General features: G+C 70.7%; 58 protein-coding genes (2 of these 58 cut by a window edge). 26 read left to right on the plus strand and 32 right to left on the minus strand.

Going from position 1 to position 54526, the window contains the following annotated elements; genetic code table 11:
* Positions 1 to 89 carry the 5' end (the start) of a metal ABC transporter ATP-binding protein gene (locus ACRVYW_RS11815; RefSeq protein WP_431804823.1) on the minus strand. 784 nt of this gene lie to the left of the window's left edge, so 89 of the gene's 873 nt are visible here — the first part of the coding sequence; its start codon is at positions 87 to 89; the stop codon falls past the left edge of the window.
* Complete coding sequence (locus tag ACRVYW_RS11820) at positions 86 to 1078, minus strand: metal ABC transporter solute-binding protein, Zn/Mn family (RefSeq protein WP_431804825.1); 993 nt, start codon at positions 1076 to 1078, stop codon at positions 86 to 88. Before ACRVYW_RS11820 ends, ACRVYW_RS11815 begins: the two co-directional genes overlap by 4 nt.
* Before the next feature lie 137 nt (positions 1079 to 1215).
* Here ACRVYW_RS11820 and ACRVYW_RS11825 point away from each other — a divergent pair, with 137 nt between their 5' ends.
* The 3 genes from ACRVYW_RS11825 (at position 1216) to ACRVYW_RS11835 (ending at position 4886) form a co-directional block, all read left to right on the plus strand.
* Complete coding sequence (locus ACRVYW_RS11825; protein ID WP_431804827.1) at positions 1216 to 3450, plus strand: heavy metal translocating P-type ATPase; 2235 nt, start codon at positions 1216 to 1218, stop codon at positions 3448 to 3450.
* A 103-nt stretch (positions 3451 to 3553) separates the two neighbouring features.
* Complete coding sequence (locus tag ACRVYW_RS11830; RefSeq protein ID WP_431804829.1) at positions 3554 to 4495, plus strand: Ltp family lipoprotein; 942 nt, start codon at positions 3554 to 3556, stop codon at positions 4493 to 4495.
* Positions 4496 to 4514: 19 nt separating this feature from the next.
* Positions 4515 to 4886: a PH domain-containing protein gene (locus ACRVYW_RS11835; protein WP_431804831.1), complete on the plus strand. Its 372-nt coding sequence runs from the start codon at positions 4515 to 4517 to the stop codon at positions 4884 to 4886.
* A gap of 74 nt (positions 4887 to 4960) precedes the next feature.
* Here the strand turns inward: ACRVYW_RS11835 and ACRVYW_RS11840 are convergent, their stop codons facing one another.
* From ACRVYW_RS11840 to ACRVYW_RS11855, 4 genes are all read right to left on the minus strand, one after another.
* Positions 4961 to 5209: a DUF4287 domain-containing protein gene (locus ACRVYW_RS11840; protein WP_431804833.1), complete on the minus strand. Its 249-nt coding sequence runs from the start codon at positions 5207 to 5209 to the stop codon at positions 4961 to 4963.
* 101 nt (positions 5210 to 5310) lie between these two features.
* On the minus strand, positions 5311 to 6663 hold the full coding sequence (locus ACRVYW_RS11845; protein WP_431804835.1) for a dihydrolipoamide acetyltransferase family protein: 1353 nt from the start codon (positions 6661 to 6663) through the stop codon (positions 5311 to 5313).
* A gap of 157 nt (positions 6664 to 6820) precedes the next feature.
* Entirely contained in the window at positions 6821 to 7846 is a 1026-nt protein-coding gene (locus ACRVYW_RS11850; protein ID WP_431804837.1) for an alpha-ketoacid dehydrogenase subunit beta, read from the minus strand.
* Positions 7843 to 8973, minus strand: coding sequence for a thiamine pyrophosphate-dependent enzyme (locus tag ACRVYW_RS11855; protein WP_431804839.1), 1131 nt, complete (start codon positions 8971 to 8973; stop codon positions 7843 to 7845). Before ACRVYW_RS11855 ends, ACRVYW_RS11850 begins: the two co-directional genes overlap by 4 nt.
* Before the next feature lie 147 nt (positions 8974 to 9120).
* Here ACRVYW_RS11855 and ACRVYW_RS11860 point away from each other — a divergent pair, with 147 nt between their 5' ends.
* Positions 9121 to 9807, plus strand: coding sequence for an ATP-binding cassette domain-containing protein (locus ACRVYW_RS11860; protein ID WP_431804841.1), 687 nt, complete (start codon positions 9121 to 9123; stop codon positions 9805 to 9807).
* A complete protein-coding gene (locus ACRVYW_RS11865) occupies positions 9804 to 11081 on the plus strand; it encodes a glucoamylase family protein (RefSeq protein WP_431804843.1) in 1278 nt (425 codons plus the stop codon). The genes ACRVYW_RS11860 and ACRVYW_RS11865 overlap by 4 nt, the downstream gene beginning before the upstream one ends.
* 17 nt (positions 11082 to 11098) lie before the next feature.
* Here the strand turns inward: ACRVYW_RS11865 and ACRVYW_RS11870 are convergent, their stop codons facing one another.
* Together ACRVYW_RS11870 and ACRVYW_RS11875 are read right to left on the minus strand one after the other, a co-directional pair.
* Positions 11099 to 11359 (minus strand): hypothetical protein, encoded by a 261-nt coding sequence (locus ACRVYW_RS11870; RefSeq protein ID WP_431804845.1) that lies wholly within the window; start codon positions 11357 to 11359, stop codon positions 11099 to 11101.
* A 58-nt stretch (positions 11360 to 11417) separates the two neighbouring features.
* Complete coding sequence (locus ACRVYW_RS11875) at positions 11418 to 12506, minus strand: histidinol-phosphate transaminase (RefSeq protein ID WP_431804847.1); 1089 nt, start codon at positions 12504 to 12506, stop codon at positions 11418 to 11420.
* A gap of 62 nt (positions 12507 to 12568) precedes the next feature.
* On the opposite strand from ACRVYW_RS11875, the gene ACRVYW_RS11880 reads away from it, so the two are divergent.
* The gene (locus ACRVYW_RS11880) at positions 12569 to 12964 is read left to right on the plus strand and encodes a phage holin family protein (RefSeq protein ID WP_431804849.1); all 396 of its coding nucleotides are present in this window, start codon (positions 12569 to 12571) and stop codon (positions 12962 to 12964) included.
* On the opposite strand, the gene ACRVYW_RS11885 is transcribed toward ACRVYW_RS11880, so the two are convergent.
* Positions 12933 to 14393 carry a hypothetical protein gene (locus ACRVYW_RS11885; protein WP_431804851.1) on the minus strand — a complete coding sequence of 487 codons (1461 nt, stop codon included), beginning with the start codon at positions 14391 to 14393 and terminating at the stop codon, positions 12933 to 12935. The two genes, ACRVYW_RS11880 and ACRVYW_RS11885, sit on opposite strands and share 32 nt — an antisense overlap.
* A gap of 2 nt (positions 14394 to 14395) precedes the next feature.
* Complete coding sequence (locus tag ACRVYW_RS11890; RefSeq protein WP_431804853.1) at positions 14396 to 14671, minus strand: hypothetical protein; 276 nt, start codon at positions 14669 to 14671, stop codon at positions 14396 to 14398.
* Positions 14672 to 14854: 183 nt separating this feature from the next.
* On the opposite strand from ACRVYW_RS11890, the gene ACRVYW_RS11895 reads away from it, so the two are divergent.
* The 3 genes from ACRVYW_RS11895 to phoA all read left to right on the plus strand — a co-directional run bounded on the left by ACRVYW_RS11895 (position 14855) and on the right by phoA (position 18817).
* On the plus strand, positions 14855 to 15361 hold the full coding sequence (locus ACRVYW_RS11895) for a low molecular weight protein-tyrosine-phosphatase (RefSeq protein WP_431804855.1): 507 nt from the start codon (positions 14855 to 14857) through the stop codon (positions 15359 to 15361).
* Positions 15362 to 15391: 30 nt separating this feature from the next.
* Positions 15392 to 16774 (plus strand): adenylosuccinate lyase, encoded by a 1383-nt coding sequence (gene purB / locus ACRVYW_RS11900; protein WP_431804857.1) that lies wholly within the window; start codon positions 15392 to 15394, stop codon positions 16772 to 16774.
* 126 nt (positions 16775 to 16900) lie between these two features.
* A complete protein-coding gene (phoA, locus tag ACRVYW_RS11905) occupies positions 16901 to 18817 on the plus strand; it encodes an alkaline phosphatase (RefSeq protein ID WP_431804859.1) in 1917 nt (638 codons plus the stop codon).
* Between the two features lie 14 nt (positions 18818 to 18831).
* Here the strand turns inward: phoA and ACRVYW_RS11910 are convergent, their stop codons facing one another.
* From ACRVYW_RS11910 to ACRVYW_RS11950, 9 genes are all read right to left on the minus strand, one after another.
* A complete protein-coding gene (locus ACRVYW_RS11910) occupies positions 18832 to 19203 on the minus strand; it encodes an amino acid transporter (RefSeq protein ID WP_431804861.1) in 372 nt (123 codons plus the stop codon).
* Positions 19200 to 19877, minus strand: a complete 678-nt coding sequence (locus tag ACRVYW_RS11915) for an acyl-CoA synthetase (RefSeq protein WP_431804863.1) — start codon at positions 19875 to 19877, stop codon at positions 19200 to 19202. The genes ACRVYW_RS11910 and ACRVYW_RS11915 overlap by 4 nt, the downstream gene beginning before the upstream one ends.
* 76 nt (positions 19878 to 19953) lie before the next feature.
* A complete protein-coding gene (locus tag ACRVYW_RS11920; protein WP_431804865.1) occupies positions 19954 to 20394 on the minus strand; it encodes a hypothetical protein in 441 nt (146 codons plus the stop codon).
* 1 nt (position 20395) lies between these two features.
* Positions 20396 to 21373: a Gfo/Idh/MocA family protein gene (locus tag ACRVYW_RS11925; RefSeq protein ID WP_431804867.1), complete on the minus strand. Its 978-nt coding sequence runs from the start codon at positions 21371 to 21373 to the stop codon at positions 20396 to 20398.
* A gap of 10 nt (positions 21374 to 21383) precedes the next feature.
* On the minus strand, positions 21384 to 22931 hold the full coding sequence (locus ACRVYW_RS11930; protein ID WP_431804869.1) for an LssY C-terminal domain-containing protein: 1548 nt from the start codon (positions 22929 to 22931) through the stop codon (positions 21384 to 21386).
* A gap of 5 nt (positions 22932 to 22936) precedes the next feature.
* Positions 22937 to 23707, minus strand: a complete 771-nt coding sequence (locus tag ACRVYW_RS11935; protein WP_431804948.1) for an alpha/beta fold hydrolase — start codon at positions 23705 to 23707, stop codon at positions 22937 to 22939.
* 34 nt (positions 23708 to 23741) lie between these two features.
* A complete protein-coding gene (locus ACRVYW_RS11940) occupies positions 23742 to 24044 on the minus strand; it encodes a DUF427 domain-containing protein (RefSeq protein ID WP_431804870.1) in 303 nt (100 codons plus the stop codon).
* Positions 24045 to 24092: 48 nt separating this feature from the next.
* On the minus strand, positions 24093 to 25607 hold the full coding sequence (locus ACRVYW_RS11945; protein ID WP_431804872.1) for an MATE family efflux transporter: 1515 nt from the start codon (positions 25605 to 25607) through the stop codon (positions 24093 to 24095).
* 173 nt (positions 25608 to 25780) lie between these two features.
* Positions 25781 to 26998 (minus strand): mechanosensitive ion channel family protein, encoded by a 1218-nt coding sequence (locus tag ACRVYW_RS11950; protein WP_431804874.1) that lies wholly within the window; start codon positions 26996 to 26998, stop codon positions 25781 to 25783.
* A 114-nt stretch (positions 26999 to 27112) separates the two neighbouring features.
* On the opposite strand from ACRVYW_RS11950, the gene ACRVYW_RS11955 reads away from it, so the two are divergent.
* Complete coding sequence (locus ACRVYW_RS11955) at positions 27113 to 28039, plus strand: DUF808 domain-containing protein (protein ID WP_431804876.1); 927 nt, start codon at positions 27113 to 27115, stop codon at positions 28037 to 28039.
* 9 nt (positions 28040 to 28048) lie between these two features.
* Here the strand turns inward: ACRVYW_RS11955 and ACRVYW_RS11960 are convergent, their stop codons facing one another.
* The gene (locus ACRVYW_RS11960) at positions 28049 to 30202 is read right to left on the minus strand and encodes an HAD-IA family hydrolase (RefSeq protein ID WP_431804878.1); all 2154 of its coding nucleotides are present in this window, start codon (positions 30200 to 30202) and stop codon (positions 28049 to 28051) included.
* 69 nt (positions 30203 to 30271) lie between these two features.
* Here ACRVYW_RS11960 and ACRVYW_RS11965 point away from each other — a divergent pair, with 69 nt between their 5' ends.
* Entirely contained in the window at positions 30272 to 30862 is a 591-nt protein-coding gene (locus tag ACRVYW_RS11965) for a DUF1349 domain-containing protein (RefSeq protein WP_431804880.1), read from the plus strand.
* Positions 30846 to 31268, plus strand: a complete 423-nt coding sequence (locus ACRVYW_RS11970; protein ID WP_431804882.1) for an NUDIX hydrolase — start codon at positions 30846 to 30848, stop codon at positions 31266 to 31268. The genes ACRVYW_RS11965 and ACRVYW_RS11970 overlap by 17 nt, the downstream gene beginning before the upstream one ends.
* Before the next feature lie 16 nt (positions 31269 to 31284).
* Here the strand turns inward: ACRVYW_RS11970 and ACRVYW_RS11975 are convergent, their stop codons facing one another.
* Complete coding sequence (locus tag ACRVYW_RS11975; RefSeq protein ID WP_431804884.1) at positions 31285 to 32805, minus strand: SDR family NAD(P)-dependent oxidoreductase; 1521 nt, start codon at positions 32803 to 32805, stop codon at positions 31285 to 31287.
* A 41-nt stretch (positions 32806 to 32846) separates the two neighbouring features.
* Here ACRVYW_RS11975 and ACRVYW_RS11980 point away from each other — a divergent pair, with 41 nt between their 5' ends.
* Genes ACRVYW_RS11980 through ACRVYW_RS11990 form a run of 3 tightly spaced genes read left to right on the plus strand, consistent with a single transcriptional unit; the run spans position 32847 to position 35542 of the window.
* Entirely contained in the window at positions 32847 to 33245 is a 399-nt protein-coding gene (locus tag ACRVYW_RS11980; protein WP_431804885.1) for a barstar family protein, read from the plus strand.
* 27 nt (positions 33246 to 33272) lie between these two features.
* Complete coding sequence (locus tag ACRVYW_RS11985) at positions 33273 to 34319, plus strand: zinc-binding dehydrogenase (RefSeq protein WP_431804887.1); 1047 nt, start codon at positions 33273 to 33275, stop codon at positions 34317 to 34319.
* A complete protein-coding gene (locus tag ACRVYW_RS11990; RefSeq protein ID WP_431804889.1) occupies positions 34316 to 35542 on the plus strand; it encodes a low temperature requirement protein A in 1227 nt (408 codons plus the stop codon). Before ACRVYW_RS11985 ends, ACRVYW_RS11990 begins: the two co-directional genes overlap by 4 nt.
* On the opposite strand, the gene ACRVYW_RS11995 is transcribed toward ACRVYW_RS11990, so the two are convergent.
* Positions 35491 to 35751, minus strand: coding sequence for a LysR substrate-binding domain-containing protein (locus tag ACRVYW_RS11995; protein ID WP_431804891.1), 261 nt, complete (start codon positions 35749 to 35751; stop codon positions 35491 to 35493). The two genes, ACRVYW_RS11990 and ACRVYW_RS11995, sit on opposite strands and share 52 nt — an antisense overlap.
* Positions 35712 to 36383: a LysR family transcriptional regulator gene (locus tag ACRVYW_RS12000; RefSeq protein WP_431804893.1), complete on the minus strand. Its 672-nt coding sequence runs from the start codon at positions 36381 to 36383 to the stop codon at positions 35712 to 35714. Before ACRVYW_RS12000 ends, ACRVYW_RS11995 begins: the two co-directional genes overlap by 40 nt.
* A gap of 83 nt (positions 36384 to 36466) precedes the next feature.
* On the opposite strand from ACRVYW_RS12000, the gene ACRVYW_RS12005 reads away from it, so the two are divergent.
* Positions 36467 to 37711, plus strand: a complete 1245-nt coding sequence (locus ACRVYW_RS12005; RefSeq protein ID WP_431804895.1) for an MFS transporter — start codon at positions 36467 to 36469, stop codon at positions 37709 to 37711.
* Here ACRVYW_RS12005 and ACRVYW_RS12010 read toward each other — a convergent pair.
* Entirely contained in the window at positions 37708 to 38394 is a 687-nt protein-coding gene (locus ACRVYW_RS12010; protein WP_431804896.1) for a Type 1 glutamine amidotransferase-like domain-containing protein, read from the minus strand. The genes ACRVYW_RS12005 and ACRVYW_RS12010 overlap by 4 nt on opposite strands.
* The gene (locus ACRVYW_RS12015; RefSeq protein ID WP_431804898.1) at positions 38391 to 38978 is read right to left on the minus strand and encodes a dihydrofolate reductase family protein; all 588 of its coding nucleotides are present in this window, start codon (positions 38976 to 38978) and stop codon (positions 38391 to 38393) included. The genes ACRVYW_RS12010 and ACRVYW_RS12015 overlap by 4 nt, the downstream gene beginning before the upstream one ends.
* A gap of 108 nt (positions 38979 to 39086) precedes the next feature.
* Here ACRVYW_RS12015 and ACRVYW_RS12020 point away from each other — a divergent pair, with 108 nt between their 5' ends.
* From ACRVYW_RS12020 to ACRVYW_RS12035, 4 genes are read left to right on the plus strand one after another with little or no spacing between them, the layout of a single operon-like run.
* Complete coding sequence (locus ACRVYW_RS12020; RefSeq protein ID WP_431804899.1) at positions 39087 to 40928, plus strand: substrate-binding domain-containing protein; 1842 nt, start codon at positions 39087 to 39089, stop codon at positions 40926 to 40928.
* A 13-nt stretch (positions 40929 to 40941) separates the two neighbouring features.
* Complete coding sequence (locus ACRVYW_RS12025) at positions 40942 to 42003, plus strand: hypothetical protein (protein WP_431804901.1); 1062 nt, start codon at positions 40942 to 40944, stop codon at positions 42001 to 42003.
* Positions 42000 to 42284, plus strand: a complete 285-nt coding sequence (locus ACRVYW_RS12030; protein WP_431804903.1) for a cation transporter — start codon at positions 42000 to 42002, stop codon at positions 42282 to 42284. The genes ACRVYW_RS12025 and ACRVYW_RS12030 overlap by 4 nt, the downstream gene beginning before the upstream one ends.
* A gap of 24 nt (positions 42285 to 42308) precedes the next feature.
* Positions 42309 to 42932, plus strand: a complete 624-nt coding sequence (locus ACRVYW_RS12035; RefSeq protein ID WP_431804950.1) for a cation transporter — start codon at positions 42309 to 42311, stop codon at positions 42930 to 42932.
* Here the strand turns inward: ACRVYW_RS12035 and ACRVYW_RS12040 are convergent.
* The gene (locus ACRVYW_RS12040) at positions 42904 to 44124 is read right to left on the minus strand and encodes an ROK family protein (RefSeq protein WP_431804905.1); all 1221 of its coding nucleotides are present in this window, start codon (positions 44122 to 44124) and stop codon (positions 42904 to 42906) included. The genes ACRVYW_RS12035 and ACRVYW_RS12040 overlap by 29 nt on opposite strands.
* 108 nt (positions 44125 to 44232) lie before the next feature.
* Here ACRVYW_RS12040 and ACRVYW_RS12045 point away from each other — a divergent pair, with 108 nt between their 5' ends.
* The 6 genes from ACRVYW_RS12045 to ACRVYW_RS12070 all read left to right on the plus strand — a co-directional run bounded on the left by ACRVYW_RS12045 (position 44233) and on the right by ACRVYW_RS12070 (position 51417).
* Positions 44233 to 45558, plus strand: a complete 1326-nt coding sequence (locus tag ACRVYW_RS12045) for an ABC transporter substrate-binding protein (protein WP_431804907.1) — start codon at positions 44233 to 44235, stop codon at positions 45556 to 45558.
* Positions 45555 to 46466, plus strand: coding sequence for a carbohydrate ABC transporter permease (locus tag ACRVYW_RS12050; protein WP_431804909.1), 912 nt, complete (start codon positions 45555 to 45557; stop codon positions 46464 to 46466). Before ACRVYW_RS12045 ends, ACRVYW_RS12050 begins: the two co-directional genes overlap by 4 nt.
* The gene (locus ACRVYW_RS12055; protein ID WP_431804911.1) at positions 46466 to 47398 is read left to right on the plus strand and encodes a carbohydrate ABC transporter permease; all 933 of its coding nucleotides are present in this window, start codon (positions 46466 to 46468) and stop codon (positions 47396 to 47398) included. The genes ACRVYW_RS12050 and ACRVYW_RS12055 overlap by 1 nt, the downstream gene beginning before the upstream one ends.
* A gap of 99 nt (positions 47399 to 47497) precedes the next feature.
* Positions 47498 to 49177 carry a glycoside hydrolase family 13 protein gene (locus tag ACRVYW_RS12060; RefSeq protein ID WP_431804913.1) on the plus strand — a complete coding sequence of 560 codons (1680 nt, stop codon included), beginning with the start codon at positions 47498 to 47500 and terminating at the stop codon, positions 49175 to 49177.
* A 63-nt stretch (positions 49178 to 49240) separates the two neighbouring features.
* Positions 49241 to 49858: a hypothetical protein gene (locus ACRVYW_RS12065; protein WP_431804915.1), complete on the plus strand. Its 618-nt coding sequence runs from the start codon at positions 49241 to 49243 to the stop codon at positions 49856 to 49858.
* A gap of 248 nt (positions 49859 to 50106) precedes the next feature.
* Positions 50107 to 51417: a DUF222 domain-containing protein gene (locus tag ACRVYW_RS12070; RefSeq protein ID WP_431804917.1), complete on the plus strand. Its 1311-nt coding sequence runs from the start codon at positions 50107 to 50109 to the stop codon at positions 51415 to 51417.
* Positions 51418 to 51446: 29 nt separating this feature from the next.
* On the opposite strand, the gene ACRVYW_RS12075 is transcribed toward ACRVYW_RS12070, so the two are convergent.
* The 6 genes in view from ACRVYW_RS12075 to ACRVYW_RS12100 are tightly spaced (at most 49 nt apart) and all read right to left on the minus strand, a layout consistent with a single transcriptional unit that may run on beyond the window.
* Entirely contained in the window at positions 51447 to 51911 is a 465-nt protein-coding gene (locus ACRVYW_RS12075; protein ID WP_431804919.1) for a VOC family protein, read from the minus strand.
* A 20-nt stretch (positions 51912 to 51931) separates the two neighbouring features.
* Positions 51932 to 52546, minus strand: a complete 615-nt coding sequence (locus ACRVYW_RS12080) for a hypothetical protein (protein WP_431804920.1) — start codon at positions 52544 to 52546, stop codon at positions 51932 to 51934.
* Positions 52543 to 53247: a GNAT family N-acetyltransferase gene (locus tag ACRVYW_RS12085; protein ID WP_431804922.1), complete on the minus strand. Its 705-nt coding sequence runs from the start codon at positions 53245 to 53247 to the stop codon at positions 52543 to 52545. The genes ACRVYW_RS12080 and ACRVYW_RS12085 overlap by 4 nt, the downstream gene beginning before the upstream one ends.
* A complete protein-coding gene (locus ACRVYW_RS12090; RefSeq protein ID WP_431804952.1) occupies positions 53244 to 53639 on the minus strand; it encodes a VOC family protein in 396 nt (131 codons plus the stop codon). The genes ACRVYW_RS12085 and ACRVYW_RS12090 overlap by 4 nt, the downstream gene beginning before the upstream one ends.
* 49 nt (positions 53640 to 53688) lie before the next feature.
* Entirely contained in the window at positions 53689 to 54186 is a 498-nt protein-coding gene (locus ACRVYW_RS12095; protein ID WP_431804924.1) for an N-acetyltransferase family protein, read from the minus strand.
* Positions 54183 to 54526, minus strand: the end of a protein-coding gene (locus ACRVYW_RS12100) for an MBL fold metallo-hydrolase (protein WP_431804926.1). 445 nt of this gene lie beyond the right edge of the window; only the last 344 of its 789 coding nucleotides appear in the window; its start codon lies beyond the right edge, outside the window; it ends in the stop codon at positions 54183 to 54185. The genes ACRVYW_RS12095 and ACRVYW_RS12100 overlap by 4 nt, the downstream gene beginning before the upstream one ends.

A 54526-nucleotide genomic window follows, 5' to 3' on the forward strand; every position in this document is an offset into this window, starting at 1 on the left:
TCGAGGCCGCTCCACAGCGTCCGGTCGCCGCGCCGGAGCGACGCGTTCCGGATGCGCAGGACCGGCGCCGGGGACTGCGAGGTGCTCACTCGGCGAGGCTAGCCGAGATCGCGTCGATGTTCGCCTGCATCCACGTGAGGTAGGTCTCGCCCTCGGGGAGAAGCTCGCTGACCTCGTTGACGGGGATGCTCTGCGCCTTCGCAACCGAGATCACCTGGTCGGTCTCGGGTCCGCCCGTCTGCGCGTTGACGAAGAGGATGCGGACGGTGCCGCCCTCGAGGATGCGCGTCGCCTCGAGCAGCGTCGCGGGGGGAACGTCCTGCCCCTCCTCGACGGCTTCGCTGAAGGCATCCGGCGTCGCGTTCTCCAGGCCCGCCGCGGCGGTGAGGTAGAGCGGCACGGGCTCGGTGACGAAGATCTGCTCCCCGCCGTGGGCCGCCGCGATCTTCTCGAGCGAGTCCTCGAGGCCCTCGATGCCCTGCGCGAACTCTTCGTAGTTCTTCTCGTACGTGTCGGCGTTCGCCGGGTCGAGCTCGCCGAGCTGGTGCGCGATCTCCTCCGCAACGTGCGCGATCGTGTGCGGGTCGTACCAGACGTGCTCGTTGAAGCCCTCGACGTGGCCGTGCCCGTCGTGGTCGTCGTCGGCGTGGGTCTCGTCGGCGTCGTCGGTGTGCTCGTGGCCGCCGTTGCCGGGCCAGTCGTGCGAGAACTCGACGGCCGTGACGACGGGAGCGTCGGTGCCGGAGGAGTCGATGAGGGTATCCATGAAGGCGTCGTAGCCGCCGCCGTTCTCGATGATCAGGTCGCCCTTCGAGACCGCCAGCTTGTCGGAGGCTGTCGCCTCGTATTCGTGCGGGTCGGCCGAGACCGAGTCGATGATCGAGGTGACCTCGATCGCGTCGCCGCCGATCGCCTCCGCGATGTCGCCGTAGACGTTCATCGAGGCGACGACCGTGATCACCCCGTCGTCCGATGCCCCCGAGCTGTCGGCGTCGGAGCCGGAACCCGCGCAGCAGGCGAGGGCGAGGACGGATGCCGCGCCGAGCGCGACGGTGCCGAGAAGTCTCCGTGAGGTCATGCGACGATCCTATGCCTACTGATAATCGTTCTCAAATTTAGGTGCTCCGCAGGCGCCACCCCCATCGCGCGGAATACCCCCCGGGGGTATCCTGTTGTTGCCGACAGCGGAGGATTCCCGCCGCGCGAGGAGAGCAGATGACCGACCCGATGCACCACCACCCGGATGTCGCCACCCCCGACACCGATACCGACGCGACGGTCGACGACGCGACGGTCGACCACGCCGCGCACCACGACATGGATGCGCACCACGATATGGACGGGCACGCGGGGCACGACATGCACGCCGGGCACGACATGCACGCGGGTCACGACATGCACGTCGGGCACGACATGCACGCGGGTCACGGCGGTCACGACATGGGCGGGCACGCGGGGCACGGCGGGCACGCGGGTCACGTCGCCCGCTTCCGGCGCCTCTTCTGGATCAACCTGATTCTCGCCGTCCCTGTCGTCCTCCTCTCGCCCATGTTCGCGATGCTCATCGGGTACGAGCTGCCCGACGTCCCGGGCATCTCGTGGGTCGCGCCGATCCTCGGCACCGTCATGTACTTCTGGGGCGGGTGGCCGTTCCTCACCGGCGCCGTCGAGGAGTTCCGCGCCCGGCGGCCCGGCATGATGATGCTCATCGCGCTCGCCATCACAGTCGCCTTCGTCGCGTCGTGGGGCGCACGTCTCGGCATCCTGCACCATGATCTCGAGTTCTGGTGGGAGCTGGCCCTGCTCATCGTCATCATGCTGCTGGGCCACTGGATCGAGATGCGATCGCTCGCCGCGACGACGTCCGCGCTCGATTCGCTCGCCGCGCTCCTGCCCGATGAGGCCGAACGCGTCGACGGCGACCGCATCGTCACCGTCTCGCCCTCCGAGCTGCGCGTCGGCGACGTCGTCGTCGTGCGCCCGGGCGGCAGCGTCCCCGCCGACGGCCGCGTCGTCGACGGCACCGCCGACATCGACGAATCGATGGTCACGGGCGAGTCGCGGCCCGTCACGCGCGGGGTCGGCGACACCGTCACGGCGGGCACCGTGGCGACCGATTCCGGGCTCCGCGTGGAGGTCACCGCGACGGGCGACGACACGACGCTCGCCGGCATCCGCCGCCTCGTCTCCGAAGCGCAGAGCTCGACCTCTCGTGCGCAGCTGCTCGCCGACCGCGCCGCCGCATGGCTCTTCTGGTTCGCGCTCGGCGCCGCGGTCGTCACCGCGATCGTCTGGACCGCGATCGGCGACCCCGACAGCGCCGTCGTCCGCACGATCACGGTGCTCGTCATCGCCTGCCCGCACGCGCTGGGACTCGCGATCCCCCTCGTCGTCTCGATCGCGACCGAGCGCGCCGCGCGCGGGGGCGTGCTCATCACCGATCGACGCGCGCTCGAGGCGATGCGGACGGTCGATGTCGTCGTCTTCGACAAGACCGGCACCCTCACGACCGGTCGCCCGACCGTCACCGACATCGCGGCGGAGTCCGGGCACGAGCGCGACGAGATCCTCGCCCTCGCCGCCGCGGCGGAGGCAGACAGCGAGCATCCCCTCGCGCGTGCGATCGTCGCCGCGGCCGACGAACGCGGACTCACCCGCTCCACGGCCACGGGCTTCCGCTCCGCGCCCGCGGTGGGCGTCACCGCGACGGTCGACGGTCACGAGGTGCGCGTCGGCGGCCCGCGCCTGCTCGACGAGGTCGGCGGGCGCGAGTCGGATGCCGCCGGCGCGTGGCGTCGCGAGGGCGCGATCATCCTGCACGTCGTCGTCGACGGTGCTGTCGTCGGAGCGCTCGCCCTCGCCGACCGGGTGCGTCCCGAGTCGCGCGAGGCGATCGACGCCCTCCACGCCCGCGGCATCGAGGTCGTCATGATCACAGGGGATGCCGAAGCGGTCGCGCAGTCCGTGGCATCCGAGCTCGGCATCGACCGGGTGTTTGCGGGCGTGCGCCCCGAAGACAAGGCGTCGCGGATCGCGGGCCTGCAGGCCGAGGGGAAGAAGGTCGCGATGGTCGGCGACGGCGTCAACGACGCCCCCGCGCTCGCGCAGGCCGACGTCGGCATCGCGATCGGCGCCGGCACCGACGTCGCGATCGCCTCGGCGGGCGTCGTCCTCGCGAGCGACGATCCTCGCTCGGTGCTCTCGGTCATCGAGCTGTCACGGGCGAGCTACCGCAAGATGCGGCAGAACCTGTGGTGGGCGGCGGGCTACAACCTGATCTCCGTGCCGCTCGCGGCGGGAGTGCTCGCCCCCATCGGCTTCGTGCTGCCGATGTCGGTCGGCGCCCTGCTCATGTCGGCGTCGACGGTCGTCGTCGCCCTCAACGCCCAGCTGCTGCGACGCCTCGACCTCTCGCCGGAAGCGAGCGTGCGTTCCGCCCGCACGCGCTGAGTGGGGATGCCGGGCGCGCACGCGATCTGCCGATGTCCTAGGCGGAACGTAGACTCAGATAAATGAGAACTTTCTCATAATCTAGTCACAGCCTGGAGTCAGCATGACCGACCCGTCCACGTCCCCCACGCCGCCGCCCGCACCCCCGGTCGGTCCTTACGCCCCGCCGACGAACCCGTACAGTGCGCCGGCCGGTCCTGCCCCTGTCGGGGCAGTCCCCCAGCCGACGAATCCCTACGCGGCGCCCACCGCTCCCGCGCAGCCGTACCTCGCCGGCGCGCCGACGGCTCTGTCCCGGCCGGGTGCGCAGCCGGGCGGCAAGAGCTTCATCGCGACCTGGCTCTTCGCTTATCTCCTCGGCTTCCTCGGCGTCGACCGGTTCTACCTGGGCAAGATCGGCACCGGCATCCTGAAGCTCGTGACGTTCGCCGGTCTCGGCATCTGGTGGCTCGTCGACGTCATCCTGGTGCTGAGTGGGTCGCAGAAGGACAAGTGGGGGCGTCCGCTCGTCGGGTATGAGCAGTACAAGAAGGTCGCTTGGATCGTGACAGCAGCCCTCGTCGTACTCGGAATGATCATCGGTGCCGTATCGCCGAAGCCTGCAGTCTCGGCTGTAGCCGACCGACCGGCCGCACTCGTCTCACCCGCCGTCGATGAGACCCCCGCGGAGGATGAGAGCCCCGCCGCCGAAACGCCCGTCGTCGAGGAGCCCGTCGCGTCCCCCACCGCTGAATCCGCGCCTGCGGCACCTGCTGCCACTCTCTCGCAGCAGAACGCCACGCGCTCCGCGGAGAGCTACCTCCGCTTCACCGCGTTCTCGCGCACGGGTCTGATCTCGCAGCTGGAGTACGAGGGATTCGAAACGGCCGACGCAGAATACGCCGTCGACCACGTCACCGTGGACTGGAACGAGCAGGCGGCCAAGTCCGCACAGTCCTACCTCGAGTTCACCTCCTTCTCTCGCCAAGGTCTCATCGACCAGCTCCTCTTCGAGGGGTTCACCGCTGAGCAGGCAGAGTACGGCGTCGCCGCCGTCGGCTACTGATACGGCGAGAGGACACATCATGGAACCTTCCGCGATCCTCACGTGGACCCTCCAGCGCGAGATCCCGATCCCCGCCGACATTGAACCTCTGCTCCTGCAGGGCGAGCAGGCCGTCGCTGCCTTTGCGACGTTCCGAGACTCGGCCGTCTTCACGACGAAACGTCTCATCGTGCGTGACGCGCAGGGCATGACGGGCAAGAAGGTCGAGATCTACTCCTTGCCCTACTCGGCCATCAATATGTGGTCGAGCGAGAACGCCGGCACGCTCGACTGGAACTCCGAGCTCGAGCTCTGGACCCGCGCGGGGCACATCAAGATCAAACTCGGCCGCGGTATGGATGTACGGCGTCTCGATGCACTCATCGGCTGGGCGGCGTTGCAGAGTTCCTGATCCGCGCACGGCGTCGACGCGTCCGCCGCCTGAGGACCGGGCGAGGCGGCGACGCGTCGACATACCGCGACGCGTCAGCTCTGGTGCGCCCTCACGTAGGCGACGACGGCGTTCGCGTGGCCGTGTCCGAGGCCGTGGTCTTCTTTGAGAACGCGGACGACCTCCATGTGGCCGTCGCCTTCGGTCAGCCTGTCGGCGGCGATGTCGAGCCACTCCTGCACCGGACGCCCGTACTGCCTCTCGATACCCGGGAAGTAGCTCGCCGGTCCCTTCGGCTTCGCCCCCTCCGGGATCACCGGTGCGATCACTCGCCCTGTCGTCATGGCGTCACCCTATCCGCAAGCCGCCTGCCGATCCACCGGTCGAGCCACCGGTCGAGCCCGACTGCACGGAACCGGGGAGCGCGGGCGCCTGAGCGCGACCCTCAGTCCAGCAACAGCGCCGGCTCTTCGAGGATCGACGCGACGTCGGCGATGAAGCGGCTCATGCCGTCGCCGTCGATGACGCGATGGTCGAACGAGCCCGACACCGTCGTCACGAAGCGGGGTCGCACCTCGCCCTCGACGACCCACGGCTTCTGACGGATCGTCCCCATCGCGACGATGCCCGACTCCCCCGGGTTGATGATCGGCGTTCCGGCATCCATCCCGAAGACGCCGATGTTCGTGATCGTGATCGTTCCGCCCTGCTGGTCGGCGGGGCTCGTGCGGCCCTCGCGCGCCGTGAGCGTGAGCTTCTCGAGCGCCGCGGCGAGCTCGCGCAGGCTCAGGTCCTGCGCGTCCTTGATGTTCGGGACGAGGAGCCCCCGCGGGGTCGCCGCGGCGATGCCGAGGTTCACGTAGTTCCGGACGTGGATCTCGGCCGACCCGTCCTCGTTGTCGATCCACGCGGCGTTGACCGTCGGCGTCCGGCGGCACGCCCAGATGACGGCGCGCGCCATGATCAGCAGCGGCGACACCTTGATGTCGGCGAAGTCGGGCGACGCCTTCAGGCGCTTGACGAGCTCCATCGTGCGCGTCGCGTCGACGTCGGTCCAGACGGTCACGTGCGGCGCGGTGTACGCGGAGCGGACCATGCCGGATGCCGTGGCCTTCCGCACCCCCTTGACGGGGATGGTCTCCTCGCGGCCGGGGAGGGAAGCGGCGGATGCCGGAGGCACCGGCGCCATGCCTGAGACGGGGATCGTGCGCTCGCGCTCGACAGGAGCGGCGGGGGTTGCGAGGTTCCGGAAGACGCTCGCCTGCTCGGCGTGGGCGACGACGTCGTCGCGCGTCACCTCGCCGGCCGGGCCGCTCGGAGTCACTTGCGCGAGCTCGACGCCCAGGTCGCGCGCGAGCTTGCGCACCGGAGGCTTCGCGACGACGCCGACCGACGCCTTGACGGCGGCTGTCCGCTCGGCGGGCCGGGCGCTGCGCCGCGAGGCGACCGCGCCGCCCGTGCCGTAGCCGACGAGCACGGCGCCTTCACCTTCGTCCTCCGCGGGGGCCGCCGGCTCGCCGTGCGCCGACAGGCCGGCGGCGGCATCCGGCTCTGCGGCACCGCCCGCGATCGTGATGATGGGGGCGCCGACCGTGACGGTCTCGCCCTCGGGCGCCAGGAGCTCGCCGACGGTCCCCGAGAACGGCGACGGCAGCTCGACGAGCGACTTCGCGGTCTCGATCTCGACGAGGACGTCGTTCACCTCGACGGTGTCGCCCGGCGCGACGCGCCACTGGACGATCTCGGCCTCGGTGAGTCCTTCGCCGACGTCCGGCAGGTGGAAGGTCTGCGTGCTCATGGTTTCTTCCTCTTCCTCTTCTCCCTCTCCCTCGCCCCCGCCCCCTGACCGCGAAACTGCTTCTGCGCCTCGAGACTGCGGCTACTGACCACTGTCTCGACCTACAGATGCAGTCTCGCGGTCATGGGGGGGGTGGCGGGAGGGTAGGCGTGGGTGGTCAGTAGGCGAGGGCGCGGTCGACGGCCTCGAGAATGCGATCGGGGTCGGGCAGGTATACGCCCTCGAGCTTCGCGGGCGGGAACGGCACGTCGAAGCCCGACACCCGCAGCACCGGCGACTCGAGCGCGAAGAACGCCCGCTCCATGACGGTCGCCGCGACCTCGGAGCCGACCGACGCGAAGCCGGGCGCCTCCTGCGCGTAGACCATCCGCCCGGTCCGGCGCACCGAGTCGAGGATCGGTCCATAGTCGATCGGCGAGATCGAGCGCAGGTCGATCACCTCGCACGACGTGCCCTCGCTCTCGGCGAGCGCCGCAGCCTGCAGCAGGGTCGTCACCATCGCGCCGTGACCGACGAGGGTCACGTCGGTGCCGCGCCGGACGATCCGCGACGCGTGCAGCGGCAGGGCGCGCTCGGTGGTGTCGACCTCGCCCTTCATCCAGTACTTCGCCTTCGGCTCGAGGAAGATCACCGGGTCGGGCGAGGTGATGGCATCCTGGATCATCCAGTACGCGTCGTTGGGCGTCGAGGGCGACACGACCCGCAGGCCCGCGGTGTGCGCGAAGTACGCCTCGGGACTCTCCTGGTGGTGCTCGACGGCACCGATGTGCCCGCCGTAGGGGATGCGGATGACGACCGGCATCGAGATCGCGCCCTCAAGCCGGTTGGTGAGCTTCGCGAGCTGCGTCGTGATCTGATCGAACGCGGGGAAGACGAACCCGTCGAACTGGATCTCGACCACCGGACGGAACCCCGCCATCGCGAGCCCGATCGCCGTGCCGACGAGACCCGACTCCGCAAGCGGCGAATCGAGCACGCGCCGATCACCGAACTCGGCCTGCAGCCCCTCGGTCACGCGGAAGACTCCGCCGAGCTTGCCGATGTCCTCGCCCATGAGCAGGACGTGGTCGTCAGCGGTCATCGCCGCGCGCATGCCGGCGTTCAGCGCCTTCGCGAAGGGCATCGTCGTCGTCGCGGCCGCCGCGGACGCCGCCGCGGTGTCGGTTCCGGTCACCGCGGTCATGCCGCACCTCCCTCGAAGGATGCCTCGTAGTCCGCCAGCCACTGCGACTGCTGCGCCATCAGCGGATGCGGCTCGCTGTACACGTGCGCGAACATCGACGACGGTTCGAGGCCGCCGAGCTCGTTCGTGCGCACCCGCACGTCGTCGGCGTAGGCGGCGGCTGCGGCATCCACCTCGCTGAAGAAGGATGCCGCCGCGCCGCGCCCCTCCAGGAACGCGCGCATGCGGGCGATCGGGTCGCGCCGCGCCCACGACTCCTCCTCGTCGGAGGCGCGGTACTTCGTCGGGTCGTCGCTCGTCGTGTGGGCGCCCATGCGGTAGGTCATCGCCTCGATCGCCTGCGGGCCGCCGCCGGCGCGCGCCTCGTCGAGGGCGAGCTTCGAGACCGCGTAGCTCGCGAGCACGTCGTTGCCGTCGACGAGCGTCGAGGGCATGCCGTACCCCGCCGCCCGCGCGTGGAGCGGCGCACGCGACTGCGTGGCGACGGGCACCGAGATCGCCCACTGGTTGTTCTGCAGGAAGAAGACCTGGGGCGTCCGATAGGTGTTCGCGAACACCATCGCCTCGTGCACGTCGCCCTGGCTGGACGCGCCATCGCCGTAGTAGACGACGACCGCGGCATCGCGCTCGGGGTCGCCGGAGCCGCAGCGCCCGTCGAACACGAGACCCATGCCGTACCCCGTCGCGTGCAGGGTCTGCGACCCGAGGACGAGCGTATAGATGTGCGCGTTGCCGTTCTTCGGGTCGGTCGGGTCCCATCCGCCGTGCGTGAGCCCGCGCATGACGCGGATGATGTCGATGGGGTCGACGCCGCGGATCGTCACGACGGCGTGCTCGCGATAGCTCGGGAAGAGGTGGTCCTGCGGCCGCGCCGCCCTCACCGACCCGACCTGCGCCGCCTCCTGGCCGTACGACGGCGGCCACAGCGCGAGCTGCCCCTGGCGCTGCAGGTTCGTCGCCTGCCGGTCGAACGCGCGGACGAGCACCATGTCGCGGTAGAACGTCTCGAGCTCGGCATCCGTCAGCGCATCGATGAGCGGCAGGAAGCGTTCGGCTTCGGGCGTCGGGGCGAACGTTCCGTCGGCCGCGAGGACGCGCACGAGTGCCGGGTCGTCAGACGGGGTCATGTTTCCACGGTAGACCCGGACGCATGCGCCGTTCTGCATGACGCCCATAACGGATGCCGCGGTTCGCCGTCCGCGCGAGACAAGGATGTCGGTCGCCGCTCGCTCGCGACCGAGCCGACCTCGGGGACGGTGCGCTACCACGCGAAGATGCGCGGCGATGCGGGCGGAGGAGAGCACGACATCACGAAGCTGCGCGGCGCTCTCGCCCGCGAGTACAGACGGAACGTGCAATACGTCTTCCAGGACCCGTACGCCGCCCTGAACCCGTCGCTCACCGTCGGCTACGCCCTCGCCCGGCCCCTGCAGAACTACCTCCACGTCCGCTCCCGCGAAGCCGTCGAACGGGCCGCCGGCCTCCTCGAGGATGTGGGACTCACCCCTGCCGGTCGCTTTCTGGGGCGGCTGCCGCACGAGCTCAGCGGAGGTCAGCGTCAGCGCGTCGTCATCGCCCGCGCACTTGCCGCCGAGCCGCGCCTCGTCATCGCCGACGAGCCCATCGCGAGTCTCGACGTGTCGATCCGCGCCGAGATCCTCGAGGTGCTCCAGTCGCTCGTGAAAGACCACGGCGTCGGCATGCTCTACATCACGCACGACCTCTTGAGCGCCCAGAGCCTGGCGAACCACGCCATCGTGCTGCGCGAGGGCGTCGTCGTCGAGCAGGGTCCCGCGTCCGAGGTCATCGATCATCCTCGCGAGGAGTACACCCGGCAGCTGCTCGACGCCATCCCGAACCCGTTCGAGTCCCGCTCGGCATCCGCCGCGCAACGTGTCCCCTCACCCGCAGAGACCTCGCCCGCAGAGACCTCACCCGCAGAGAAGGAGTCCGTCGCATGACGACCGCCGCACCGCAGACCATCGCCCTCGACGACGACATCCGGGAGCTGACGGCGGAGGAGGTGGATGCCTCGATCCGCTGGCTGTGGGAGCACGCGAACGGCGACCTCGACAGTCCCGGATGCGGGCTCGTCCTCGACCGCGACGACCTGCCCGATGTCGCGACCGTGGCGGCGACCGGGTTCGCACTCGCCGCGTGGTGCGTCGGTGTCGAACGGGGCGTCCTCACCCGCGCGGCCGTCCACGACCGCGTGCGGGCGACCCTGCGCACCCTGGAGGAGTCGGTTCCGCACCGCAACGGCTTCCTCGCGCACTTCGTCGACCCGCAGACCGGCGAGCGCCGCGGACGCTCGGAGTACTCGACGATCGACACGACACTCGCTCTGTGCGGGGCCGTGGCGGCGGCATCCTTCTTCGCGGACGACGACCTGAGCGCCCGCGTCGACCGCCTGCTCGCGCGCATCGACTGGCACTGGCTGGTGGACGAGACCGACGGGCGCACCGTCCTGCGGATGGCCTGGGTCGGCAGTGCGGGCGACGACTACGCCGACGGTGCCGACGACGCCGGCTTCGTCAGCGCGTGGACGATGACGGCCGAACAGCTGCCGATGTATCTGCTCGCGGCCGGGCATCCGGCGGTTCCGCAGGAGCTGGCGCAGGCGCTGTGGCGCGGGGTCGACAAGCCGGTCGGGGCGTACGGCGGGCACGAGTGCGTGTACGAGCCCGGCGGCACGCTCTTCACCTACCACTTCCCGCTCGCGTTCTACCCGTTCCAGCGTGTGCGCGACCTCGATGGGCGCAACTGGTGGGCGAACGCGCGCGAGGCTTCGCTCGCCTCGAAGGCGTGGTGCGCCGATCAGGCCGGCACCTGGCGGACATTCGCGGCGGGGCTGTGGGGTCCGGCCGCGGGGTTCGGTCCGCACGGGTACGTCGTCAATGGAGCCCGACCGTCGGCCCACGAGCCGCGCTGCGACGGCACGGTACCGCCGGTGTCGCTGTTCGGCGCGCTCCCGTTGGCACCCGACGAAGTCTCTCCGGCATTGCGGCGCCTGCGCGACGAGCACCCGGGGGCGTGGAACCGCTGGGGCGCGACCGACGGCGTCAACCTCGAGCGCGACGAACCCTGGTACGCCGCGCCGCGCTACGGCCTCAACAAGGGGGCGACCGCGCTCCTGGGGGCGACGGCGCTCGGTTCGACGCTCGTGTGGGATGCCTTCGCCGGCCACCCCTGGATCGCTCGCGGCGCCGAGAAGCTGGGATTCACAGCCACCTGAGCACGCGCCCGCGGACGTCAGGGCCGGATCGAGCGGATCGCCGCGATGAGGATGCCGAACGCGAAGATCGGGATCGACGAGATCACCGACGTCCAGGTGCCGGTGATAAGCGGCAGGCCGAGCGCCACGATGACTCCGAAGGCGAAGATCGCGATGATGATCCCGCGCCACAGGGCGTCGGTTCGCAGGGCGTCGGTCCGCTGGGCGTCCGTCCGCCGGGCGTCCGAACTCCGGGCGTCCGTGCTCGCGTGGTCGGTGGTCTTCGTCGTCTCACTCATGGGCGCCTTCCCGTCGGTGGGTGGCACACACGCTATCGGGGCGACGGAGAAAGCGCCATCACGGCGACGACGACGAAGAGGTGTGCGCCGCAGTGCGCTGCGCGACCGCGACGACCTCGGCGATCGACTCGTGCTCGCCGATCGAGATGCGCACACCGTCACCGGCGAACGGGCGGACGATGAGGCCCGCCTCCTCGAACGCGGCGGCGACCTCGAGAGCGCGATCTCCCGCCGGCAGCCACACGAAGTTGCCCTGGGCGTCGGGCACGTCCCACCCTGTCTCACGCAGACGCGCGACGAGGGCGTCGCGGCGCTCGGCGATCTCGGCGACGCGCACGCGCAGCTCGTCCTCGGCGTCGAGGCTCGCGAGCGCGGCCTCCTCGGCCTGCGCCGTCACCGACAGGGGGATGCCGGTCGTCCGCGCGATCGCGAGCACCCGCGGGTCGCCGACGGCGTAGCCGATGCGGAGGCCCGCAAGCCCGTACGCCTTCGAGAACGTGCGGAGCACGACGACGTTCGGGTGCCCGGACGTAACGACCAGGGCACCGTCGACGGCGTCGGGATCGGTGACGAACTCGGCGTACGCCTCGTCGAGGATGACGAGCACGTCCTGCGGCACCCGTGCGAGAAACGCCTCGAACCCGTCCTGGGTCACGACGGGCCCGGTCGGGTTGTTCGGGCTGCAGACGATCACGAGCCGGGTGCGCTCGGTCACGGCATCCGCCATCGCGTCGAGGTCGTGGCCGCCGTCGGCGTCGTTCGGCACCGTCACCGCGGTCGCCCCGGCCACCACCGCGAGCCCCGGGTACGCCTCGAACGAGCGCCAGGAGAAGAGGATCTCGTCGCCCGGCCCGCTCGTCGCCTGCGCGAGCTGGTACAGGATCGACACCGACCCGGCCGCGACGTGCACCGCGTCGTCGGCCACGCCGAACCGCTCGGCGAGGCGGGCGCGCAGGCGCGGGGTCGTCGCGTCGGGGTAGCGGTTGAACGACACCGCCGCCTGCACCGCCTGCACGACACCGGGCAGGGGCTCGAACGGGTTCTCGTTGCTCGACAGCTTGAAGGCCTCGGCCCCGGCCTGCTTCCCCTGCCGGTAGGGCGGGAGCGCGGCGATCTCGGGACGGACACGGACGGGAAGATCGGTCACGCGACGAGTCTACGAGGACGCGCCGTGACAGCGTCGGCGGGGCATGACACACTGAGCGCACCATGCGCTTTCTCATCCGCGTCGTCGTCAACGCTTTCGCCATCTGGGTCGTCACCCTCATCCCCGCGCTCGGCACGACGGTGATCCCGTTCGCCCCCGGCGAGACGGCGCAGCTCGTCATCAGCCTGCTGGTGGTCGCGGCCGTGTTCGCCCTCGTCAACACGATCATCGGCACGGTCATCAAGGTCGTCGCGTTCCCGCTCTACATCCTGACGCTCGGCCTCATCTCCCTCCTGATCAACGGCTTGCTTTTGGTCATCACGGCGTGGTTCACGCAGTGGTGGGGTTGGGGGCTGCGGGTCGAGGACCTGTGGCACGGCATCCTCGCCGCCCTCGTGATCTCCCTCATCAACTGGATCTTCAGCGTCATCCTGCGCCCTCAGTCGAAGCGGAACTAGGGGTCGACGACGTACCGAGCGGGAAGCTCGGCACGCCCGGTACCCGCGGCACACCCGGCACACCGAGCCCGTCCGGGTGAGGGGCCGGCGGATCCGGCAGAACCCGTTCGGCGCTGTACTCGAACACCTCGACGCCGACCGCGGTGTCGAGCTCGTCGAACTTCTCGTAGACGGCATCCATGCGAGGGTCGCCCGACGCGTCGAGCATCTCGGCGGTCTCCCGATACTTCTCCAGCATGTGCGGCGCCGCGAAACCGTCGCCGAACATCTCCGTGAACACGGTGCCGGGCGTCTCGCGCGACACGACGATGCTGCCGGGTGCGCCCGATCCCGCGGCGAAACCGCCGTTGGAGAGCGCCGAGAAGGGATCGTCGCCGTGGCGCAGCGCGACGTTCAGCGTGTCGGGACCGACATCGGCCTGCACCGGGCCGCCGATCGTGACCATGACGTCGGATTCGTACGGGCCGGACACGACGAGGTGCGACACACCCGCGCCGCCCTGCGAATACCCCACCGGGTTCACGACGTCACCCGGCTGCGCCCCGGCATCTTCGAGGGCCGCGCGGATCGCGGCCTGCGACGCCGACTGCCGCCCGAACTGGTTGTCGAGGTTCGACTGCCAGTCCCACGCCTCCTTCTCGTCGTCACCCCCCACCGTGCCCGAGACGTAGACCACGAACTGTCGCGACCCGTCGGGCATCGCGTACCGTTCGACCCGCACGCGCGTGTCGCTGCCGGAGGGCACCCGGTCGACGAGGTCGGTCATCTTGGTCGGCGCGGTGCCGCTCGTCGTCGAGGTGCGCGTCACCGTCACCGGCACGGGCGGCCCCTGCAGCTTGTCGTCGCGCGTGATCACCCCGAGGCCGGTGAGCTTCGTGCCCGTGATCCCGCCGACGAGGCCGAGAAGACCCGCCGCCATCGCCGCGGACCACTGCTCGTCGGGGAGCGCTCCATCGAGCACCTGCAGGCCCGGCAGGATCGATTCCAGGCCGTACTGGCGCCCCAAGGCATCCACGTCGTGCTCCCAACTGCGCTTCGCCTCCTTCGCCACGCGCCCTGCGAGCTCGGGGTTCGACGCCAGGAGATCGCCGATCTGGGCGCGGATGCGCTGCGCACTGATCTCGTCGCCGGATGCCGCGGCCACGAGCGCCTGCGCGCGCAGCTCGACGATCTCGTACGTGTCGGCCATCGTGTCGAGGTCGGTGGCGAGCCGGCTCGCGCGCTCACCCGCCTCGGCTGCCGCGCCCGTGGGAGGTGCCGACCACACCTCCCGCTGCCGGAGGATCGCACCCGCACGCGCGAGGTCTGCGGCCACCCCCTCGCACCCCGTCATGAGCGCGCGGAGGTCTGTGGCCGCAGCGCGGAGCGTCACGGTGTCGACGGCGACGATTCCGCCGCTGCGGATGTCGAGTTCGTCCTCGTTGCCCATGATCACACCCGCGCCTTCGTACGCCAGGCCAGCTCGTCCTGCGCGAGCGCCACATCACCGTCGACGACGGAGATGAGCCGCCCGAGCGCGCGCAGACGCTCGACGAGCTCCGCGACGCCGACGCGATAGGCGTCGGTCGCGCGTGACTGCCAGTTGGTCGCGTCGGCGAGGGCATCGGCCCGGTTGCCCAGCGCGAGCGTGTCGGAGGCCGCGTCGCGCAGCAGCCGCCGGGCCGTCGCGAACGCCTCGAGGGCGAGGGAGTCGGTGTAGGGGTCCATGCGTCGACCCTGCACACTGTCGGCCGCGCGTGGAGCGGCGGATGCCGGATCGGTGGACAACCTCGCGAAACGGTCACCTGGGGAGGAGCCGATGACGGGCGCGGCACCGCGGCATCCCTTCGCCTGTTCCGCCGTCTTCCGCCCGCTCTTCCGTGCGGCCGCCGTCCTCGCCACAATGAGGGGATGCCCGATCGTGTCGCGCCGTTCCGCGTCGCCTTCGTGTGCACGGGGAACATCTGCCGGTCGCCGATGGCCGAGGTCGTCTTCCGCGGCTTCGCGGAGCGCGCGGGCCTCTCCGACCACGTCGCCGTGACGAGCTCGGGAACGGGCGACTGGCACGTCGGCGAGCGCGCCGACGCGCGCACCGTCGAGGCGCTCCGCCGCCGCGGCTACGACGGCACCGCCCACCGCGCGCGGCAGTTCTCCCTCGACGACTTCGATCGCAACGACCTGATCGTGCCGCTCGACCGGTCGCACGAGCGGATCCTCTCCAGCTGGGCGCGCACGCCCGACGACGCCGACAAGCTCGCGCTGCTGCTGTCGTTCGACGAATCCGCCGGCGGCGTCCTCGACGTGCCCGACCCCTACTACGCGGGCCCCGAAATGTTCGACGACGTGCTCGGTATGATCGAAAGCGCGAGCCGGGCGCTCTTCCGGCAGCTGGAACCCGCGATCCGTCCCACGTCCTGAGCGCCCGATGTCCCCGATCGGAGCATCCCCGTGCCTTCCTCCCTGCCCCCGCAGCCCCTGAGCCCCCTCGACGGACGGTACCGCGCCGCCGTCTCGGGGCTCGCCGACTACCTCTCCGAGGCGGGCCTGAACCGCGCCCGCGTCGAGGTGGAGGTCGAGTGGATCATCACGCTCACCGATCGCGGCCTCTTCGGCGCGACACCGCTGACGGATGCCGAGAAGGACAGCCTCCGCGCTCTCTACCGCGACTTCGGCCAGGCCGAGATCGACTGGCTCGCCGAGAAGGAGGCGGTCACCCGCCACGACGTGAAGGCCGTCGAGTACCTCGTCCGCGACCGGCTGTCGTCGCTGGGACTGGATGCCGTCGCCGAGCTCACCCACTTCGCGTGCACGAGCGAGGACATCAACTCCGCCTCGTACGCCCTGACCGTCAAGCGCGCCGTCGAGAACGTCTGGCTGCCGAAGTTCCGCTCGGTCATCTCGGCGATCGCGGACCTGGCCCGCGAGCACCGCGACGCCGCGATGCTCTCGCGCACCCACGGCCAGCCCGCGACCCCGTCGACGATGGGCAAGGAGCTCGCCGTCTTCGCGTGGCGTCTCGACCGCGTCGCGCAGCAGATCGAGAGCGGCGACTACTTCGCGAAGTTCTCGGGCGCCACCGGAACCTGGTCGGCACACCTCGCCGCCGCGCCCGACGTCGACTGGCCGGAGCTCTCCCGGGAGTTCATCGAAGGTCTCGGCATCCACTTCAACGTCCTGACGACCCAGATCGAGTCGCACGACTGGCAGGTGGAGCTCTACGACCGCGTGAAGCACGCGGGCGGCATCCTGCACAATCTCGCGACGGATGTCTGGACGTACATCTCGCTCGGGTTCTTCGCCCAGATCCCCGTCGCCGGCGCGACCGGCTCGTCGACGATGCCACACAAGATCAACCCGATCCGGTTCGAGAACGCCGAGGCGAACTTCGAGATCTCAGCCGGGCTGTTCACGACGCTCGCGGCGACCCTGGTCACCAGCCGCATGCAGCGCGACCTCACCGACTCGACGACCCAGCGGAACATCGGCGTCGCGTTCGGGCATTCGCTCCTCGCCCTCGACAACCTGGGGCGCGGCCTGCAGGAGATCCTCCTCGCCCGCGACGTGCTGCTGGCCGACCTCGACGCCAACTGGGAGGTGCTCGCCGAGGCGATCCAGACCGTCGTCCGCGCCGAGATCGTCGCGGGGCGCTCGCAGATCACCGACCCGTACGCGCTCCTCAAGGACCTCACGCGCGGACGCCGCGTCGGGCAGGCGGAGCTCGTGGAGTTCGTCGAGGGGCTCGACATCGGTGCGGATGCCAAGGCGCGGCTCGTCGCGTTGACACCCGCGACCTACACGGGTCTCGCCGACCCGCTCGTCGACGAGGTGTAGTCCCGCCCGGAGTCGTCACCTGCCGGCAACCCGCGGTCCACTCGCCGTTGCGCAGGCGCCGGTTGCCTGGTCCGGAGGCGTTCGACACCCCGTCGACGCCGCTTCGGACAGAGGAGACCTCCACTCATGGCACTTCACCCCCCGCGCCGCCGACGCACGGTCGTCGCCGCCGCCGCCGGTGCGGCCGCACTCACCCTGTCGTTCGCCGTCGGCGCCGTGCCTGCGCTCGCGGCCGACACGACGGACGACATCACCCAGAACGGTGGCGCCACCCGCAACGACGGCGACATGACCCAGGCGCTGCGCGACTCGATCGTCGACGGACCGGCCAAGAACGTCATCCTGCTCATCGGCGACGGCATGGGCGACTCGGAGATCACGGTCGCCCGCAACTACGCCGAGGGCGCGGCGGGCCGCTTCGCCGGCATCGACGCCCTGCCCCTCACCGGTCAGTACACGACGTTCTCGGTGCACGAGGACGGCACTCCCGACTACGCATCGGAGTCGGCGTCGACCGCGAGCGCCTGGTCGACGGGCACCAAGACGGTCGATGGGCGGCTCAGCGTCGATGTGAACAAGAAGCCTCAGGCCACGCTGCTGGAGATCGCCAAGGCGAACGGACTGAAGACCGGGAACGTCTCGACGGCCGAGATCCAGGACGCGACGCCCGGCGCGCAGATCTCGCACATCTCCAAGCGCGGCTGCTACGGCCCCGACAAGACCTCGACCGACTGCGCGTCGGAGGCGCTGGAGAACGGCGGCCTCGGCTCGATCAGCGAGCAGCTGCTCAACGTGCGCCCCGACGTCGTCCTCGGCGGCGGCTCGGCGAGCTTCACCCAGAAGGCGAAGGCGGGGCCCTGGAAGGATCAGACCCTGTTCCAGCAGGCGAGCGCCCGCGGGTACCAGGTGGTCTCCGACCTCGCGGGTCTCGACGCGGTCACCCGCGCCGACGCCGACGCCCCCGTCCTGGGTCTGTTCACGCCCGGCAACTTCCCCACCCGCTGGGTGGGCCCCGCCGCGACCGACCTGCCCGCGGGCGGCGCGCTTCCGGCCGCCGCGCCGTGCACCGAGAACCCCGAGCGCCTCGCGAGCGGTCTGTCGCTCGCCGCGCTGACCGAAAAGGCGATCGGCCTGCTCGATGGCGACCGCGGATTCTTCCTGCAGGTCGAGGGTGCGAGCATCGACAAGCGCGACCACGCCGCCGATGCGTGCGGTCAGATCGGTGAGACGGTCGACCTCGACGAAGCGGTGCAGGTCGCGCTCGCTTTCGCGAAGGCGGACAAGAACACGCTGGTCGTCGTGACCGCCGACCACGCGCACACGAGCCAGATCGTGGGCGAGGCGATTCCCGGGCTGAACACCCACCTCCTCACCCTCGAGGGACAGGAGATGATCGTCGCGTACGGCACGTCACCCGCGGGCGGCTCGCAGCAGCACACCGGAGCGCAGGTGCGCATCGCCGGGTACGGCCCGGGAGCTGCGAACGTCGTGGGCCTGACCGACCAGACCGACCTGTTCTTCACCGCCTCGCGCGGGTGGAACCGCGACCTCGCGGCGCTGTCGCGCGGCGCCACCGGCTCGGCGCCCGCCGCCGTGAAGCCGGGTGCGCAGTTCGACGTCACGGTCTCGGGTCTCGCCGCCGACTGGCAGGCGACGGGCGTGGTCGCCTCCGACCCCGTCGACCTCGGTCAGACCGACGTGCGCTCGGGCGTCGCGACCTACCGGGTGACCGCACCCGAAGAACCCGGCGACCACACCGTGACGGTCACGGGCGTGCAGACCGGCACCCGCGTCGTGGTCCCGTTCCGGGTCGACGCGGCGGCTCCGGTCGACCCGGCGCCGTCTCCGTCGGCGTCCGAGTCGGCGGGTGCGGTCCCCGGCGCGGGCGGTGGCTCAGACGCTGCGGGGACCTCGGGCGGCGGCCCGCTCGCGGTCACCGGCGGCACCGTGCCCGTGACGCTCGCGGGCCTCGCGCTCGCGCTCGTCGCCGTCGGCGGCTACCTGGTGCTGCGCCGACGGCGCCTGCAGCTGCTCGGCAGCTGACCCCGACGCGCAGCTCAGGAGCGAGAGTCGTCGGATGCCGCGGCATCCGGCGACTCTCCGCCGTTTTCCGACTCGGGCAACAGCACGGCCCGGTCGACGGGCTTCGCGACCTGAGCGGGATCTACGGCGAGCATGAGGAGCGCGATGATGACGAGCGTCGCGATGAACGCGATACCGGCGACGATGAGCGACACGATGACGACCTGCATACGCTGATCGCCGCTCAGGTCTTGGAAGAATCCCATCGACACGAGGGTGATGATGCCCGCGAACAGCGCGGCGGCGAATGCGAAGCCGAGCAGCTGCACGGGCTTCATGAGGTCGCGGCGGGTGGGCGCGCGACCGGCATCCTCGCTCTGCGGGTCGGACGGGTGGTGCTCGGTCATGCGGCCTCTCCTGCGCGCGGTGCGTCGGCCGCGTGCTCGTCGATCGGTGCTCCGCCGCGTGCCGTCACATCGGTCGACGTCACCTCGCGCCGCGGTGAGAAGCCGGCGATGCCGAGGAACACGGCGACGATCGCGGCGTACCCGCCGAACAGGCCCACTCCGATCGTGATGCCGGTGAGCGTGAAGGGCTCGGGTCCCGCCTCGCGGATGACGTACTCGAGGCTGTAGGCGGGGTTCACGACGAGCAGCGCGACGGCGAGCGCGAGCGTGATCGCACCGATGAGGATCGCGTCGCGTGCGGCGGGGTCGCCGGTGCGGCGCGCGCGGATGCCGGCGATCAGCTCGATCAGGCCGGTGACCGCCGCCCAGGCGATGACGAGCACGAAGAACGTCGTCGTGGTGCGCAGCGGCGGGATGCCGGATATCATGCCCGCGACGAGGTTCACGACGCCGAGAAGGATCACGACGCCGCGCGAGTCCGCCGGGTAGACGAGCCAGGCCGCGGCGAAGAAGACGATCGCGCTGGCGATGGCGTAGCCGCTGAAGACCGCGAGCCCGACCGCCGCGGAGTGATCGGCGGTGAACGTGATCATGATCGCCGCGACCGCCGCGAGGAAGGCGCGCGCGAGCTGCACATGCCGCACCTCGAAGGTGCGCGACGTCGCATCGGTCACGTGGGGGCTCATCCGGTCAGACGGAACGGGAACCCCTCCAGTCTAGGCGCCATCGCGGAGGGTGCCCTGCGGTACGTCAGCCGGCGGCGCGGGCGACGAGGGTGCGGAGCTCTGCCTTCACGGCATCCGTCACCTCGACGACGGCGAAGGAGGTCGCCCACATCGCCCCGTCGTCGAGGTGCGCCTCCTCCTGGAAGCCCACCGTGCCGTAGCGCGTGTCGAACTTGGATGCCGGCTGGTAGAACACCACGACCTTGCCGTCGCCGTCGGCGTACGACGGGAAGCCGTACCAGGTCTTGGGCGCGAGCTGCGGGGCGACCTCGGTCACGATCTGGTGGAGCGCGACCGCGACCTCCTTGTCGACGCCGTCGAGCGCATCGATCGCCGCGATGCACGCCTCGAGCTCCTTCGCGGTCTTCGCCGCGCCCTTCAGCCCCTTGCTCGCGCGCAGCTCGTCGGCGCGCTGGCGCATCGCGGCGCGTTCGTCGTCGCTGAACCCGCTCTTCGTGTCGGCCATGTCAGTCCTCTCCCTCGACCTCTTCACCGCCCGCGGCGCGGATCGCCGCCACGGCGCGCAGGACCGCCACAGACCGCTCCTGGTCGGGCGCCGCGTCCTCGCCGCCCGAGACAAGCGCCGCGAAACGCGCCACCTCGTAGATCATGTTGTTTTCGGCTGCGACCACCGGATGCTCGGTACGCGTGCCGTCGCGCAGCGTGACGACGATCATCCGGGGCGCCGTGATCTCGTCGATCTCGATCGTGCCCCGCTCGCCCTGGATCTCGTTCGGCCGGTGCGAGAAACCGATCTTCGAGAACGACACCTGCACGACGTGACCCGGGTAGCGGAGCACCGCGGCTCCTGCGCCGTCGACGCCGGTCGCCACGCCGACGAGCTCGCCCGTCACCGCGTCCGGCGCGCCGAAGAGCTCCACGGCGGCGCTCAGCGGGTACACCCCGAGGTCGTACAGGGCACCGCCCGCGAGTGCCGGGTCGAAGATGTTCGGCGTCTCCCCGCGCAGCACGAGGTCGTAGCGTGCCGAGTACTGCGCCTGACCGAACGACGCGAGCCGTACCGGCGCGATCTCGGGCAGGAGCTCCGCGACGGTCGCGAGCCCGGGGTCGTACGCGTTCCGCATCGCCTCGAGCACCACCACGCCGCGCTCCTGCGCCGCCGCGACGAGCTCCTCGAACTCCGCCGCCGTCGGCGTGGCGGGCTTCTCGATCAGCACGTGCACACCGGCCGCGATCGCCGCCCGCGCCTGCGCCGCGTGCGCGCCGTTCGGAGACCCGACGTAGACGGCGTCGATGTCGCCCGAGGCGAGCAGGGCGTCGAGGTCGTCGGCGGAGCTCGGGATGCCGAGGCGCTCCGCGAACGCCCGCCCGCGCTCCGCGTCGCGGGAGAAGACGACGTCGATGCGGATGCCGGGCACGTGCGCCACGGCATCCGCGAACCGCTCGGTGATGGTGCTGGTGCCGATCGTCGCGAGTCTGATCACGCGGCTCAGCCTAGGCCGCGGCCGTGCCGCGCGGGGCCTGCTCGTCCGTGCGCTGCCCGGTGCGTTCGGTGCGTTCGGTGCGCTCGGTGCGCTCGGTGCGCCGCGCGTAGGCGGCGGCGCTGCGGCTCGAGAGCGCGAGCAGGATGAGCGTGTCGACGGCGACCGCGACCATCGCCCCCTCGGAGTCGAACGATCCGCCGTTCGCGAGCCACACCCCGAACGCGACCGCGATGTCGACGACCGCGATCACCATCACGAGGACCCGGGCCGCGTTCCGCCCCCCGAAGATCAACACGGCGAGAATCAGCTCGACGGCGGCCACGACGACCGTCGCGGTGACGAGGCCGCCGTTCGAGGACGACGCCGCGCCGCCGAACGTCGATCCCAACGCTCCGGTGATCGCGTCGATCACCGTGCCGGCGTCGCCGAGAGTGCCGTCCCAGCCACGGAAGACGCCGAGCGCCGCGAGCACCCCGACGAGCGCGCGCGTGAGGAGCAGGGCCGCGCCGGCCACGATCGTCACCGGTCGGTGCATTCCGGGGTCGTACGGCGTCGGCGCGAGAAGGGTCTCGGCCCCTTCGGCCGCGGACCGTTTCTCGGGGAGCCGGTCAGGATCGGCGGGGGCACCGCCCGACAGGACGGATGCCGCGGAGACGGATGCCCCGGCGGCCTGCGCGGAGCCGGCGGCCTGCGCGGTCCCGGCATCCTGCGCGGTCCCGGCATCCCGGCCCGCCACCCCTTCACCCAGGTGCACGATCGGGAGCGCCCCGTCGGTGCGTACGGAGTCGCCGCCGCCGTTGCGCGTGTGGTAGCCCGTCGAGAAGTTCTCGACGACCTCGACGCGCGGCGGCGTGCTCGAGGAGGCGAGCGTCGCGAGCACGTGGTCGCGCTCGATGTCGATGTCGGCGTCGATCTTGTGCGTCACCTGCAGCGTGAACAGCGACAGTCCGACCGAGCGGTCGAAGCTCGCCGTCGCCACCCAGTCGACCTGCGCGCCGCCGGGGAGGAACCATCCGTCCGGGCACCGCCAGAAGCGCACGTGGTGGCGCTGCGAGGGGTTGCCGTCGACCTGCTGCTCGAACGCGATGTCCTGCTCGCGCCCGAAGAGGAAGAGCGAACTCACCGGCGCCGTCGGGTATGACCGGCGGCGCACGGCGGCGTTCACGATCCGAACGCTCGAGCGGAAGCTCACGGGGTCGGCGATGCTCCACCCGGCATCCGTCATCGCGCGCTCGAGCGCGGGCCGGTCGCCGATCGCGGCGAGGTTCACCGGGTCGCCGAGCAGTCCGTCGCTCGTCCGCGCCCGGCCGATGAAGTAGTCGGGCACATAGATCGCGGTCAGGATGCGGTGCAGCCGCGGGAGCGTCAGATACGCGAGCGCCAGCCAGAACAGGATCGCGATGGCGATGCCCCACCAGCCGACGTCGAACGTCTGCGTGAACCCGATGACCGCGAGCCACACGGAGGCGGCTCCGGCGAAGACGAAGAAGAAGCCGTCGAAGGCCGCGCCCACCGAGTCGCGCCGGGTCTCCCCGGCCGCACGACTGGGGGCCGCCACGGGATTCAGCCCTCGGCGAGGAACGCGAGGGCCGCCTCGCGGAAGACGCGCGATCCGGGGGCGTTGAAGTGGTGTCGCCCGGGGATCTCGACGAACCGGCCCTCGGGGCACGCGGCGGCGAGCGCCCTGGAGCCTTCGATCACGGCATCCTCCGTACCGGTCGCGAACATCACGGGCTGGGTGGGAGCGTGTGCGGGGTCGGGATCCATCGTCTCGGAGGCCCGCATGCCGAGCGCGATCGCGAGGAGCGCGCGCAGGTCGTTGCCCGGCACGCGTTCGGTGAGCGCGATGTAGTTCTGCGTCACCGGATCGGTCACGGGCGTCCCGTCCTCGACGTAGGCGCGCACCTGATCGATGTCGAGGCGCGCGAGCGGGATGCCGTCGGGCACACCGCCGAGCACGGCGCGCGGGATCCGGTCGGAGATGTCCTGAACGACCTCCCAGCCGACGCGCGCACCCAGCGAATAGCCGACGTAGAACGCCTCGTCGACGAGGTACGTGTCGAGCACCGTTTCGACGTCGGCGGCGAGCTGGCGTAGGTCGTAGTCGCCCGGTTCGTGCGGCTTGTCGCTCGCACCGTGGCCGCGCTGATCGAGGCCGATCACGCGATAGCCGGCGCGAAGGAGGTCGCGCACCCAGCCGGTCGCCACCCAGTTGTCCTTCGTGCTCGAGGCGAACCCGTGGACGACCACCACGACGGGCGCGTCGAGTTCTCCCCAGGAGTAGGTGGCGATGCGGAGCCCGTCGCCGACCATGATGAACTGCGGCGCGGGCATCTCGGTGAGCTGCGGGATGGCGCCGGGAGCGTGCTCAATCGATGACACGGATCTCCTTCCAGAAAGCGACGTACCCGGAGAAGTCCTTTCCGACGCGCTCTATTCCCGACGCGTACGGGTGCGGGTAGCTCCATGCGCGGTCGGGCAGCTCCGTGCCGTCGATCTGCAGGGTGAAGTACTGGCACTCGCCCTTCCACGGGCAGGTGTAGGGCGTGGGGCTCTCGGTGAGGTACGCGGTGTTCACGCTCGACGGCGGGAAGTACCAGTTGCCCTCGATGGAGATGAGGTCCTCGCGCGGCGCCTCGGCGATCACGGTGTCCTCGAACACGGCCTTCATGTCGACCTCCTCGCTCCGGCGCACGGGCGGCGCGGGGCGAGGCCCACGCTACTCTGCGCGGGTGAGCTTGCGGGCGCTCTTCCGCGCCGCGCGCTCTCCCCTCCGCGCGGCGCGCCCCTTCCGGCGTACGACCGGAATGGGCGCGGTGACGACGGCATCCACCACCATCGATCCGTCGGTCGGCCCGATCACGGGGATCGCCATCGTCGGGGTCGCCTGCACCGGATCGACCGGAAGGCGCGCGAGGCGACGGTCGGCGGCGACGTATGCCGGAATGAGAATGAGACACGCGCCGACCCACGCGAGGGGATTCGACCACACCACGCCCTCGAACCCGAACAGGTGGCCGAGGAGGATCGCCGCGGTCACGCGCATGACGAGCTCGACGACGCCCGTGACGGTCGGGATGACGGCGTTGCCGAGCCCCTGCAGCGTGCCGCGGAGGACGAAGAGGACAGCGAGCGCTGGGTAGGTGACGCCGTTCACCAGCAGCATGAGCGCGGCGAGCGCGACCACCCGATCGGACCCGTCGCCGACGAACAGCCGCACCAGCGACGAGCCGAACGCGATGAGCAGGGCGCCGAGGACCAGCGCCGCGATGATGGCCATCCCGAGCGCCTGGCGCACGCCGCGGCGGATGCGGTCGGGGCGGCGCCCGCCGAGGTTCTGCGCCGCGTACATCGACGCGGCGAGGCCGATCGACTGGAGCAGCGCGACCGCGAGACCGTCGACCCGCGACGCCGTCGTGTAGGCGGCGACCGCGTCGGCGCCGAGGTTGTTGAGGGCGACCTGCACCGTGAGGGTGCCGATCGCGATGATGGATGCCTGGAACCCCATCGGCAGACCGAGACGCAGATGCGCCGCCAGGTCGGCACGGGTCACCCGCCAGTCGAAGCGCCCGACGTGCAGCACCGGCACGCGGCGACGGACGAACTCGAGGCACAGGATGACCGAGATCGCCTGCGAGACGACGGTCGCGAGCGCGGCGCCGGCGACGCCCCATCCGAGGGGTCCGACCATGATGATGACGAGCGCGACGTTGATGCCGCAGGCGATCGTGAGGAAGACGAGGGGCGTCCGCGAATCGCCGATCGCGCGGATGATCGCCGCGAGGTAGTTGAACGCGACCATCGCGCCCGCGCCGAGGAAGCTGATCTGTGCGAACACGGTCGCATTCTCGAGAAGCTCGGGCGGCGTCTGCAGGAGCATGAGCGCGGCACCGGCGAGCGGCGGGGCGAGCACCGTGAGGACGACGGTCGTCGCGGCCGAGAGGATCGTGCCCGATGCCACCGAGCGGCGCACCGCGGTGAAGTCCTGCGCACCGAACGCCTGCGCCGTCGGGATCGCGAATCCGCTCGTCATGCCCCACGTGAAGCCGAGGAGCAGGAACAGCAGCGCGCCGGTCGCGCCGACCGCGGCGAGCGCGTCGACGCCGAGGTGGCGCCCGACGACGATCGCGTCGACCACCTGGTACAGCTGCTGGACGACGTTGCCGATCAGCAGCGGCACCGAGAACGCAAGGATGACGCGCCACGGGCTGCCGGTGGTGAGGATGCGGGTCATGACGGAGCGACCGGATTTCGAGACGGGAGCGAGGGGGCGAGCGGCGGAGAATGCCGAAGGACGCCTCGACGAGGCGCCCGGACTCCTAGATTATCGAATCGATTCGAGGACGGCAAGTCCGAATCAGCCCGAATACCGGCCCCGATTGCGCAGGGGGTCGCCCGCGCGACGGGTCAGCGACTCCCGGCGGCGGGTCGGGCGGCGTCGGCATCCGCGTCGGCATGCGTGTCCGTGTCGACGATGGGGATGGACTGCGTGAAGGCGGCGGCGCGCTCCTCCGCTTCGGCGCTGCCGGTGAACAGACCCACCGGCTCGGTGATGGGCTCGTCCGGAAGGATGTCGTCGACCGCGGCATCCGCCGACTCCGTCATCATCACGCGCTGCGTCGGGATCGCGTCCGGCGCCACCCGCTGCACCCACGCGACCATCGCCTCGCGCACCACGCACCGCAGGTCGAAGAGGGTCGGCGCGTCCTTCGCCGTCACGAGGATGCGGATGCGGACGTACCCACCCACCGCGTCGGTCACCTGCAGCACGTTCGCGCGGCCGTCGTAGAGGTCGGTCGATGCGAGCACCTCTTCGAGGTGTGCGCGCATCCGCGCCGGCGACACCCGCCAGTCGACGTCGAGTTCGACCGATCCGAGCAGTTCGCTGCCCCGCCGGGTCCAGTTCTGGAAGGGCTGCGTCGTGAAGTACGTGCACGGCAGCACGAGGCGGCGGTCGTCCCACAGATCGACGACGACATAGCTGAGGGTGATCTCGCCGATCCGGCCCCACTCGCCTTCGACGACCACGACATCGTCGACGCGCAGCGCATCGCTGAAGGCGATCTGCACGCCCGCGAACACGTTCGCGAGCACCGACTGCGCCGCGAGGCCCGCCACGATCGAGGCGATGCCCGCCGAGGCGAGCAGGCTCGCCCCGAACGTCCGCACCGCGGGGAAGGTCAGTAGGATCGCGCCGATCGCGATGACCACGATCACGGCGATCGCGAGGCGGCGGACGATGAGGGTCTGCGTGCGCACCTTCCGCGCCACCCGATTGTCGGGGACGTCGATGCGGTAGCGCCCGAGGGTGAGATCGGTCGCGAAGGCCACGAGGCCGCTCAGCAGCCACGCCGATCCGAGGATCAGCAGGATCGTGAAGACATGGTCGAGGACATCCCGGTCGCCCTCCCCGGCGAACGGGAAGGCGATCGCGAACGACATCCACAGGGCGATCACGAGCACGACGACACGGAACGGTCGTCGCACGTTCCGTACGAGCGACTGCGGCCAGGCCTGCCGACGCGCCAGGAGGCGCACGGCCAGGGCGACGAGCGCGGTGAGTGCGACCGCGGCGACGACCGCGACAGCGAAGGCGATGGCGAAGCGGATCCAGGTGTCCTGCATGTTCCTCCTCGGGCGGTGGGGGTGGGTGGGGCGAGTGCTCCACGTTAGGCGGTGCACCTGTGACGCCAGCGACCGCGCCCGGTGCGCGGGTGGACGGGCGGTACTGTTGGACGCATGTCCGTGGGTCTTCTCGCCGTCGTCGACGACATCCTCAGCGCCGCTCTCAAGGCCTCGGCCAAGTCGGCCGGTGTCGTCATCGACGACGCCGCCGTCACGCCGCAGTACGTGCAGGGCCTCAGCCCGGCGCGGGAGCTGCCGGTGGTCGGGCGCATCGCGCTCGGGTCGCTCGCGAACAAGTTCCTCGTCATCATCCCGATCGCGATGCTGCTGACCGCCTTCGCCCCGTGGGTGCTGCCGTGGCTCCTGATCGTCGGCGGCTCGTACCTGTGCTTCGAGGGCGCCGAGAAGGTGCTCGAGTGGTTCGGCTTCCACCACGGCGGCCACGACGAGGGGGCGCGCGACGAGAAGCGCCTCGTCGCGGGAGCCGTCCGCACCGACCTCATCCTCTCGACCGAGATCATGCTGATCGGTCTGTCGAACATCGACGCCGATCTCAACTTCTGGACGCGCCTGGCCGTCCTCGCCCTCATCGCCCTCGCGATGACCGCGCTCGTGTACGGCGCCGTGGCGCTGCTCGTCAAGCTCGACGACATCGGGCTGAAGATGGCGAAGAGCTCGTCGGAGCGCGTCCGGCACACGGGCACCCGCATCGTCCGGTCGATGCCCGCGGTCTTCCGCACCATCTCGATCATCGGAACCATCGCGATGCTCTGGGTCGGAGGCCATCTCGTCATCGCCAACCTCGCCGAGGTCGGCTGGCACGCGCCCCTCGATGTGCTGCACGCCGTGGAGCACGTCCTCGAGCCCGCCGGCCCCGTCGTCGTCTGGCTGGGTGACACGCTCCTCTCCGCGATCGCGGGCCTGGCCATCGGCCTCGTGATCGTCGGGATCGTGCTCGTCATCGGCAAGGCCTTCGGCAAGAACCTGAGCTTCAGCGAGGGCCACGCCGCGGTGGATGCCGCGGCCACGAGCGAGCGTTGACGGCGCGCCTCAGGGCGCGATCGTGACCTCGAGGCCGCCGTCGGCGGCAGGCGAGACGCGGATGCCGGAGGCATCCGGCACGACCCAGGTCGCTCCGTCGGGGGCATCCGCCGCGGCCTCCGCCGCAGCACCGACGCCGATCACGCGCATGCCCGCCGCAAGCCCCGCCGCGATGCCGTTCGGCGAGTCCTCGACGACGATGCAGTCCGCCGGATCGACGCCGAGCAGGCCCGCCGCGGCGACGAAGCCCTCCGGGTCGGGCTTGGAGCGGGCGACGTCCTCGGCGGTGACGGTGGTCTGAGGCATCCGCAGCCCCGCCGCGCCCATGCGTGCGGCCGCCAGCTCGCGCGTCGCGGAGGTGACGAGCGCATGTGGGAGATGCTCGAGGTCCTCGAGCAGGGCGGACGCGCCGTCGATCGCGACGACGCCCTCGGTCTGGGCGGTCTCGGCGGCGAGGAGCTCGCGGTTCTCGGCGACGTTCACCTCGTGCGGGCGGTCGGGGAGCAGCATCGCCATCGAGTCCTGACCCTGCCGCCCGTGAATGATCGCGAGCGTGCGCTCCGGGTCGACGTCGTGCGCGAGCGACCACTCGGTCCAGAGGCGCTCGACGACGGCGTGCGAGTCGACGAGGGTGCCGTCCATGTCGAGGAGGAGAGCGGCGGCGTGCGTCGTGACGCCTTCCGCGGCGGCCGTCGTCGGAACGGCGGTGCCGGTGACGGATGCCGGTACGCGCAGCGCCGCCCACCCGCCGCCGAGCGGCGGCACGTGCCAGCCGGCGCGGAGCGCGCCGTCCGGCTCGCCGCCGTCCGGCTCGCGGACGACGATGACACGGTGCGGTGACGTCGTGTCGACGACGTGGACGAGCACCGACCCGTCGGAGCGTTCCTCGCCGCGCGTCGCGAGGGTCAGGTGGGTCGCGGCGTTCGTGTCGCAGGAGTTTTCGCTCGCGGGGCGGCCGCCATGGCCGTCTGAGGCCTCCGGAGCCCGATTCTCCTGCGAGCCGAACACCGTCTCGCGCCACTCGCTGCCGACGGCGAACTCCCCGACGCCGGGAAGGGTCAGCACCCACCCGTCGCTGTCGTCGACCAGGACGAGACCCTCCGTGTCGAGCGGGACGCCGTCGTAGATCACGAGCGTCTCGCGGGCGTCCCACGTGTCGCGCGGTTCCCCCAGCGACGCGGGGCTCTCCGGGCCGGCGCCGCCGGCGGCATCGGCGATCTCGACCGCCTCGACGAACGCCCAGAACGCGCGGAGCGTCGCCTGCGTGTCGAAGGTCGCGCCCTGGTAGGCGATGACGAGGCCCTGCTCGGGAAGTACGAGGCCGAACTGCCCCGCCGCGCCGTCGAGGCGGAAGCCGTGCCGGCCGCGCCACACCTGGTAGCCGTAGCCGAGCGACCAGTCGCCCACCTCGCCCTCGGCCGCGGCCGGGCCGTCGAACACCGCGGTGTCTGACCAGGGGCGGCTGAGCTCCTCGACGTACCACGCGGGCACGACCCCTGCGCCGTCGACGACACCGCCGTCGCCGAGCATGATCGCGGTGCGCGCGAGGTCCTCGACCGTGAGGTGGAACCCCGAGGCGCCGTGCTCGATGCCGCCGAAGGGACGCATCCACCGGTCGCCGATCCCGAGCGGGTCGAGCAGGCGCGGGCGGAGATACACCGTCAGCGGGTCGCCGGTGAGGGCGGTCACGATCGCCGAGAGGGCGTGCGTCGCCGGGGAGTTGTACGCGAAGTGCGTCCCCGGCGCGTGCTCGGGTGCGACCGAGAAGAGACGCCGCGGGTCGTCGCCGATCGCGTCGATCTGGGGGCCGCTGTGCCCCGTATTCATCGTGAGGAGGTGCCGCACCGTGATGCCGGCCGGGTCCTCGACCCCGAGAATCGCACCCGCATCGCCGTCGAGCGAGAGCCGCCCCTCGTCGGCGAGGAAGCCGATCGCGAGCGAGGTGAAGGTCTTGGATGCCGAGTACACGAGCGCGGGCCGGTCGAGCCGGTACGGCGCCCACGCCGTCTCGAACGCGACCTCGCCGTGTCGGGCGACGAGCAGGGCGTGGGGGTCGAGCCCCTCCTCCTCGAGGCGGTCGGCAAGGGCGAGGAAGGCCGGGGCCGGGATGCCGAGGTCTTCCGGATCGCGGCGGACGAGCGGACGCGAGGCGAGGCGAGGCATGGATCCACCCTACGGCGAGGGGTCGGGGACGGCGCTCGCGTCGCCCCCGACCCGTGCCACGATGGGACGATGGCAGACGCATCGACCCGGCGGGCCTGGGCGGACGGAACCTGGACGCACCCGCCCGTCTCGGCCCGGGAGGACGGCGACGACCTCGTCGTCGCGGCGGCCGCGTCGAGCGACGCCTGGCGTCACACCGCGTACGGCTTCGTCCACGACAGCGAGCACGCACTCGTCGCACCGTTGGCTGCGGGAACAGCGGCGGAGGTGGAGTTCACCGCCGACTTCTCCGCCCAGTTCGACCAGGCGGGCGTGTTCGTACGCGTCGACGCGCAGCGCTGGGTGAAGGCGGGACTCGAGTATGCGGACGGCGTGCTGGGGGCGGGAGCGGTCGTCACCGACGGGTTCTCCGACTGGTCGGTGGGGGCGGTGCCCGAGTGGCTCGGGGAGCGTGTGCGCGTCCGCGTGAGCCGGACGGGAGACGCCCTCATCGTCCGGGCAGCGGTCGTCGGCGAGCCGCTTCGACTCCTCCGGGTCGCACCGTTCCCGGCATCCCTCACCGCGGCGGCGGGACCGTTCGTCGCCGCACCGACGCGCGGGGGCCTCACCGTGCGCTTCCACGCGTGGCGGACGGGAGCGGCCGATGCCTCCATCCACTAACCGACCGTCGCCGCCGGCCCGCGAGATCCGCGTCTCGGCGGCGGTGATCACCGATGCGGACGGACGGCGTCTGCTCGTGCGCAAGCGCGGGACGACCGCGTTCATGCAGCCGGGCGGTAAGCCCGAGCCGGGCGAGACGGCGGCGCAGACCCTGGTGCGCGAACTGGGCGAAGAGCTCGGTCTGCGCCTCGACGAGAACGACCTCGAGCCGCTCGGCGAGTTCACCGCGTCGGCGGCGAACGAGCCCGGGTTCCTGGTGGTCGCGGACGTCTTCCGCGTCGACATCGGCGCGCAGACGCCCGTGCCGGATGCCGAGATCGCCGAGCTCCGCTGGATCACGCGCGCCGAGGCATCCGAGCTCGAGGTCGCGCCGCTCGCGCGCACCTACTTCCTGCCGGAAGCCTGACCCCGACGGTCGCCGGTCACCACGAGCTCTTGCGGTAATCCTTCAAGAAGACGCCGAACAGGTCCTCGCCTGCCTCGCCGCGGACGATCGGGTCGTAGACGCGCGCCGCGCCGTCCACCAGGTCGAGCGGCGCGTGGAAGCCCTCCTCCGCGAGGCGCACCTTCGTGAAGTGCGGGCGCTCGTCGGTGATCCAGCCCGTGTCGACGGCCGTCATCAGGATGCCGTCGGTCTCGAACATCTCGCGCGCGCTCGTGCGGGTCAGCATGTTGAGCGCCGCCTTCGCCATGTTCGTGTGCGGGTGGCCGGGACCCTTGTAGCCGCGGCCGAAGACGCCCTCCATCGCCGAGACGTTCACGACGTAGGTCCGCCGGGCCGTCGAGGCGGCCATCGCGGGGCGCAGGCGCGAGACGAGCAGGAACGGCGCCGTCATGTTCGCGAGCTGCACCTCGAGCATCTCGAGCGGTTCGACCTGATCGACCGACTGAGTCCAGCTGTTGACGTGGTGCTCGTCGGGAACGAGCCCGCCCGCGTCGATCGCGGTGCCGGCCGCGAGCCGCTCGAGGGACGACGATCCGGCGGCCAGTGCCTCCGAGGTCAGGGCCTCGGCGGTGAGCTGATCCGCGTCGCGCGCCGCCGCCGCGAGGATCGGGTGCGAAGACACCGACTGGGCGAGCGCGAGGGGATGCGCGTCGTTGGTGTGCCCGAAGGTGAGGAGCTCGGGAAGCGGCCCGGTCGGCAGCGGCGCCAGCTCGGCATCCACGAGCGGCTTGTACGCGCCGGCGGAGCGGCGGACGGTCTGGGCGGCGTTGTTGATGAGGATGTCGAGAGGCCCGGCGGCGGCGACCGCGTCGGCGAGGCCGATGACCTGCGCGGGGTCGCGCAGGTCGATGCCGACGACCTTCAGCCGGTGGATCCAGTCGCCCGAGTCGGGCAGTGCCGAGAAGCGCCGTACGGCGTCGCGGGGGAAGCGGGTCGTGATCGTCGTGTGCGCTCCGTCGCGCAGGAGCCGCAGCGCGATGTACATGCCGATCTTCGCGCGGCCGCCGGTCAGCAGCGCCCGGCGCCCGGTGAGGTCGGTGCGCGCGTCGCGCTTCTGGTGGCTCATCGCCGCGCAGTCGGGGCAGAGCTGGTGGTAGAAGGCATCCACCGTCGTGTACAGCTCTTTGCAGATGTAGCACGCGCGCGGCTTGATGAGCTCGCCCGCCGTCGGAGCGGCCGTGCGGGCGGCGAGCGGGATGCCGCGGGTCTCGTCGTCGATCCGGTCGGGCGCCCCGGTCGCGGTCGCGGCGACGACGGCGCGGTCGGCGTCGGCGATGCGCTGGCGCTTGTCCTTGCGGGCCTGGCGCTTGACGTCTTTGTAGAGCTTGCCGGTCGCGCGCCGGAGGGCGATGTAGTCGGGGTCTTCCGGGTCGAGGTCGGCGGCGGCGGCGATGACGCGCAGGGCGATCTCGAGCTCAGCGGGGTCGACGGATCCGGGAGCCGCGGCGGAGGCCTCGGAAGGCGCCTCGGGCGCGGGCGCGGACGGGTTTTCGGGCACAGGAGAGTGTATCGAGGCCACCTGAACGGTAGCCTCGCCGCGTGAGCGATCCCACGACGTTCGTGCTCGATGGCACCCGCATCCAGAGCATCGCGACCTTCTACGATGAGGTGAACCGCGTACTGATGTCGGGGGAGGACTGGACGCTCGGCCCGAGCCTCGACGCCCTCGACGACCTCCTCTACGGCGGATTCGGCGCTCTCGCGGACGTCGAGCACCCCGTCATCGTCGTGCGCGAGTCCGCGCGGGTCCGTGCGGCGCTGGGCGCGACCGCGACGCGGGAGTACTACGCGGAAAAGCTCGCCCACCCGGAGACGTTCCACGTGGAACGCTTCACCACCGCCCTCGCCGAGCTGGATGCCGGGAACGGCCAGACCTACTTCGACCTCGTGCTCGACGTGTTCGCCGGCCACCCCGACGTGCGACTCGTTCTCGACTGAACGCCGCGCACGCGGTTGACTGAGCGCATGCTCGCAGCCTTCATGTATGGTGCCGGCGACGTCCGCGTCGAGACTGCACCCGACCCCGTCATCCAGCACCCGACCGACGCGATCGTGCGGACCGTCCGCTCCTGCATCTGCGGATCCGACCTGCACCCCTACCACTCGCAGAAGGAGGGGACTCGGGGACGCCCGGTCGGGCACGAGCTGATCGCGGTCGTCGAGGAGGTCGGCGCCGACGTGCGGACGCTCCGCCCGGGCGACTTCGTCATCGCGACCTTCGCCTTCCAGGACAACACGTGCGTGTACTGCCGCGAGGGCCTGCAGACCTCCTGCGTCCACGGCGGCTACTACGGGCGCCCCGACACGGGCGGGCTCCAGGCATCCCTCGCCCGCATCCCGTGGGCCGACGGCTCGCTCGTGAAAGTGCCGGACGTCGATCCGGATGCCGCGGATCCCGGGCTTCTCGCGTCGCTTCTGACCCTCTCGGACGTGTACCTCACCGGGTACCACGCCGCGCACGTCGGCGACGTGGGCCCGGGGCGGACCGTCGCGGTGATCGGCGACGGCGCGGTCGGACTGTCGGGGGTGCTCGCGGCGCGCGAGCTCGGCGCGGAGCGGGTGATCCTCATGGGGCGGCACCCCGACCGGACCGCGCTCGGCGTGCACTTCGGGGCGACGGAGGTGGTCGCGGCGCGCGGCGACGAGGGCGTCGCCGAGGTGCGTGACCTCACCGGCGGCGAGGGAGCGCACGTCGTGATCGAGGCGGTGGGACTCCTCCCCGCGTTCGAACAGGCGGCCGGGATCGTCCGGGCGGGCGGTGTCATCTCGCGCGTCGGACTGCCGCAGTTCTCGCAGATGCCTCTCGTGCGCGAGCTCTTCTACAAGAACGTCCGGATCGCCGGCGGACCGGCGCCCGTCCGCGCCTACATCGACGCCGCACTCCCGCGGGTGCTCGACGGGGCGATCGATCCGGGGCGCGTCTTCGACCGCACGCTTCCCCTCGCCGACGCTCCGGAGGGCTACGTCGCGATGGACGCGCGAGAGGCGCTGAAGGTGATGCTGACACCATGACACGGGACCTCACGCGCTTCCGGCTCGTGCCGATGCGCCCGCGCGACGCGCGAGAGTCGCACCGGGCGGCATCGTCGCTCGAGCTGTTCTTCGACCTCGTGTTCGTCGTCGCGGTGAGCATCGCGTCGTACGAACTGCACCATGCGCTGACCGCCGGGCACATCGCCGACGGCATCGCGAACTACCTCATCGTCTTCTTCGGCATCTGGTGGGCGTGGATGAACTTCACCTGGTTCGCCACGTCGTTCGACACCGACGACTGGCTCTACCGGGTGTGCACGATCGTGCAGATGGGCGGGGTGCTGGTGCTCGCCGCCGGTATCAAACCGGCCTTCGAGCACCAGGACTTCCGGGTGCTGATCTTCTCGTACGTCGTCATGCGCCTCGCCCTCGTCGCCCAGTGGCTGCGCGCCGCCCACGGATCGAAGAGGCTCCGGAAGACGGCGCTCACGTACGCGATCGGCATCACCGTGGTGCAGGCGCTGTGGCTGCTGTCGCTCCTCCTGCCGCACGAGGTGTTCCCGTTCGCCCTCGTGTTCCTCATCGCCGCCGAGCTCGCCGTGCCGGTGGTCGCCGAGCGCCGGGGAACGACGCCCTGGCATCCGCACCACATCACCGAGCGTTACGGACTGTTCACCCTCATCGTCCTGGGTGAGAGCCTCCTCGCCTCGGCGAACGCGATCATCGAGGCGCTCGATGAGACCGACGACATCCTGCCGCTCGTCGAGATCTCGGTGCTGACCCTCGTCGTGACGGCGGCGCTGTGGTGGATCTACTTCTGGCCGCCGCACCACGAGGCGATCGGCACACTCCGCCAATCGATCCGCTACGGGTACGGGCACTACTTCATCCTCGCGGCGGCGGCGGCGCTGTCGGCGGGCATCGAGGTGGAGATCGACGTCATCACCGGCGAGAGCCACCTCACCATGCCGTGGGCGTCGTTCGCCTACACGATTCCGATCGCGATCTTCATCCTGGGCGTCTGGATCCTCGCGATCCGCCCGCACGGCGACCGCATCGTCAACACGGTCGTGCCGGCAGGCGCCGTGCTCGTGCTGATCGACCCGATCATCCCCGTGCCGATCGCGCTGACCGCCGTCATCCTCGTCGGGATCGTGGTCGTGCTCGTTTGGCGCACCCCGGTCTCACGCGGAGGTCACGGCGGCGGTACTCACGGCGGTGACGTCGCCGACACGAGCGCACGGGCGTCGTCGACGCCCTGAGACGAGTCGCTCCACGCGATGCCGAGCACGCGCGCCCGAGCCGGGTCGAGCGGCAGGTAGACCACACCGGGGTCGGCACGGCCGGGTGTCCGCGGCAGGATCGACACCCCGAGCCCTCCGGCGACGAGGCTGCGCATCGTGTCGATCTCGCTGGACTCGAAGGTCGTCGTCACGCGCACCCCGGCATCCGCGAGGACGTCGGCGACCACCGTCCGCAGCTCCGCGATGCGCGAGAATCCGATGAAGTCCTGCCCTCGAGGGCGGCGAGCGCCGCGGGCCCGGCGCGGCGGGACGCGGCGAGCGGATGGCCGGTCGGAACGGCGATGCACAGCGGCTCCTCCACCCGCGGCTCCCAGTGCACGCCCGCCGCGGTGAGACGAGGTTCGGCCGCGGGGAGCGGGCCCGTGCACAGCGCCACATCGATCGCGTCGACCTCGAGCCAGCCGTAGAGGTCGCGCGCGAAACCCTGTCGCAGCGTCACGCGGACGTCGGGCCGCAGGCGCCGGAACTCCTGGACGTACGCGGGCACCATCCACCGCGCCACGGAGTGGAGGAAGCCGACCCGCAGGAGTCGCCCGTCTTCGGCGATCGTGTCGGCGTGGCGGCGCGCGGCGTCGAAGGCATCCAGCACCGCCGCCGCGTCGGCCCGGAACGCGACGCCGCGCGCGTTCACCTCGAGCCGTTTGCCGATGCGGGCGAACAGGCGCGTGCCGACGGATGCCTCCAGCCGCGCCAGCGCCCGCGACACCGTCGACTGGTCGACGCGCAGTTCGGCCGCCGTGCTGCGGGTGTTCTCCGTCTCGGTCAGGGAGAGGAAGATCCGCAGCGCCTGCTCGTCCATGGAGCGATCGTACGACGCTGATGTACGGAACGCATTGAAACGGCATCCTGCGTCATTTCGCTCATCACGCGGGGAGGAGGATCGTGGATGCCGTGGCCGCCGCACTCGATTTCACCCGCACCGGGTCGATCGCGCGCGTCTCGCGCCGCACGCCGCAGTACCGGAGGATCCTGCTGCTCCTCGCGGCGGGCGGGCTGGCGAACTTCGCGGCCGTGTACTTCCCGCAGCCGCTCCTGCCGCAGCTCGCGGAGTCGTTCGGCGTCTCGGTGGGGTCGACGGGACTCGCGCTCTCGGTCGCGACCGCCGCCATGATGCTGGGGCTCCTCATCGCGGCGCCCGTCTCGGATCGGCTCGGCCGCGTGCCGACGATGGGCGGGTCGCTCGTCATCGCCGGCATCCTCACCGCGGCAAGCGCTCTGTCGCCGACCTGGGAGGTGTTCCTCCTCCTCCGCGCCGGGGCGGGCGTCGCGCTCGCGGCCCTACCCGCCGTCGCGATCGCCTACCTCCGCGATGTCGTCCACGACGACGCGCAGCTCGAGGCCAACGCCACCTACATCACCGGCACCGCGATCGGCGGCGCGCTCGGGCGGCTCGCGCCCCTGCCGCTCGCCGCACTCGGTGGGTGGCAGCTCGTCACGATCGTGCTGGGCGCGCTGAGCGTCGCGATCGGCGTCGTGGTGTGGGCGCTGCTGCCGGGCGACCGCGCGCCGGCGCAGTCGCTGACGGTGCGCGACCTGCTCGGCGGCGCGCTCTCGTCGCTGCGCGACCCCGTGATCCTCGTGCTGTGCCTCATCGGCGCGCTCAACATGGCGGTGTTCGTCGGCCTGTACAACGCCGTCTCGTTCCGTCTCGACGCGCCGCCGTTCTCCCTCGGCGCCGCGGAGGCTCTCGTGTACCTCGCGTATCCGCTCGGTATCGCCGCGCCGACGTTGTTCCGCCGCGTGGCCGCGCGCCGCGGACGCGCCACGGCCACCCTCGTCGGTGTCGGGGCGATGCTCGTCGCGATCGGCGTGCTCCTCGTGCCGAGTGCGATCACCGTCTTCGCGGGCCTCGGCATCCTCACCTTCGCGTTCCTCGGCACGCACTCGATCCTGACGGGCTGGGTCGTGGGTCGCGCGCACGCGGTCGGGCGTTCCACGGCTCGCGCCTCGAGCGCGTACCTCCTCGTCTACTACCTCGGCAGCACCCTGTCGGGCACGGCGTCGACGCACCTGTGGGAGAGCGGCGGCTGGAGTGCCGTGACCGTGCTCGCGGTCGTGGCGATCGCCGCCGCGGGAGCGCTGTGCCTGCTCGTGTCGCGGCGCGCACGGCGCCCCGCCGGCGCTTAGACCCCCGGCCCGAACACCGCCCACTCGCCCTCCGACACGACCTCGACACGGTCACCGTCGACGACGATCGCCGACGCGTCGTCGAGCGCGTATGCCGTGGACGGCATGCCGGGTTCGGACAGCAGATCGTGCGCCCACTGCGCCGCGACGTCGCGGGTGTTCTCGCTCCAGCCGGGGTACTCGAGGTGCGGGAAGATCGAGAAGTCAACGACGCCGAGGGTCGCGTCACCCTCTCCGGGCCTGCGTTCGACGAAGTGTTCGCCGATCCGCGGTGTGAGCGCCATGCTCCCGGCGCTCACCCCCACCCAGACGCTGTCGAGCTCGGGCAGCAGGTCGGCGAGCCCCGATTCCCGCATCCAGTCCGCGAGGTAGACGGCCTCGCCTCCGTCGACGAAGAGGACGTCGGCATCCCGCACCCACGGCTCCCACCGCTCGCGGCCGATCGACGGCAGCGCCGTCAGCTCCAGCACCCCGAGCGAGCGCCAGCCGAGATTCGTCAGCCAGTCCTCGCCCCGCCCCACGATCGATCGGTACACGGAAGCCGGAGAGCACATCGGATGCCCCCACTGGGCGGTCGGGATGAACAGCGCGTCGGCCTCGTCGATCGGCTTTCCGAGCAGACCCTCGAGCGCGGCGCGGATGCTGTCGTTGGTGACGCCGCCCGAGGTCAGGAGAAGCTTCACGCGAGCCCCGCCTTCCCCTTCACCGGCCGGTAGCGCACGAGGAACGCCCCCGACGCGAAGTCCTGGCGATCGACCAGTTCGAGGTCGACGCGGTCGCGCAGCCCCGCGAGGAGAGTGGGCCCGTGGCCGGCGATCACGGGGTTCACCATGAAGGCGTACTCGTCGATGAGGCCCGCGTCGGCGAGCGCGAGCGGCAGCGTCACACCCCCGACCGAAAGACCTTCGCCCGGCTCGGCTCTGAGACGGCGGATCTGCTCGACGACGGCGCCCGTGTCGCCGGAGAGGAGCTGGGCGTTCCAGTCGACGGAGGCGAGCGTGTTCGACGCGACGTACTTCTTCGCGCGGTCGAGCGCGTCGGCGAAGGGGTGCTCCCACTCCTCCATCCAGTCCGGCCACACGCCGGACGGCGGCCGTCGCCAGGCATCCTGCATCATCTCGTACGTCACTCGGCCGAAGATCTGCGCGTCCGCGCGCTCCATCTCCCGCGTCCAGTAGGCCATCGACTCCGCATCGGGGGCGACGCCGGCTTCATGGTGGACGCATCCGTCGAGCGTGATGTTGATCGAGTATCGAAGCGGCCTCACCGTGAGCCTCCCGCGTGGATCGGGTCGATCGGGTGCGTTCCGTCGACTGCCGCCGACGCTACCTTCTGCCACCGACGCCCGCCACGGCCCGACCCCTAAGCTGACTGCATGAAAGCGACGCCACACCTCGCAGAAGCGGACGTGCGAGCCGGAGCGCGCCGCGGCTGGCGAGCGGGTCTCGCCCTGCTCGTGGCCGGATCGCTCGTGACGCTCGCCGCGTGCTCCCCGCGGGCCGACGATGGCGGCGGTGACGACGGTGACTTCGCCGACGACGGGTGCACGAGCGTGGTCATCGCGACCTCGTCCGAGAAGGTCAACATGCTCGACGCGCTCGCCGACGCGTTCAAGGACTCCCCCGAGCACGAGGCGCTCGACGAGTGCGCCACCGTCCGCCCGATCAACGTGTCGAGCGGCGAGGCCGCGCGCATCCTGTCCGCGGGCGGCGACTGGCCCGCGGCCGACGAACGCCGCTGGCCGACGATGTGGTCGCCGGCATCCACCGTGTGGACCGAGCGCGTCGCCGCCGCGGCATCCCCCTCACTCCGGGGCGAGCCGGCGTCGTTCACGCACACGCCGGTCGTGTTCGGCATGCCCGAGACGATGGCGCGGGCGCTCGGCTGGCCGGATGCCGAGATCGGCATCCCCGACCTCGAGAAGCTCTGCACCGATCCCGACGGCTGGGGGAGCGTCGGGAAGTCGGTGTGGGGGTCGTTCAAGATCTCGAAGACGAACCCGAACACGTCGACGACGGGACTGTCGGCGATCCTCATGCAGTCGTACGCCGCCTCGGGCAAGACGAGCGACCTCACCGCCGACGACGTCGCCGCCTCGGCCGACTTCTCGCGCGCGTTCGAGGAGTGCGTGATCCACTACGGCGACACGACCGGCAAGGTCCTGACGACCCTCTACGACGACACGCAGAACGGGTCGGGCGGGTCGGGCTACGTCTCGGCGATCGCGCTCGAAGAGACCTCTCTCCTCAACTACAACCAGGGCAACGCCGATTCGCACACCGTCGAGCCGGGCGAGAAGCTCGTTCCCCCGAAGGAGAAGCTCGTCGCGGTGTACCCGTCGGGTGGGTCGATGTGGTCCGATAACCCAGTGACGGTGCTCGGCGCCTCGTGGGTGACCGACGAGCAGCGCACGGCCGGCGAGGCGTTCGCGGCGTTCCTGCAGACGAAGCCGGCGCAGGAGATCCTGCCGGAGTACGGCTTCCGTCCGCTGGACGAGAGCGTGCCGCTCGGAAAGCTGTTCACGGCGGAGTACGGGGTGGATGCCGACAAGCCCGCCGTCACGCTCCCGCGCCCGGGCGTCGATGTGGTGTCGGCCGCGATCGACCAGTGGGCGCAGATCCGCAAGCCCTCGTCGGTGCTCGAACTCATCGACATCTCCGGGTCGATGGACGATCCGATCGGCGACGGCCGCTCGAAGCTCGACGGAGCGATCGAGGGTGCGCAGTCGACGCTCGACCACTTCCGTTCGAGCGACGAGGTGGGGGTCTGGGCGTTCACGACGGGGCCGGCGAACGGCATCGTCGAACTCCGAGACGTCACGGCGCTCGGCTCCGACCGCGAGCTGCTCGGCGACTCGCTCAACGACCTCCGCTACGCCGACCGCGAGGGGACGCCGCTCTACGACGCGATCGCGGCGGCGTACGACGAGATGTCCGCGCGCGCCCAGCCGGGCAGGATCAACGCGATCGTCGTCCTCTCCGACGGGCAGGACACCGATTCGGCGATCTCGCTCGACTCGCTGCTCGCCAAGATCGGCAAGAGCTCCCGTGAAGGCGGCGACGACGCTCCCGTCCGCATCTTCCCGATCGCCTACGGCGAGGGGGCCGACACGAGCGTGCTCGCCCGCATCGCCGACGCGACCGGCGGGCAGTGGTTCGACGCCTCCGACCCCGAGAAGATCGACCTCGTGTTCGCCTCGGTGATCAACAACTTCTGACGGGTTCGGCGCGATGTCCTCTGAGATCCACGCGAACGTCGACTCCGGCGGGTACATCGACGACGCCGTCGCCGGCCTGAAGACCTCGCACGTCTGGGTGTCGTCCGAGGTGGCCGACGCGGGTGCGATCGCGCAGGCGGTGCAGGATCAGATCGGGGATGCCTCGGTGGGCGTCGCCGTCTTCTCCGACAACGCCGCACTCGAAGCGTCGGGCCGCGAGATCGTCTCGCAGCTGGCGGCGCAGACCGACTACGACACGATCATCGTCGCGGTCGGCGACGACCTCTCGGCCGGGTCGCGCGCCCTTCCGAGCGGCGAGGCGATGCGGATCGCGAACGAGGCCGAGGCCCAGGCCGGATCGACGCAGCAGGCGCTCGTCGAGACGGTGCAGCAGGTCGAGGATGCCTCACGCACCTCCCCGGCGACCGGTGGGGTCGACGGGGGCCTGGTCGTCGGGATCGCGCTCGCCGTCGCCGCGCTGCTCGCCGTGGGCGGGGGGATCGTCGCGCTGCGGCGGCGCTCTCGGTCACAGCGGCGCGGCCGTCCGGCATCCGGTGCCCTTCCGGCCGAGGTGCGCCCGCACGTCGCGACGCTGCGCGAACTCTCACGCGAGTACGCGACGGTCGGAGCCCAGGGAAACCCCGTCGCGACGGAGACCGCGCAGCAGCTCACGGCGATCGCGACGAACACCGAGGAGCTCTTCGCCCGCATCGATCGGCGGAGCGGGTCGCGGGGTGGCTCGCGGGGCAGGTCACCAGACGGGGGCGGCGACCGCTCCCTGGCCGAAGTCGAATACGCGGCGAAGCTCGGCAAGCTCTCGGCAGCCGTGAGCCGCGACTATCTGCTCGACATCCTCGCCCACCCCGACCTCTGGGACGATCCGGGCGAGCGCACCCGCGAGGTGCAGGGCGCCGTCGAGGCGGTCTCGACCGAGCTGCTGGAGAACATCCGCCAGGTCAACGCGAGCCGCGGGCTGCACTTCCAGGTGTCGCTCGACGGGCTGATCGGGCGTCGCAAGGAGCTGCAGGACTGGGACCGGGCCTTCGGGTCCGCGAGCGGAGGCGAGACGCCGTGACCGACATGCCGCCCGCCCCTGCCGCGCTGGCCGAGCGGCGACACCGCGAACGGCGCGCGCTGCTCGTCTCACTCATCGCGTCGATGGTCATGGCCGCCGGTGCGCTCGTGCTCGGCGTCGTCAGCGGCATCCGCATCATCCTGTTCGACGGAACCTACATGGCCATCGGCCTGATCCTCTCGTGGGCGTCGCTGCAGGCGGCGCGCGCCGCGGCATCCGGTCCGACCCGACGCTATCCGTGCGGGCGGGATGCGCTCGCCCCCCTCGTCGTCGTGATCTAGGGGCTGGCGCTCGCCGGAACACTCATCCTCGCCTTCGGCGATGCGCTCGTCGTCATCCGCGACGGCGGCAGCGAGGTGAACGTCGTCGTCATCTCGATCTACGGTCTCGCCACGGCCCTCATCGGTTTCGGCGTGGCGTGGTGGCTGCAGCGCGCGGCACGCGGCTCCGACCTCGTCGTCGCCGAAGCCGCCCAGTGGCGCGCGGGCACGGTGCTCAGCGTCATCATGTTCGTCGGGGCGCTGGTCGTGCTGGTGCTCGAGCGCACTTCCGCGCGCGACCTCGCAAGATACGCCGACCCGGCCCTCGTGATCATCGCGTGCCTCGTGCTCGCCGTCATCCCGATTCGCCTCGTCCGCACGGGGGTAAACGAACTCCTCGAGGGCGCGCCCTCGCCCGAGCTCGCGAGGCGGATCGCGGCGGCGGTCGACGAGGTGCGCGCGCGGTTCGCTCTGCCCGAACCCGTCCTGCGGGCCGGCAAGGTCGGCCACAAGGTGTACGTCGAGGTCGACTTCGTCGTGCCTCCGGGCTCGTGGAGCATCGCGCAGGAGGACGACGTGCGCCGCGCCATCATCGCCTCCCTCGCGCCCACCGAGCTCGATGTCTGGGCCTACGTCGCCGTCACCTCAGACCCGGCGCTCGCGGAGTAGACCCCCAGTAGACGCCGAGCAGCCGCTCACGGGTCAGCGAGGCGGCGGCCGCGACCGCGCCGATGACCACGACGCCCGCGCCGAGCGTCGACGCCACGATCTCGGGCGCCGGCATGTGCAGATCGGTCGGGAGGTGCGCGCGCGCCGCGGTCACGACGAGTCCCGCCCCCTCCGCGACGGCACCGGAGATCACGATGCGGCTCGGGTCGAAGACGCTCCCCAGCACGACGACGATACGCGCGAGTCGCGCCCCGAGCCGGTCGACGATGCGTGCGGCATCCGCATCGCCCGCCTCGGCGAGCGCGAGGACGTGCTTGCCGTCGAGGTCGTCACCCAGCCGACCGATCGACGAGTCGTGTGCGATCGTGCCGCCGGCGATCTCGTCGCGCGCCCACTGGGCCGCGACATGACCCAGGCCGTACGCGCTCCCGACCCCTTCGACGTGGTCGAGGGCGATCATCTCCCCGACGCCGCCGTGCGCTCCGCGGAGGATGCGCGCATCGACGACGACCCCCGCGCCCAGGCGCTCGCCGGCGAGCAGGGTGACGTAGTCCCGGCATCCGATCGCCGCGCCCACCGCACCCTCGGCCTCGGCCGCGAGGGACGCGTCGTTGTCGATGCGGACGAGCGGCGCCCACCCGAAGAGGTCGACGAGGCCGGGGTTCATGAGGTCCCAGAAGCCGTCGGGATGCCGCGGCGACGCGCCCCGGGCATCGACCGGCGCCGGCACGCCGACCGCGATCGCGAGCACGTCGGCGCGCCCGCGGTCGGCGGCGGCGAGCGTGTCGTCGACGGCGTCGGTGAGGAGCCGGCGGCGCACGTCGACGTCTTCGCTGAGGGCGTCCGCGTCGACGCGGCGCGCGACGATCTCCCGCGAGCGGAGGTCCGTCATGACGACCGTGACGTGCGCGCGTCCGGCGTCGACGCCGATGAGGACGCCGACATCGTCGCGCAGCTCGAATCGCCGGGCGGGGCGGCCCTTGCGATACTCCCCCGCGTTCCGGGCATTGGGAAGCTCGCGCAGCAGACCCCGGGCGACGAGCCCGTCGAGGGCCTCGATGACGGTCGAGCGCGTGAGACCGGTTGCGGCGATCGCGTCGCTCGCGGTGAACTCGCGCACCGTCCAGGCGTACCGCCACATCGCCTCGGCGCTGGTCGGGAGCGGGGCGGACGCGGGAGCGGCGGACGACAAGGGGTTGACCTTTCCTCGGAGACACAGCAATATTGCCCGTAGCAAGTTGATTTGGCGACTAAATCTATTCGCCGGATGATCATTCTCTCGAGGATGCGACGGAGGACGATGGTGTCTGGAAGATCTCGGCGGGTCTGGCGGATCGTCGCCGCGGCCGCATCGGTGGCGCTCGCGGGGACGTTCCTCGCCGGGTGTTCGTCGGACGGCCGTGAGACGATCCGCTTCACGTTCAGCAAGCGCGAGGCGCTCGACTTCATGAACAAGACCGTTGCCGACTACAACGCCTCGCAGGACAAGGTGACCGTCGTCATGGACACCTCCGGCGTCGACGTCGTCTCGGCGAGCTTCGTGCGCGGCAACCCGCCCGACATCATGCTGGCCAACTACAACTTCGAAGTAGCCCGTTTCGTGCAGCGGTGCGCGCTCTCCGACCTCTCCGGAACGGACGCCGCCGGCACGATCCGCGACGACCTCGAGCCGCTCCTCGCCCAGTACGGCACGTGCGAAGGACGCACGAGCGCGCTGCCGTACTCCGTCATGGCCGCCTCGGTCATTTACAACCCGCAGATCTTCGCCGACAACGGCCTCGAGGTGCCCACCACGTGGGACGAGCTGATCGCGGTCTGCGATGCGCTCCAGGCCGCCGGGATCACGCCGTTCTACGCGACGTTCAAGGATGACTGGACGATCGCGCAGGGCTGGTACGACTACTCGATCGGCGGTTCGATCGACGTGCTCGACTTCTTCACCCGCCTGAACGCCGAGGGGGCCGACGTCGGTCCCGACTCGGAGGTGTCGTTCCAGAAGGACTTCGCCGCACCGATGGACAAGATGCTGCAGCTCACGTCGACCTACGTGAACAGCGACGCCGAGAGCCGCGGCTACGGCGACGGCAACCTCGCCTTCGGGCGGGGTGAGGCCGCGATGTACCTTCAGGGACCCTGGGCATTCAGCGAGATCGCGAAGACCGCGCCCGACCTCGAGCTCGGCACCTTCCCGCTGCCGATGACCGACGACCCCGACGACAACGCGGTGCGCGTCAACATGGACCTCGCCGCGATGATCCCGGAGGGCTCGCACCACAAAGAGGCGGCGCGCGACTTCCTCGAGTACCTCTACGAGCCCGACCGCATCCAGGCGTACAACGAGTCGCAGCTCGGCTTCTCACCGCTGAAGGATGCCGAGCCGCCGACCGACCCCCGCGTGGCCGGGATGATCCCCTACTACGACGCCGGAAAGGTCTACCAGGGTCCCTCGGTGCTCGTCCCCAAGACGATCCCCGTCTCGAACTACGCGCAGGCGATGGTGTTCGGGGCGAACCCGGCATCCACCCTGCGGACGATGGACCAGGACTGGGCGCGCCTCGCGTTCCGCCAACCGAACCCTCAGGCCAGCTCGCAGCCGACCTCTCAGCCGAAGGAGTCGTCGCAATGACCGCGACCAGCACCGTCACGACGGGGTCCCAGGCCCCGATCCGCCACAAGCGGCGACGCGTCGAGCCGATCTACTACTTCTTCCTGTTCCCGACGCTCATCCTGTTCACCCTCGCGATCACCGTGCCGGGCGTCATCGGGATCTTCTTCAGCTTCACCGACTCGATCGGCATCGGCGACTGGAACTTCATCGGCCTGACGAACTACATCGCCCTCTTCAACGACCCGGCGATCCTGCAGAGCTATCTGTTCACATTCGGCTTCGCGATCGCGACCGTGATCGTCGTGAACGTGACGGCGTTCCTCCTCGCCGTCGGACTCACGTCGAAGATCCGCTTCAAGACGGGCCTGCGGACGGTGTTCGTCATCCCGATGGTGATCTCGGGCATCATCATCGCCTACGTCTTCAACTTCCTGTTCTCGAACTCGCTCCCCGCCGCCGGCTCCGCCCTCGGCATCCCGTGGCTCGAATCGAGCATCCTCGCGAACCCTGACCTCGCGTGGGTCGCGATCGTGATCGTGACCGCGTGGCAGGCGATCCCGGGGGCTCTCCTCATCTACATCGCGGGGCTCCTGTCGGTGCCGGCGGATGTTTACGAGGCGGCCGATCTCGACGGGGCGAGCAAGCGCCAGCAGCTCTTCCGCATCACGCTGCCGCTGGTCGCGGGATACGTCGTGATCAACATGATCCTCGGCTTCAAGGGCTTCCTGAACGCCTACGACATCATCGTCGGCCTCACGAACGGCGGCCCGGGCACGGCGACCCGGAGCATCGCGATGACGATCATCGCCGGGTTCAACGGCGGCGACTACGCCTACCAGATGGCCAATGCGACGATCTTCTTCATCGTCGCCGTGCTCATCTCGATCCTCCAACTCTCGCTCACGCGCGGAAGGAACCAGGTCTGATGACCACTTCGCAACCGGCCCTCGCCTTCGAGCAGGCCGACACGGAACTGACCACCGGCGGCGTCGCGACCCAGGGCGGCAAGAAGCGGCGCGACACGGCATCCGGCCGCCCCGAGCGGGTCAACTGGTCGACGACGATCATCCTGATCCTCTGCTCGGTGACCGTGCTGCTGCCGCTGTACGTGACGATCTCGATGGCGTTCAAGACGACCGGTCAGGCCGTCGACGGCAACGCGTTCTCGCTGCCGATGCCTCTCTCGATCGAGGGCTTCGTGCAGGCGTGGAACCTGACGAAGTTCCCCGTGGGCGCCGCGATCTCGCTGCTCGTGACCGCCGGCACCGTCGTCGCGACGATCCTCCTCGCCGCGTTCGCGTCGTACGCGATCGTGCGCAACTGGGACCGGCGACTGTTCCGCTACTCGTTCTTCTACCTGCTCGCGGCGATGTTCATCCCGTTCCCCGTCGTCGCACTGCCGCAGATCCAGCTGACCGGTCGGGTCGGGCTCGACAACCCGTTCGGCGTGATCCTGCTGGCGACGATGTTCCAGCTGAGCTTCAGCGTGCTGCTGTTCACCGCGTTCCTCCGCTCGATCCCGATCGAGCTCGAGGAGAGCGCCCGCGTCGACGGGGCGAGCACGTGGCAGACGTTCTGGCGGCTGATCTTCCCGCTTCTGGCACCCATGAGCGCGACGGTCGGGATCTTCGCCTTCCTGTACGCCTGGAACGACTTCATGATGCCCTCGCTCATCATCGCCGATCCGGCGCTGCAGACGCTTCCGGTGCGGCAGAACCTCTTCCAGACGCAGTTCAGCAACAACTACAACGTCGCCTTCGCGTCGTACCTCATGGCGATGGCGCCCGCCATCATCGCCTACCTGTTCACGCAGCGCTGGGTGATGGAGGGCGTCACGCAGGGCGCCGTCAAGGGCTGACGCCCGGTCGCGGATCCGTCTCGCCGATCTGCCGATTCCACCGATCCAACCGATCCACCGATTCCACCGATCCACCCCGACCCGAAAGGACTCCTCTCCGTGACTCTCCCCGATGAGCTCATCCGCGACGACAGCACCGCCGACACCGCACCGTGGTGGCGCCAGGCGGTCGTCTACCAGATCTATCCGCGCAGCTTCGCGGATGCCTCGGGCGACGGGATCGGCGACATCCCCGGCATCCTCTCGCGTGCGGACTATCTCGGATCGCTCGGGATCGACGCGGTCTGGCTGAGCCCGTTCTACCCGTCGGCGCTCGCGGACGGCGGATACGACGTCGCCGATTACCGCGACGTCGACCCGCGCCTCGGGACGCTCGACGACTTCGATGCGATGGTCACGGCGCTCCATGAACGGGGGCTGAAGGTCGTCGTTGACATCGTGCCGAACCACACCTCGAATCTGCACGCCTGGTTCCAGGAGGCGCTCGCGGCAGGCCGCGGGTCGGCGGCCCGCGACCGGTACATCTTCCGCGAGGGGTCGGGCCCCGATGGAGCAGAGCCGCCGACCGACTGGACCGCCGCATTCGGGGGCAGCGCGTGGGAGCGGGTCGAAGACGGGCAATGGTACCTGCACAGTTTCGCGATCGAACAGCCCGACCTGAACTGGGCGAACCCGGAGGTGCGGGCCGACTTCGTGAAGACGCTGCGCTTCTGGTCGGATCGCGGCGTCGACGGGTTCCGCATCGACGTCGCCCACATGCTCACGAAGGACCTGACCGAGCCGCTGCCCTCGGCCGCCGAGCTCGCCGACATGCCGGTCGACGGGTCGCACCCGCTGCTCGATCGCGACGACGTACACGGGGTGTACGCCGAGTGGCGCGAGGTCTTCGACTCGTACGACCCGCCGCGCACCGCCGTCGCCGAGGCGTGGGTCGCCTCCGATCGGGTGCCGCTGTATGCGAGCCCGACGAGTCTCGGCCAGTCGTTCAACTTCGATCTGCTCGTGGCCGACTTCGACGCCGCGCAATTCCGCGACATCGTCACCCGCAACATCGCCCTCGCCGCCCGATCGGGCTCGTCGAGCACCTGGGTGCTGTCGAACCACGACGTGTTCCGGCATGCGACGCGATACGGGCTGCCGGTTCCACCCGAAGACAGCGCCGTGCCCAAGCGCCACGGCGGCGGATGGCTCGAGGCCGGCGCCGACCAGGGCGTGCTCGACCGTGCGGCGGGCGAGCGCCGCGCCCGCGCGGCGACATTGTTCGTGCTGGGGCTTCCGGGGTCGGCGTACCTGTATCAGGGAGAGGAACTGGGGCTGCACGAGGTCGCGGAGATCCCCGCCGACCAGCGTCAGGATCCGACTTTCTTCCGCACGCATCAGGAGCAGTTCGGTCGCGACGGCGCACGCGTGCCGCTGCCCTGGACGGCGTCCGGTCCCTCGTTCGGATTCGGCGACGACGGCGCGCACCTGCCGCAGCCGGCGTGGTTCGCGGAGTACGCGGTGTCGGTGGAGGACGGCGATCCCGACTCGACGCTGTCGCTCTATCGGCGCGCGCTCGCGCTGCGGCATGAGCTGCAGACCGCGGAGGACCTCGAGTGGATCGAGACCGGTCGTGCCGACGTGCTGCACTTCCGCCGCCCGAACGGGTGGGAGGTCGTCACGAACTTCGGTACGGAGCCGTTCGCGCTGGATGCCGGAGAGGTGCTGGTGTCGAGTGGCCGCTCGGGGTCGGCGGGTGCGGTGCCGGGCGAGACGACGGTCTGGCTCTCCGGCCACTGAGGGTTCCGGGGGGCTGTGGCTGCTCGGGGCTGAGGGTTCCGGGGGGCTGAGTAGGCTCGCGGCATGAAGAGCGAGCAGGTCGATGAGCGCGACTCGGCGTGGGAGGACGACCAGCCTCGGTTTCGCTTCTCCCTCTTCACGGGGGCGGGAAGCGCGGTTCGAACGATGGACCTCTGGGACTGCACGGTGACTCAGGCGCTGGTTGCCGCGAGCGAGTCGGACGACGAGGGGCTGTGGTCGCTCGCGCTCGTCGGTGAACGCGACGGGGTGCGCGGCCTCACGTGGCTGTCGGGCTACGACTACAACGATGCGCCCACCACGCCGACGCAGTGGCGAGCGCGGGCGGAGATGCAGAATCGCTACCTCTCGCGCCGCGCGATCCGCGGGGACCCGATCGTGCTCCCGAACGGGCTGCGGGTGGTCAGGATGTTCCCGGAATGGGTGGGCGGCCCGCTGTGGGAGAGCTCCACCGACAACTACCCGGCCGACTCGCTTCTCTTGGGGCTGTCCCCCGCCCTCAGCGCAGACGTGGCTGAATGGAACGAGCAGTGGGGCCGGCGTGACGTCGATGAAGCGCTTCCGAACGAGGCCGCATGGCTGGCGCGCGGCTGGGAACTCTGGGCGCGCGTCCGAGACGAGCTGGCGGGCGTCGCCGAGGTGCACCCCGAGTTCGCATACTGAGAGTTCGCATACTGAGCGTCTCGTAGATATATCGCTCATTCTCCTCCGGTGCTCTTGCATATGGTCGCAGTTCTGTTCTATGCTGGTGGTGGCGGTCATCCTCTCATGTGGCCGCAAGGGTAGAGCCGGCGGTGCCACCGGACGTTGAGATATCGACGTCAGGAGTGCGTATGGACCGGCTACAGCGAGACCCCCACTGGGCGGAGTTGTCCGCGCTGGTGTCGCGGGCGGAGGCGAACCGGGTCGAGATGTCGCGGTTGCAGGCTGAGCGCGCCGAAGTGTGTGCCGAGGCTCTGGACCTGGTCGCACTGCGGGTGGCGCAGCTTCAGGCGGCGCGGGGCGCCGGACGTGGGGGCGGCCGGGGTGAGATCGGTGACACGATCCCGTTGCGGGAGGTGATGGCCGAGCTGTCCGCGGCGCTGCGGGTCGGGGAGCGGACCGTGTCGTCCTGGCTGGGTGATGGGGCGGCGCTCGTGTCGACGTATCCCGCGACCCTCGACGCGCTGCGTGAGGGGCGGATCGATGACCGGCATGCGTCGGCGATCATCGACGGCGGCATGCCGCTAGACCCCGAGCGGCGGGCCGAGTACGAAAGCCTCGTCCTCCCCCTGGCCGAGACGGAGACCGCGGCATCCGTCCGGGAGAGCGCCCGCACGATCGCAGCGCGTCTGCAGCCCGACATCGTCGACACCCGCCACCAGGAAGCCCTCGCGGCACGTCAGGTGAAGACCTACGCCCTGCAGGACGGACTCGCCCGTCTTCTCCTCGACGCTCCCGCCGTGCTCGTCCAGGGCATCTTCGAGCGGATCACCGACATGGCGGCCGCCCTCGACACCCCCACGCCCGGCGACGGGGATGTCGGCGGTGCGGATGCCGCAGCATCCGGCGACCCCGACGGTGAGCCGGACGACGACGACCGGACCCTCGACCAACGCCGCGCCGACGTCGCCTGCGATCTGCTCCTCTCCGGCGCGCCCACCGCGCACGGCGACGGCGGACTCGGTGCGATCCGCGCGACCGTGCACGTCACGGTGCCCCTCCTCACCCTCGCCGGACTCGACAACGCTCCCGCGACCCTCGACGGGCACGGCCCCATCGACCCCGGCACCGCCCGCATCCTCGCCGCCGGAGCATCGTGCTGGGAACGCGTCATGACCCACCCGATCACCCACGAACCCCTCCGCATCGACACCTACCGGCCCAGCACCCGGCTCCGCCGCCTCCTGAACGCCCGCGACCGCCACTGCCGGTGGCCCGGATGCCGCAGACCCGCCCCCCGCTGCGACGCCGACCACACCATCCCCTTCTCCGAAGGCGGCCCCACCCGCACCGACAACCTCGCACTGCTCTGCCGACGCCACCACCGCCTCAAGCACGCGTCACCGTGGCACATTCAACAGCTGGGCGGGGGAACACTCGCGTTCACCTCGCCGACCGGGCGGCGCTACCGCAGCAACGCACCACCAGTCGCCCAAGCCGCCCCCTCAACGACCACCGATCCCCCATGGCGACGCCTCCTCAACACCGCCTACGACCCAGCCGACCCCGCCGGGTCCTGAGCCGCTCGCTAGCCGCATGGCGGTGCGCGTCAGCGCGGCCGCGCGTCATCCGTCGTGAAGCCGTCGCGCTCGGCCCGTTCTTCGAGCGTCTCGAGTTCCTGGAAGAACGTCACCTGCCAGTTGCCCGGCCCCTGCACGCGCGCGTTGATCGTGCGGAACGGCGTCTCGATCGGCGGCGCGATCTCGGCGGCCCCGGCATCCTGCGCCGCCTTCGTGGCGGCCACGGTGTCGGCGACTTCGAGCGCGATACGGAGGGTCCCCGGCGCGCTGCGCGGAGCGCCCTCGACGTCGTCGATGTTGTGCACGTGCGTCGGTGTGGCCAGCTCGATCGTCGCGACGCCGGCGTGCAGGATCGACACCCGGTCGTCACCCTCGGTCGCGAAAGCGGGCTGTTCCGGCATCCCCAGCACATCGCGGAAGAAGCGGACGGCATCGTCGAACTCGGTCGTCTCGATGATGAGGCGGAGCTGGCGAGGCGGGTCGGGATGGGTCATGTCGCCATTTTCCGCGCCTCTCAACGCCGCTGCCATCCTCGGCGGGTGAGGAAGCGGTCCAGGATCGCGGAATGCCGTTTCGCGGTGACGGGATTCAGCGCCAGGCCGCCGACGTGGACGAGGAGGATCACCGCGACGGTGAGGTAGTACGCGATCATCACGTCGCCGATCCCCGCCACCAGCATGTCGGGCCCGGCGCCGAGCGGTACGCGCGAGAGATAGCGCTCGTCCCACGCCCTCGCGAGGAGCGTGGGCCGCACCGCGAGCTCGCCCCACGCGATCATCGCGACCCCCGCCGCGCAGACGACCGACGCGTCTCGGCCTCGCGACCACATCGGGCGCATCCCGCGCACCGGCCACACGTACCGCTCCCCGTCGTTCACTCGCGTCATGACGAGAAGGCTCGCGCCCACGAGCCCCGCCGCCACGTGCACGGCTCCGGGGAGTCCGCCCCATCCGCCGAGGCGGCGGGCGCGCAGGTGAAGTCCCGCCTCGGCCGCGACGTGCACCTGGACGAACAGGCCGACGAGGGCGAGAACGAGGATCGCCACGCTGAGCCACGCCTGCACGCGCGCGTTGCGTGAGCGTTGCGCTGCATCGTCCGGCCGACGGGCGAGCGGCGGCATTGCGGTCATTCCGCGTTCCCTGCGTCCGTGGCGAGATCGTCGAGGAGGCGATCGACTCCGGCGACCACCACGTCGGCGCCGAGGAGCTCCTGGTTGGCGGCGCGCACAGCGTCCCACCGCGACCGATCCATGCGGTAGCGCACCTGAGTCGCGGCCTTCCCGTCCCGCACCGCGCGCCATATACCGTCGCGGACATATCCCGTGCGCAGCGATACCGCATTGGACGCCGCATTGTCCTCGAACGCCGACGACGTGACGGACTCGGCGCCGAGGGCCTCGAAACAGAAATGCAGCATGAGCGCCCTCATCCGCGTGCCGATGCCACGACCCTGGTACGCGCGACCGAGCCACGAACCGGTCTCCACCTCACGGAGTTCCGCCCAGCGATCACCGGAGGCGCTCTGGATGCCGACCGGTTGGCCATCGACCCGAACGCCCAGCTCGAGTACGAGTCGCTTCGGCGTCACCAGCGAGCGCGCGGACCACTGAAAGGCGAGAACACTCCGCGCGACCTCGCGGGGCGTCCCGCGCGTCCACGGGTAGTTGAACGGCATCGCGTCGTCATCGTGCACGCCCCGTCCCGCGAGGAGGGCGAGATCCACGGCGAGGGCATCGTCGATCCAGCGCATCTCGAGATCACCGGCGCGGACGCGCGCCCCGGCTGCGGGCCAGAGATCGATGAGAGCGGCGGGGTTCCCTGAGGATGTCATCTTTCGATTCTGGCGGGTGTCAGCACCTCTACGCGGTTACCGAAGCCGTCGCGCGCGTGAAACCTGGTGAAGTACTCCAGCGTGTCGCGCTCGACCCACGACACCTCGAACCCGGCTGCGTCAATCTGCGCGGCGATCGCCTCCAGCGCATCGACATCATCAACGACGAGCGCCGGATGCGCCTTCTTGGCCGGGACGAAGGGATCATCCACTCCGAGGTGCAGCTCGGCCGTCACGACGTCACCGTCGAACGCGCGGAACCAGCACCCGCCGCGGCCCGCCAGCGACGGCGGCTTCTCGACTTCCGTCAGCCCCAGCGCGTCGCGGTAGAACTCGCGCGCCCGATCCTCTTCGCCCTGCGGCATCGACACCTGCACATGATGAAGCTTCACGATCCTCCAAAGTCTCTCGACATCAAGATACTTTGAGGAGCCGCGATTGTCAGCGCACCATCCGCGCATCGGTGATGAGCGGCGCGTGCGGATCGATCTGCTCGGTGCCGTCGAACGCGAATCCATTGCGCTCGTAGAACCGCGTCGCGCGCGGATTCTCCTTCGCGACCCAGAGCTGCGCCGGACCGTTGCCGAGCGTCGCGTCGAGCAGCGCCTGCCCGACACCCGACCCGTACGCTCGCGCAAGGACGTAGATCGCGTAGAGCGCGCGCTCGCGCACGGGCGGCTCGCTCGCCTGAGCCGACGACGGCCCCGCCCACGCGAATCCCACGAGGGAGCCGTCGTCCTGCTCGGCGACGCGCACTGTCATCTCGGCGCGCGGATCCCCGAGGACGTGCGTCCACATCCGATGTCGACCGGCGATGTACTCGTCGGTGAAGAAGTCGTCGGGCAGGAGGTGCGCGTAGGCCTCGCGCCACGTCGCGACGTGGAGAGAGGCGATCGCGTCCGCATCCTCCGCGACCGGCTCGCGGATCGTGATCGTCATCCGCCCATGCTGTCAGAAGGCGCCCGACCGGAGGATTCCGCGACGAGGCGCTGCAGGTGCGCGTACTCCTCCGCCATGCCGGGGTTCCGCACGCGCGGATCGTCCGAGGAGCCGCGACGCTGAACGTCATCGAGGTAGCGCCGGTCGGCATCGAGGCGCGCGGCGGCATCCCCGCCGACGGTGCCGTGACCCGGGATGACGAGGGATGCCTGATCCGCGTACGGCGCTAGCATGTCGAGCGCGGCGAGGTAGGCGGGCAGGTCGTCGGGCCAGAACGGCAGCGGCAGCTCGATGTCGCTGAGCATGTCGCCCGCGATCAGCACCCGCTGCCGTGGCAGCC

It is taken from the genome of Microbacterium sp. bgisy203, from assembly GCF_965345155.1.
Lineage (GTDB): Bacteria > Actinomycetota > Actinomycetes > Actinomycetales > Microbacteriaceae > Microbacterium.

Bases quoted from the DNA above. Each gene is read 5' to 3' on its own strand.
- ACRVYW_RS11820 (WP_431804825.1), bottom strand. From the start codon at position 1,078: ATGACCTCACGGAGACTTCTCGGCACCGTCGCGCTCGGCGCGGCATCC.
- ACRVYW_RS11825 (WP_431804827.1), top strand. From the start codon at position 1,216: ATGACCGACCCGATGCACCACCACCCGGATGTCGCCACCCCCGACACC.
- ACRVYW_RS11830 (WP_431804829.1), top strand. From the start codon at position 3,554: ATGACCGACCCGTCCACGTCCCCCACGCCGCCGCCCGCACCCCCGGTC.
- ACRVYW_RS11835 (WP_431804831.1), top strand. From the start codon at position 4,515: ATGGAACCTTCCGCGATCCTCACGTGGACCCTCCAGCGCGAGATCCCG.
- ACRVYW_RS11840 (WP_431804833.1), bottom strand. From the start codon at position 5,209: ATGACGACAGGGCGAGTGATCGCACCGGTGATCCCGGAGGGGGCGAAG.
- ACRVYW_RS11845 (WP_431804835.1), bottom strand. From the start codon at position 6,663: ATGAGCACGCAGACCTTCCACCTGCCGGACGTCGGCGAAGGACTCACC.
- ACRVYW_RS11850 (WP_431804837.1), bottom strand. From the start codon at position 7,846: ATGACCGCGGTGACCGGAACCGACACCGCGGCGGCGTCCGCGGCGGCC.
- ACRVYW_RS11855 (WP_431804839.1), bottom strand. From the start codon at position 8,973: ATGACCCCGTCTGACGACCCGGCACTCGTGCGCGTCCTCGCGGCCGAC.
- ACRVYW_RS11860 (WP_431804841.1), top strand. From the start codon at position 9,121: ATGCGCGGCGATGCGGGCGGAGGAGAGCACGACATCACGAAGCTGCGC.
- ACRVYW_RS11865 (WP_431804843.1), top strand. From the start codon at position 9,804: ATGACGACCGCCGCACCGCAGACCATCGCCCTCGACGACGACATCCGG.
- ACRVYW_RS11870 (WP_431804845.1), bottom strand. From the start codon at position 11,359: ATGAGTGAGACGACGAAGACCACCGACCACGCGAGCACGGACGCCCGG.
- ACRVYW_RS11880 (WP_431804849.1), top strand. From the start codon at position 12,569: ATGCGCTTTCTCATCCGCGTCGTCGTCAACGCTTTCGCCATCTGGGTC.
- ACRVYW_RS11885 (WP_431804851.1), bottom strand. From the start codon at position 14,393: ATGGGCAACGAGGACGAACTCGACATCCGCAGCGGCGGAATCGTCGCC.
- ACRVYW_RS11890 (WP_431804853.1), bottom strand. From the start codon at position 14,671: ATGGACCCCTACACCGACTCCCTCGCCCTCGAGGCGTTCGCGACGGCC.
- ACRVYW_RS11895 (WP_431804855.1), top strand. From the start codon at position 14,855: ATGCCCGATCGTGTCGCGCCGTTCCGCGTCGCCTTCGTGTGCACGGGG.
- phoA (WP_431804859.1), top strand. From the start codon at position 16,901: ATGGCACTTCACCCCCCGCGCCGCCGACGCACGGTCGTCGCCGCCGCC.
- ACRVYW_RS11910 (WP_431804861.1), bottom strand. From the start codon at position 19,203: ATGACCGAGCACCACCCGTCCGACCCGCAGAGCGAGGATGCCGGTCGC.
- ACRVYW_RS11920 (WP_431804865.1), bottom strand. From the start codon at position 20,394: ATGGCCGACACGAAGAGCGGGTTCAGCGACGACGAACGCGCCGCGATG.
- ACRVYW_RS11935 (WP_431804948.1), bottom strand. From the start codon at position 23,707: ATGCCCGCGCCGCAGTTCATCATGGTCGGCGACGGGCTCCGCATCGCC.
- ACRVYW_RS11940 (WP_431804870.1), bottom strand. From the start codon at position 24,044: ATGAAGGCCGTGTTCGAGGACACCGTGATCGCCGAGGCGCCGCGCGAG.
- ACRVYW_RS11945 (WP_431804872.1), bottom strand. From the start codon at position 25,607: ATGACCCGCATCCTCACCACCGGCAGCCCGTGGCGCGTCATCCTTGCG.
- ACRVYW_RS11950 (WP_431804874.1), bottom strand. From the start codon at position 26,998: ATGCAGGACACCTGGATCCGCTTCGCCATCGCCTTCGCTGTCGCGGTC.
- ACRVYW_RS11955 (WP_431804876.1), top strand. From the start codon at position 27,113: ATGTCCGTGGGTCTTCTCGCCGTCGTCGACGACATCCTCAGCGCCGCT.
- ACRVYW_RS11960 (WP_431804878.1), bottom strand. From the start codon at position 30,202: ATGCCTCGCCTCGCCTCGCGTCCGCTCGTCCGCCGCGATCCGGAAGAC.
- ACRVYW_RS11965 (WP_431804880.1), top strand. From the start codon at position 30,272: ATGGCAGACGCATCGACCCGGCGGGCCTGGGCGGACGGAACCTGGACG.
- ACRVYW_RS11970 (WP_431804882.1), top strand. From the start codon at position 30,846: ATGCCTCCATCCACTAACCGACCGTCGCCGCCGGCCCGCGAGATCCGC.
- ACRVYW_RS11985 (WP_431804887.1), top strand. From the start codon at position 33,273: ATGCTCGCAGCCTTCATGTATGGTGCCGGCGACGTCCGCGTCGAGACT.
- ACRVYW_RS11990 (WP_431804889.1), top strand. From the start codon at position 34,316: ATGACACGGGACCTCACGCGCTTCCGGCTCGTGCCGATGCGCCCGCGC.
- ACRVYW_RS12000 (WP_431804893.1), bottom strand. From the start codon at position 36,383: ATGGACGAGCAGGCGCTGCGGATCTTCCTCTCCCTGACCGAGACGGAG.
- ACRVYW_RS12020 (WP_431804899.1), top strand. From the start codon at position 39,087: ATGAAAGCGACGCCACACCTCGCAGAAGCGGACGTGCGAGCCGGAGCG.
- ACRVYW_RS12025 (WP_431804901.1), top strand. From the start codon at position 40,942: ATGTCCTCTGAGATCCACGCGAACGTCGACTCCGGCGGGTACATCGAC.
- ACRVYW_RS12045 (WP_431804907.1), top strand. From the start codon at position 44,233: ATGGTGTCTGGAAGATCTCGGCGGGTCTGGCGGATCGTCGCCGCGGCC.
- ACRVYW_RS12050 (WP_431804909.1), top strand. From the start codon at position 45,555: ATGACCGCGACCAGCACCGTCACGACGGGGTCCCAGGCCCCGATCCGC.
- ACRVYW_RS12055 (WP_431804911.1), top strand. From the start codon at position 46,466: ATGACCACTTCGCAACCGGCCCTCGCCTTCGAGCAGGCCGACACGGAA.
- ACRVYW_RS12065 (WP_431804915.1), top strand. From the start codon at position 49,241: ATGAAGAGCGAGCAGGTCGATGAGCGCGACTCGGCGTGGGAGGACGAC.
- ACRVYW_RS12070 (WP_431804917.1), top strand. From the start codon at position 50,107: ATGTCGCGGTTGCAGGCTGAGCGCGCCGAAGTGTGTGCCGAGGCTCTG.
- ACRVYW_RS12075 (WP_431804919.1), bottom strand. From the start codon at position 51,911: ATGACCCATCCCGACCCGCCTCGCCAGCTCCGCCTCATCATCGAGACG.
- ACRVYW_RS12080 (WP_431804920.1), bottom strand. From the start codon at position 52,546: ATGACCGCAATGCCGCCGCTCGCCCGTCGGCCGGACGATGCAGCGCAA.
- ACRVYW_RS12085 (WP_431804922.1), bottom strand. From the start codon at position 53,247: ATGACATCCTCAGGGAACCCCGCCGCTCTCATCGATCTCTGGCCCGCA.
- ACRVYW_RS12095 (WP_431804924.1), bottom strand. From the start codon at position 54,186: ATGACGATCACGATCCGCGAGCCGGTCGCGGAGGATGCGGACGCGATC.